This is a genomic window from Pseudoalteromonas sp. A3 (assembly GCF_025942345.1).
Lineage (GTDB): Bacteria > Pseudomonadota > Gammaproteobacteria > Enterobacterales > Alteromonadaceae > Pseudoalteromonas > Pseudoalteromonas atlantica.
Genome location: NZ_JAPCKL010000007.1, coordinates 1 through 57,671 on the forward strand (window position 1 = coordinate 1; position 57,671 = coordinate 57,671).

53 protein-coding genes and 1 pseudogene (1 of these 54 running past the window's edge) are annotated in these 57,671 nt (G+C 41.5%); 33 read left to right on the forward strand and 21 right to left on the reverse strand.

Going from position 1 to position 57,671, the window contains the following annotated elements; translation table 11 throughout:
• Window positions 1-351: 351 nt before the first annotated feature.
• The 24 genes from rimP (at window position 352) to OIZ54_RS13250 (ending at window position 24,719) form a co-directional block, all read left to right on the forward strand.
• Window positions 352-807: a ribosome maturation factor RimP gene (gene rimP, locus OIZ54_RS13135; protein ID WP_004585883.1), complete on the forward strand. Its 456-nt coding sequence runs from the start codon at window positions 352-354 to the stop codon at window positions 805-807.
• 38 nt (window positions 808-845) lie between these two features.
• On the forward strand, window positions 846-2,345 hold the full coding sequence (nusA, locus tag OIZ54_RS13140) for a transcription termination factor NusA (RefSeq protein ID WP_055253044.1): 1,500 nt from the start codon (window positions 846-848) through the stop codon (window positions 2,343-2,345).
• A gap of 25 nt (window positions 2,346-2,370) precedes the next feature.
• A complete protein-coding gene (gene infB / locus OIZ54_RS13145; RefSeq protein WP_004585885.1) occupies window positions 2,371-5,028 on the forward strand; it encodes a translation initiation factor IF-2 in 2,658 nt (885 codons plus the stop codon).
• 109 nt (window positions 5,029-5,137) lie between these two features.
• A complete protein-coding gene (gene rbfA / locus OIZ54_RS13150) occupies window positions 5,138-5,545 on the forward strand; it encodes a 30S ribosome-binding factor RbfA (protein WP_004585886.1) in 408 nt (135 codons plus the stop codon).
• On the forward strand, window positions 5,545-6,489 hold the full coding sequence (truB, locus tag OIZ54_RS13155) for a tRNA pseudouridine(55) synthase TruB (protein ID WP_096739917.1): 945 nt from the start codon (window positions 5,545-5,547) through the stop codon (window positions 6,487-6,489). Before rbfA ends, truB begins: the two co-directional genes overlap by 1 nt.
• Before the next feature lie 109 nt (window positions 6,490-6,598).
• The gene (gene rpsO / locus OIZ54_RS13160; RefSeq protein WP_004585888.1) at window positions 6,599-6,868 is read left to right on the forward strand and encodes a 30S ribosomal protein S15; all 270 of its coding nucleotides are present in this window, start codon (window positions 6,599-6,601) and stop codon (window positions 6,866-6,868) included.
• Window positions 6,869-7,368: 500 nt separating this feature from the next.
• Window positions 7,369-9,495 (forward strand): polyribonucleotide nucleotidyltransferase, encoded by a 2,127-nt coding sequence (gene pnp, locus OIZ54_RS13165; protein WP_024033789.1) that lies wholly within the window; start codon window positions 7,369-7,371, stop codon window positions 9,493-9,495.
• Between the two features lie 141 nt (window positions 9,496-9,636).
• The gene (gene nlpI / locus OIZ54_RS13170) at window positions 9,637-10,515 is read left to right on the forward strand and encodes a lipoprotein NlpI (protein ID WP_029773956.1); all 879 of its coding nucleotides are present in this window, start codon (window positions 9,637-9,639) and stop codon (window positions 10,513-10,515) included.
• The gene (locus tag OIZ54_RS13175; protein ID WP_264390573.1) at window positions 10,499-11,632 is read left to right on the forward strand and encodes a hypothetical protein; all 1,134 of its coding nucleotides are present in this window, start codon (window positions 10,499-10,501) and stop codon (window positions 11,630-11,632) included. Before nlpI ends, OIZ54_RS13175 begins: the two co-directional genes overlap by 17 nt.
• A gap of 154 nt (window positions 11,633-11,786) precedes the next feature.
• Window positions 11,787-14,579: a monovalent cation/H+ antiporter subunit A gene (locus tag OIZ54_RS13180; RefSeq protein ID WP_096739913.1), complete on the forward strand. Its 2,793-nt coding sequence runs from the start codon at window positions 11,787-11,789 to the stop codon at window positions 14,577-14,579.
• A complete protein-coding gene (locus tag OIZ54_RS13185) occupies window positions 14,579-14,932 on the forward strand; it encodes a Na+/H+ antiporter subunit C (protein ID WP_004585893.1) in 354 nt (117 codons plus the stop codon). Before OIZ54_RS13180 ends, OIZ54_RS13185 begins: the two co-directional genes overlap by 1 nt.
• Window positions 14,929-16,446, forward strand: a complete 1,518-nt coding sequence (locus OIZ54_RS13190; RefSeq protein ID WP_121637202.1) for a monovalent cation/H+ antiporter subunit D — start codon at window positions 14,929-14,931, stop codon at window positions 16,444-16,446. Before OIZ54_RS13185 ends, OIZ54_RS13190 begins: the two co-directional genes overlap by 4 nt.
• Entirely contained in the window at window positions 16,446-16,982 is a 537-nt protein-coding gene (locus OIZ54_RS13195) for a Na+/H+ antiporter subunit E (RefSeq protein WP_054982208.1), read from the forward strand. The genes OIZ54_RS13190 and OIZ54_RS13195 overlap by 1 nt, the downstream gene beginning before the upstream one ends.
• A complete protein-coding gene (locus tag OIZ54_RS13200; protein WP_004585896.1) occupies window positions 16,976-17,245 on the forward strand; it encodes a K+/H+ antiporter subunit F in 270 nt (89 codons plus the stop codon). The genes OIZ54_RS13195 and OIZ54_RS13200 overlap by 7 nt, the downstream gene beginning before the upstream one ends.
• A gap of 9 nt (window positions 17,246-17,254) precedes the next feature.
• On the forward strand, window positions 17,255-17,587 hold the full coding sequence (locus tag OIZ54_RS13205; RefSeq protein WP_004585897.1) for a Na+/H+ antiporter subunit G: 333 nt from the start codon (window positions 17,255-17,257) through the stop codon (window positions 17,585-17,587).
• A gap of 293 nt (window positions 17,588-17,880) precedes the next feature.
• The gene (locus OIZ54_RS13210) at window positions 17,881-18,378 is read left to right on the forward strand and encodes a DUF2059 domain-containing protein (protein ID WP_264390575.1); all 498 of its coding nucleotides are present in this window, start codon (window positions 17,881-17,883) and stop codon (window positions 18,376-18,378) included.
• A 150-nt stretch (window positions 18,379-18,528) separates the two neighbouring features.
• Window positions 18,529-18,966 (forward strand): MerR family transcriptional regulator, encoded by a 438-nt coding sequence (locus OIZ54_RS13215; protein WP_055253052.1) that lies wholly within the window; start codon window positions 18,529-18,531, stop codon window positions 18,964-18,966.
• Window positions 18,963-21,206 carry a heavy metal translocating P-type ATPase gene (locus OIZ54_RS13220; RefSeq protein WP_264390576.1) on the forward strand — a complete coding sequence of 748 codons (2,244 nt, stop codon included), beginning with the start codon at window positions 18,963-18,965 and terminating at the stop codon, window positions 21,204-21,206. The genes OIZ54_RS13215 and OIZ54_RS13220 overlap by 4 nt, the downstream gene beginning before the upstream one ends.
• Window positions 21,207-21,216: 10 nt before the next feature.
• Complete coding sequence (locus tag OIZ54_RS13225; protein ID WP_024033779.1) at window positions 21,217-21,567, forward strand: cupredoxin domain-containing protein; 351 nt, start codon at window positions 21,217-21,219, stop codon at window positions 21,565-21,567.
• Window positions 21,568-21,668: 101 nt separating this feature from the next.
• Window positions 21,669-21,884: a TIGR02450 family Trp-rich protein gene (locus OIZ54_RS13230; protein ID WP_024033778.1), complete on the forward strand. Its 216-nt coding sequence runs from the start codon at window positions 21,669-21,671 to the stop codon at window positions 21,882-21,884.
• 539 nt (window positions 21,885-22,423) lie between these two features.
• Entirely contained in the window at window positions 22,424-22,636 is a 213-nt protein-coding gene (locus tag OIZ54_RS13235; protein ID WP_004585903.1) for a calmodulin-like protein, read from the forward strand.
• Between the two features lie 423 nt (window positions 22,637-23,059).
• Window positions 23,060-23,263, forward strand: coding sequence for a hypothetical protein (locus tag OIZ54_RS13240; protein WP_064386783.1), 204 nt, complete (start codon window positions 23,060-23,062; stop codon window positions 23,261-23,263).
• Between the two features lie 73 nt (window positions 23,264-23,336).
• Window positions 23,337-23,543, forward strand: coding sequence for an EF-hand domain-containing protein (locus tag OIZ54_RS13245; protein WP_264390577.1), 207 nt, complete (start codon window positions 23,337-23,339; stop codon window positions 23,541-23,543).
• A 231-nt stretch (window positions 23,544-23,774) separates the two neighbouring features.
• Window positions 23,775-24,719, forward strand: coding sequence for an EAL-associated domain-containing protein (locus tag OIZ54_RS13250; protein WP_054982213.1), 945 nt, complete (start codon window positions 23,775-23,777; stop codon window positions 24,717-24,719).
• Between the two features lie 52 nt (window positions 24,720-24,771).
• Here the strand turns inward: OIZ54_RS13250 and OIZ54_RS13255 are convergent, their stop codons facing one another.
• Window positions 24,772-26,394 carry a M28 family metallopeptidase gene (locus OIZ54_RS13255; protein ID WP_264390578.1) on the reverse strand — a complete coding sequence of 541 codons (1,623 nt, stop codon included), beginning with the start codon at window positions 26,392-26,394 and terminating at the stop codon, window positions 24,772-24,774.
• A 155-nt stretch (window positions 26,395-26,549) separates the two neighbouring features.
• Here OIZ54_RS13255 and OIZ54_RS13260 point away from each other — a divergent pair, with 155 nt between their 5' ends.
• The gene (locus tag OIZ54_RS13260; protein ID WP_024033773.1) at window positions 26,550-26,699 is read left to right on the forward strand and encodes a hypothetical protein; all 150 of its coding nucleotides are present in this window, start codon (window positions 26,550-26,552) and stop codon (window positions 26,697-26,699) included.
• Window positions 26,700-26,754: 55 nt separating this feature from the next.
• On the opposite strand, the gene OIZ54_RS13265 is transcribed toward OIZ54_RS13260, so the two are convergent.
• Window positions 26,755-27,780, reverse strand: a complete 1,026-nt coding sequence (locus OIZ54_RS13265; RefSeq protein ID WP_413680538.1) for an MBL fold metallo-hydrolase — start codon at window positions 27,778-27,780, stop codon at window positions 26,755-26,757.
• A 182-nt stretch (window positions 27,781-27,962) separates the two neighbouring features.
• On the opposite strand from OIZ54_RS13265, the gene OIZ54_RS13270 reads away from it, so the two are divergent.
• Window positions 27,963-28,556: a TetR/AcrR family transcriptional regulator gene (locus OIZ54_RS13270; protein ID WP_154945149.1), complete on the forward strand. Its 594-nt coding sequence runs from the start codon at window positions 27,963-27,965 to the stop codon at window positions 28,554-28,556.
• Between the two features lie 57 nt (window positions 28,557-28,613).
• On the opposite strand, the gene OIZ54_RS13275 is transcribed toward OIZ54_RS13270, so the two are convergent.
• Entirely contained in the window at window positions 28,614-28,853 is a 240-nt protein-coding gene (locus tag OIZ54_RS13275) for an RNA recognition motif domain-containing protein (protein ID WP_024033770.1), read from the reverse strand.
• 215 nt (window positions 28,854-29,068) lie between these two features.
• Between OIZ54_RS13275 and OIZ54_RS13280 the strand changes: the two genes are divergently transcribed.
• Complete coding sequence (locus tag OIZ54_RS13280; RefSeq protein WP_264390580.1) at window positions 29,069-30,346, forward strand: VCBS domain-containing protein; 1,278 nt, start codon at window positions 29,069-29,071, stop codon at window positions 30,344-30,346.
• Here the strand turns inward: OIZ54_RS13280 and OIZ54_RS13285 are convergent.
• The gene (locus tag OIZ54_RS13285; protein ID WP_096042013.1) at window positions 30,335-31,273 is read right to left on the reverse strand and encodes a LysR family transcriptional regulator; all 939 of its coding nucleotides are present in this window, start codon (window positions 31,271-31,273) and stop codon (window positions 30,335-30,337) included. The genes OIZ54_RS13280 and OIZ54_RS13285 overlap by 12 nt on opposite strands.
• Before the next feature lie 148 nt (window positions 31,274-31,421).
• Between OIZ54_RS13285 and OIZ54_RS13290 the strand changes: the two genes are divergently transcribed.
• Complete coding sequence (locus tag OIZ54_RS13290) at window positions 31,422-32,654, forward strand: efflux RND transporter periplasmic adaptor subunit (protein ID WP_264390581.1); 1,233 nt, start codon at window positions 31,422-31,424, stop codon at window positions 32,652-32,654.
• Between the two features lie 2 nt (window positions 32,655-32,656).
• Window positions 32,657-35,785, forward strand: a complete 3,129-nt coding sequence (locus OIZ54_RS13295; RefSeq protein ID WP_064386778.1) for an efflux RND transporter permease subunit — start codon at window positions 32,657-32,659, stop codon at window positions 35,783-35,785.
• Between the two features lie 64 nt (window positions 35,786-35,849).
• Here the strand turns inward: OIZ54_RS13295 and lipA are convergent, their stop codons facing one another.
• From lipA to leuS, 13 genes are all read right to left on the reverse strand, one after another.
• A complete protein-coding gene (lipA, locus tag OIZ54_RS13300; RefSeq protein ID WP_004585911.1) occupies window positions 35,850-36,815 on the reverse strand; it encodes a lipoyl synthase in 966 nt (321 codons plus the stop codon).
• Window positions 36,812-37,465 carry a lipoyl(octanoyl) transferase LipB gene (gene lipB / locus OIZ54_RS13305; protein ID WP_004585912.1) on the reverse strand — a complete coding sequence of 218 codons (654 nt, stop codon included), beginning with the start codon at window positions 37,463-37,465 and terminating at the stop codon, window positions 36,812-36,814. The genes lipA and lipB overlap by 4 nt, the downstream gene beginning before the upstream one ends.
• 19 nt (window positions 37,466-37,484) lie before the next feature.
• The gene (gene ybeD, locus OIZ54_RS13310) at window positions 37,485-37,763 is read right to left on the reverse strand and encodes a DUF493 family protein YbeD (protein ID WP_024033764.1); all 279 of its coding nucleotides are present in this window, start codon (window positions 37,761-37,763) and stop codon (window positions 37,485-37,487) included.
• Window positions 37,764-38,105: 342 nt separating this feature from the next.
• The gene (locus OIZ54_RS13315) at window positions 38,106-39,266 is read right to left on the reverse strand and encodes a serine hydrolase (protein ID WP_264390582.1); all 1,161 of its coding nucleotides are present in this window, start codon (window positions 39,264-39,266) and stop codon (window positions 38,106-38,108) included.
• A gap of 311 nt (window positions 39,267-39,577) precedes the next feature.
• Window positions 39,578-40,342, reverse strand: a complete 765-nt coding sequence (locus OIZ54_RS13320) for a septal ring lytic transglycosylase RlpA family protein (RefSeq protein ID WP_054982217.1) — start codon at window positions 40,340-40,342, stop codon at window positions 39,578-39,580.
• Entirely contained in the window at window positions 40,342-41,448 is a 1,107-nt protein-coding gene (rodA, locus tag OIZ54_RS13325; RefSeq protein WP_264390583.1) for a rod shape-determining protein RodA, read from the reverse strand. The genes OIZ54_RS13320 and rodA overlap by 1 nt, the downstream gene beginning before the upstream one ends.
• Window positions 41,445-43,325, reverse strand: a complete 1,881-nt coding sequence (mrdA, locus tag OIZ54_RS13330; protein ID WP_004585917.1) for a penicillin-binding protein 2 — start codon at window positions 43,323-43,325, stop codon at window positions 41,445-41,447. Before mrdA ends, rodA begins: the two co-directional genes overlap by 4 nt.
• Window positions 43,326-43,334: 9 nt before the next feature.
• Window positions 43,335-43,805, reverse strand: a complete 471-nt coding sequence (gene rlmH, locus OIZ54_RS13335; RefSeq protein WP_264390584.1) for a 23S rRNA (pseudouridine(1915)-N(3))-methyltransferase RlmH — start codon at window positions 43,803-43,805, stop codon at window positions 43,335-43,337.
• Between the two features lie 36 nt (window positions 43,806-43,841).
• Complete coding sequence (gene rsfS / locus OIZ54_RS13340) at window positions 43,842-44,159, reverse strand: ribosome silencing factor (RefSeq protein WP_024033760.1); 318 nt, start codon at window positions 44,157-44,159, stop codon at window positions 43,842-43,844.
• Between the two features lie 54 nt (window positions 44,160-44,213).
• Complete coding sequence (gene nadD, locus OIZ54_RS13345; protein WP_264390585.1) at window positions 44,214-44,849, reverse strand: nicotinate-nucleotide adenylyltransferase; 636 nt, start codon at window positions 44,847-44,849, stop codon at window positions 44,214-44,216.
• Window positions 44,850-44,860: 11 nt separating this feature from the next.
• Complete coding sequence (gene holA, locus OIZ54_RS13350) at window positions 44,861-45,898, reverse strand: DNA polymerase III subunit delta (protein ID WP_264390586.1); 1,038 nt, start codon at window positions 45,896-45,898, stop codon at window positions 44,861-44,863.
• Window positions 45,898-46,389 (reverse strand): LPS assembly lipoprotein LptE, encoded by a 492-nt coding sequence (gene lptE / locus OIZ54_RS13355; RefSeq protein WP_024033758.1) that lies wholly within the window; start codon window positions 46,387-46,389, stop codon window positions 45,898-45,900. The genes holA and lptE overlap by 1 nt, the downstream gene beginning before the upstream one ends.
• Complete coding sequence (gene leuS / locus OIZ54_RS13360; RefSeq protein ID WP_248443160.1) at window positions 46,390-48,978, reverse strand: leucine--tRNA ligase; 2,589 nt, start codon at window positions 48,976-48,978, stop codon at window positions 46,390-46,392.
• A 174-nt stretch (window positions 48,979-49,152) separates the two neighbouring features.
• On the opposite strand from leuS, the gene OIZ54_RS13365 reads away from it, so the two are divergent.
• The 3 genes from OIZ54_RS13365 to OIZ54_RS13375 all read left to right on the forward strand — a co-directional run bounded on the left by OIZ54_RS13365 (window position 49,153) and on the right by OIZ54_RS13375 (window position 52,589).
• Complete coding sequence (locus OIZ54_RS13365; protein WP_264390587.1) at window positions 49,153-49,611, forward strand: zinc ribbon-containing protein; 459 nt, start codon at window positions 49,153-49,155, stop codon at window positions 49,609-49,611.
• A 77-nt stretch (window positions 49,612-49,688) separates the two neighbouring features.
• Window positions 49,689-52,112, forward strand: coding sequence for a Lon protease family protein (locus OIZ54_RS13370; RefSeq protein ID WP_257125087.1), 2,424 nt, complete (start codon window positions 49,689-49,691; stop codon window positions 52,110-52,112).
• Window positions 52,113-52,589 (forward strand): FKBP-type peptidyl-prolyl cis-trans isomerase, encoded by a 477-nt coding sequence (locus tag OIZ54_RS13375; protein WP_029772177.1) that lies wholly within the window; start codon window positions 52,113-52,115, stop codon window positions 52,587-52,589.
• A gap of 137 nt (window positions 52,590-52,726) precedes the next feature.
• On the opposite strand, the gene OIZ54_RS13380 is transcribed toward OIZ54_RS13375, so the two are convergent.
• The gene (locus tag OIZ54_RS13380; RefSeq protein ID WP_096042007.1) at window positions 52,727-53,179 is read right to left on the reverse strand and encodes a DUF302 domain-containing protein; all 453 of its coding nucleotides are present in this window, start codon (window positions 53,177-53,179) and stop codon (window positions 52,727-52,729) included.
• A gap of 454 nt (window positions 53,180-53,633) precedes the next feature.
• Here OIZ54_RS13380 and OIZ54_RS13385 point away from each other — a divergent pair, with 454 nt between their 5' ends.
• A complete protein-coding gene (locus OIZ54_RS13385; RefSeq protein WP_264390589.1) occupies window positions 53,634-55,769 on the forward strand; it encodes a TonB-dependent siderophore receptor in 2,136 nt (711 codons plus the stop codon).
• A gap of 29 nt (window positions 55,770-55,798) precedes the next feature.
• Here the strand turns inward: OIZ54_RS13385 and OIZ54_RS13390 are convergent.
• From OIZ54_RS13390 to OIZ54_RS13400, 3 genes and pseudogenes are all read right to left on the reverse strand, one after another.
• Window positions 55,799-56,158 (reverse strand): annotated as a pseudogene (locus OIZ54_RS13390) (mechanosensitive ion channel family protein); the annotation flags it as partial.
• Between the two features lie 254 nt (window positions 56,159-56,412).
• The gene (locus tag OIZ54_RS13395; RefSeq protein ID WP_413680539.1) at window positions 56,413-57,144 is read right to left on the reverse strand and encodes a mechanosensitive ion channel family protein; all 732 of its coding nucleotides are present in this window, start codon (window positions 57,142-57,144) and stop codon (window positions 56,413-56,415) included.
• 169 nt (window positions 57,145-57,313) lie between these two features.
• Window positions 57,314-57,671: the 3' portion of a DUF6691 family protein gene (locus OIZ54_RS13400; protein ID WP_264390590.1), read on the reverse strand. It continues 44 nt past the right edge of the window; only the last 358 of its 402 coding nucleotides appear in the window; its start codon lies beyond the right edge, outside the window — the gene reads right to left on this strand; the stop codon is at window positions 57,314-57,316.

Consider the following 57,671-nt stretch of genomic DNA (forward strand, 5'->3'; position numbering starts at 1 on the left):
ATGGAGCAGCCTGGTAGCTCGTCGGGCTCATAACCCGAAGGTCGTCGGTTCAAATCCGGCTCCCGCAACCAATTTTTATAGTAGGTATATCCTTACTAATTCTATATCGCGCATTCTAAGTAATGCGCGTTTTGCGTTTAAGCTAATGTAGTTTAATTTGGTCAGTGTAATGACCCGCAGCCAAGCTTGGCCTGAGGCCACACAGTTTTATGCTTTATTGGTGTGACGCCCCGCTTGGTTCGGGGCGTTGTTGTATCTGCACCATTGATTTATGGCTTTGTCATTAAATCAAAACTTAAACTCAGTATTTTAGGGCTATAAGCCCTTTTTTTGTTTGTATGGAGGATTTTCGTGACAAAACTTGAGCAAGATTTATTAACCATGCTTACGCCTGCAGTAGAAATGTTAGGCTTTGAATTACATGGTCTTGAGTTTGTACAAGCAGGCCGCCATTCTACCTTAAGGGTTTATATTGACCATGAGGATGGAATATCTGTTGATAATTGTGCGGATGCGAGTCGCCAAATTAGTGCGATTTTAGACGTCGAAGACCCAATTACAAACGAATATGATTTGGAAGTATCGTCTCCTGGTGTTGATCGTCCATTATTCAAACAAGATCATTACGAGAAGGCGCAAGGAGAGGAAGTACGTGTGCGTACTAAGCTTCCACAAGACGGTCGCCGTAATTTTAAAGGCGACTTAGTAGCAGTTAGCAGTGATATGATCACACTTAAAAGCGATGGCGAAGAGCACTTAATCATGCTTAGCAATATCGAACGTGCGAACATCATCGCAAAGTTTTAATTCGAGTGCGAAGGAATAGGGCAAGCGAGGCATTACCCATGGCAAAAGAGATATTATTGGTTGCTGAAGCCGTTTCCAATGAGAAAGCGGTTCCAAAAGAAAAGATTTTTGAAGCGTTAGAGTTCGCTCTAGCAACAGCGACAAAGAAAAAACACGATGGCGAAATTGAAGTACGTGTATCAATCGACCGTAAAACCGGTGATTACGACACGTTCCGTCGTTGGCAGATTGCAGAAGTTCAAGAAGATGGTTCTTTAGAAAACCCTTACAGCGAAATCACATTAGAAGCAGCTCAAGTTGAAGAACCTGACTTGCAACTGGGTGATTATGTTGAAGAACAGATTGAATCTATCAAATTCGACCGCATAACTACACAAATGGCAAAGCAAGTTATCGTACAAAAAGTACGTGAAGCTGAGCGCGCTTTAGTTGTAGAAGCTTATAAAGATCAAGAAGGCGAGCTAGTAACAGGTGTTGTTAAAAAAGCAACACGTGATGCAATCGTACTTGATTTAGGTAACAACGCAGAAGCGGTTATTTACCGTGACGATATGCTGCCACGTGAAAACTTCCGTCCAGGAGATCGTATCCGTGGTCTTCTTTACGAAGTTAAACCTGAAGCTCGCGGCGCACAGTTATTTGTAACGCGTTCAAAACCAGAAATGCTGATGGAATTATTCCGCATTGAGGTGCCAGAGATTGGCGAAGAAATGATTGAGCTTCGTGCTGCAGCACGCGATCCGGGTTCACGCGCTAAAATCGCCGTTAAATCTAACGACAAGCGTATTGACCCAGTAGGTGCGTGTGTTGGTATGCGTGGTGCACGTGTTCAAGCTGTATCATCAGAACTTGGTGGCGAGCGTGTTGATATCGTACTTTACGATGACAACCCAGCGCAGTTTGTTATTAACGCAATGGCACCGGCTGAAGTAGCTTCAATCGTAATGGATGAAGACACTCATTCAATGGATATCGCTGTAGAAGCTGATAACCTAGCACAAGCAATTGGTCGCAATGGTCAAAATGTTCGTTTAGCAAGCCAATTAACTGGCTGGGAACTAAACGTAATGACTGTTGAAGACATGCGCGCTAAAAACGAAGCAGAGTCAGATAAGTTAATTAACTTATTTACTGAAAACTTAGATATTGATGATGAATTTGCATCATTACTTATCAACGAAGGTTTCTCAACACTTGAAGAAGTAGCGTATGTGCCTGCTTCTGAGTTTTTAGAAATCGACGGCCTAGATGAAGAAACGGTTGATTTACTGCGCTCACGTGCAAAAGATGCATTAACCACTAAAGCGCTTAAAACGGAAGAAAGCTTAGAAGGTGTAGAGCCTGCTGAAGACTTACTTGCGCTTGAAGGCTTAGAGCGTCATCTAGCATTTGTTATGGCAAGCAAGGGTGTAATTACACTTGAAGACTTAGCTGAGCAAGGTATTGATGAATTGGTAGATGTTACAGAGCTAACACCTGAAAAAGCAGGTGAGCTAATTATGGCTGCACGTAATATTTGTTGGTTCGCAGACGAGTAATTTATTAACGGAGGTATTACACACTATGGCAGAAGTAAATGTTGAAAAACTAGCCGGCGATATAGGTACAACTGTTGATAAATTGCTTCAGCAATTTTCACAAGCGGGTATCACTAAAAAAGCAGGTGATAATGTAACTGAAGCTGAAAAAGCACAGTTACTTGATCACTTAAGCAAATCGCACGGTGGTACTGGTTCAGATGGCCCAGCACGTATGACTTTACAACGTAAGAGCAAAAGCACGTTAAGTGTAACGGGCTCTACGGGTAAGGCAAAAGCTGTTCAAGTTGAAGTTCGCAAAACACGTACTTACGTGAAAAAGAGCGCAATGGAGCAAGAGCAAGAACAGCAACGTCTAGCCGCTGAAGAAAAAGCGCGTATCGAAGAGCAGCAAAAAGCTGCACAAGAAGCCGCTGAATTAAAAGCGAAACAAGAGGCAGAACGTAAAGCAAAAGAAGACGCTGATCGTAAAGCCAAAGAAGAAGCTAAACGCAAAGCAGATGCAGAGCGTAAAGCTAAACAACAGCAGATGACCCCAGAGCAAAGTGCTAAGTCTGAGAAAGATCGCATCGAAGCTGAGCGTCTGCAGAAAGAAGCAGAAGAGGCCGCATTGAAGAAAGCTGAAGAAGAAGCGAAACGTCAAGCAGAAGAGGCAAGAAAGCTAGCTGAAGAAAATGAAGCTCGCTGGAAAAAAGAAGAAGAAGAACGTAAGAAACGCGAAGAAACCGCGGATCACCATCTTACGACTTCTACTTATGCACGTGAGGCAGAAGATGTTGCCGATGCACGTGATGAGCAAGGTTCACGCCGCGCGAAGAAAAAGAAAAAAGCCCCAGCAAAAGATAAATTTGCAGGCGCTAAAGGCCGTAAAGGCAAGCTAAAAGCACCTACATCATTGCAACATGGTTTCCAAAAACCAACTGCCGATGTTAAAAATGAAGTGCGTATTAGCGAAACAATTACAGTAGCTGAGCTTGCATCGCGCATGGCTGTTAAAGGCGCTGAAGTTGTTAAAACAATGATGAAAATGGGTGACATGGTTACCATTAACCAAGTGATTGACCAAGAAACAGCACAACTTGTTGCTGAAGAAATGGGTCACAAAGTTATCATCGTTAAAGAAAACGAATTAGAGCAAACAGTACTAAATGACCGTCATGAAGATGGTAAGTCTGAGCCGCGTGCGCCAGTAGTAACTGTAATGGGTCACGTTGACCATGGTAAAACATCAACGCTTGATTACATTCGTTCAGCTAAAGTTGCATCAGGCGAAGCCGGTGGTATTACACAGCACATTGGTGCATACCACGTTGAAACTAACGGCAACATGATCACTTTCTTAGATACACCAGGTCACGCCGCGTTTACATCAATGCGTGCACGTGGTGCTAAAGCGACAGATATCGTAATCCTAGTGGTTGCAGCAGACGATGGTGTAATGCCACAAACTAAAGAAGCGGTACAGCATGCTCGCGCAGCTGGCGTTCCTTTAATCATTGCTGTAAACAAAATGGACAAAGAAGGCGCAGATCCAGATCGCGTTAAAAACGAGCTAGCTCAGTTAGACGTTATCCCTGAAGATTGGGGCGGCGATACGCAGTACGTTCATATCTCAGCTAAAACAGGCTTAGGTATTGATGACTTACTTGAAGCTGTTCTTATGCAATCTGAGCTTTTAGAGCTTCGTGCTCCATCAGAAGGCATGGCAGCAGGTGTTGTAATTGAATCTCGTCTTGATAAAGGACGTGGTCCGGTTGCTTCTATCTTAGTTCAATCAGGTACCCTTAACCAAGGTGATATCGTACTGTGTGGTCTTGAATACGGCCGTGTTCGTGCAATGAAAGACGAAAACGGTAAAGACATTAAATCAGCGGGTCCTTCTATTCCTGTTGAGATTTTAGGTCTATCTGGTATTCCGGCTGCAGGTGATGAAGCGACTGTTGTTAAAGATGAGCGTAAAGCGCGTGAAGTTGCTTTATACCGTCAAGGTAAATTCCGCGACGTTAAATTGGCTCGTCAGCAAAAAGCGAAGCTTGAAAACATGTTTACTAACATGGCTGAAGGCGATGTATCAGAAGTTAACGTGGTACTTAAAGCAGACGTTCAAGGTTCAATCGAAGCAATTTCAGACTCACTAACTAAGCTTTCTACTGATGAAGTAAAAGTGAAGATTGTTGGTTCTGGCGTAGGTGGTATCACCGAAACTGATGCAACACTTGCTGCTGCATCTAACGCAATCGTAGTTGGCTTCAACGTTCGTGCTGATGCATCTGCACGTAAAGTGATTGATACTGAAAACTTAGACCTTCGCTACTACAGCGTAATCTATGCGCTAATCGAAGAAGTTAAGCAAGCCATGTCTGGTATGCTTGCTCCTGAGTTTAAGCAAGAGATTATTGGTCTTGCTGAAGTACGTGACGTGTTTAAGTCTCCAAAAATTGGCGCAATTGCTGGTTGTATGGTTACTGAAGGTACTATTAAACGCAGCGCACCAATTCGTGTACTACGTGATAACGTGGTTATTTACGAAGGTGAGCTTGAGTCACTACGTCGCTTTAAAGATGACGTTCAAGATGTTCGTAACGGCATGGAATGTGGTATCGGCGTTAAGAACTACAACGATGTTCGCGTTGGTGACCAAATCGAAGTATTCGAAACAGTTGAAGTACAACGTACACTTTAATTGCTCGTAAACTAAGATTGTAAATGGGGGCTTTGCCCCCATTTCTGTATCCATTATTTAATTAACTTATTATTTTAATTCAGTAAGTTATGATTTTAGGAAAACAATCATGAGAGAATTTTCTCGCACTGATCGTGTTGCTCAGCAAATTCAAAAAGAAATTGCTGTAATTTTACAACGCGAAATTAAAGATCCGCGCTTAGGCATGGTGACAGTGTCTGCGGTAGAAGTATCGCGCGATTTATCTTACGCAAAAGTTTTTATTACGGTGTTTAATACCGAAGATGAAAACAAAGCAAAAGAAAGCGCAAAAATACTTAACGAAGCAACGGGCTATATCCGCTCGTTACTGGGTAAGCGTATTCGTGCTCGTATAATGCCTGAGCTTAAATTTGTAGTAGATAACTCACTAATGGAAGGGATGCGTATCTCTAACTTAGTGGACTCGGTTATTCGCGAAGATAACGCTAAACATGTTGATGATGAAACTGATAGCGAAGAAGGCACTAAAGACTAATGGCAAGACGCAGTAAAGGCCGTCCGATTGATGGTATTTTGTTGTTAAACAAACCTCAAGGCATTTCATCGAACAAAGCCCTACAGCAAGCTAAAGGTATTTATTTTGCCCAAAAAGCTGGCCATACCGGTGCGCTAGACCCACTGGCCACTGGCATGTTACCTATTTGCTTTGGTGAAGCGACCAAGTTTACCCAATTTTTGCTCGATACAGATAAAACCTATGTGGTAAGAGCAAAGCTAGGTGAGCGTACAACTACCTCTGATTCAGATGGCGAAGTGGTTGAAACCCGTGATGTAAACGTTACCACTGAACAGTTAGCTGCAGAAATTGAAAAGTTTTTAGGCGAGTCAGATCAGTATCCATCAATGTACTCAGCGCTTAAATATGAAGGTAAGCCTTTATATAAATACGCGCGTGAAGGCATTGAAGTACCGCGTAAATGCCGAAAAATAAACGTGTTTAGCTTAACGCTTGATGAGTTTGATGAAGCAAATAACGAAGTACAAATGACCGCCCATGTATCTAAAGGGACCTACATTCGTACTATTGTTGATGATTTAGGCGAAAACCTAGGCTGTGGCGCACATGTTATTATGCTGCATCGCTCAGCGGTTGGCCATTATCCTAAAGATAAAATGGTATCGCTTGAGCACCTTGAAACCTTATTAGCCAAGGCCAAAGAAGAAGAGGTTGCCCCTTCTACATACCTTGATGAATTACTATTGCCAATGGATAGTGCATTGGTTGATTTACCCGTTGTAGAAATTAGCAAAGAGCAGGGCGTTTCGTTTAGCCATGGACAAGCAGTCGTACTAGGCATTGATTTACCCGAAGGGGCAATTAAAGTTCTTGCTGATGGTGTGTTTATTGGCACCGGTGAGCGCAACCCTGACGGGCATTTAAAATCAAAGCGTGGTTTGTCTAATCAGCAACCCGAGTAAACTTTAACTTGTAGTTATTCTCATAGTTGGTAGAATACGCCCGCTTAATCGTTTTGGCTGAATTAGTGATCGGCTAAAGCACCTATTAAATTTAACTTTTGGAGTTATTATGTCACTAAGCAATCAAGAAAAAATCGATATCATTGCTAAATTTGCACGTGCTGAAGGCGACACTGGTTCACCTGAAGTACAAGTAGCTTTACTTACTTTTGATATCAACAAGCTTCAAGGTCACTTTGCTGACCACAAGCATGACTTCCACTCACGTCGTGGTCTGCTTCGTAAAGTAAGTACTCGCCGTAAATTGCTTGATTACCTTAAAGGTAAAGATATCTCGCGTTATACTGCGTTAATCCAAGAGCTTGGCCTACGTCGCTAAGAACTTGATTACGAGAAAAGGAGCTTTATAGCTCCTTTTTTTGTGCCTAAATTTAACGCTTCACACTCCATCGTTAACTTAATCTCCCTTTAATATAAATAACACCAACCTTGTGCTAGCACTTAACAATTAAGGGTAGGCAACGCTTGCAACCACTGCGTTAAAATTATCTTTAAGAACAATTTAATAGCGAATTATTCACCTAGTTATCTAAAGGTTTTTAATAGCTAAAAATTACACGCTTAATTAAACGCTTTGCGATAAAACAATTAAAAAATAATGTGGCAAAAGCGATTACGTTTTATCTTTGGGTAGGCTCGCAATTTTACGTCGCTTTGGTATATACTATGCGCGTAGATAAATAGGTTATCTGCAGTCATTAAAAATTTTGCCAATTGTAGTACTTAATTGATTTCCAACTGAATACAATTATGTACTGTAATTGGCCCTTTTAATGACACTTATTAATGAAATATAAAAACATTTAAGGAATATTTTAAGTGCAAGCAATTATTAAAGAATTTCAACTAGGTCAACACACAGTTACCCTAGAAACAGGTGCAATCGCACGTCAAGCAGACGGCGCAGTATTAGCAAGCATCGGTGACACGTCAGTATTAGTTACTGTAGTTGGTAAGCGTGAAGCTCAACCTGGTCAAGACTTTTTCCCACTAACAGTTAACTACCAAGAGCGTATGTACGCTGCGGGTCGTATCCCGGGTGGTTTCTTAAAGCGTGAAGGTCGTCCTAACGATGGCGAAACACTTATTGCACGTCTTATTGACCGTCCAATTCGTCCACTTTTCCCAAATGGTTTCGTAAACGAAGTACAAGTTATTGCAACCGTTGTATCTGTAAACCCTGAAATCCAACCAGATATGGTTGCGATGATTGGTACATCAGCAGCACTTGCTATCTCTGGTATCCCATTTAGCGGCCCAATTGGTGCTTCTCGCGTTGGTTACATCAACGGTGAGTACGTACTTAACCCAACACTAAAAGAGCTTGAAGAAAGCCAACTTGATTTAGTAGTTGCAGGTACTGATAACGCAGTACTAATGGTTGAATCAGAAGCTGACGTACTAGCTGAAGACGTAATGCTAGGAGCGGTTGTATACGGCCATGAGCAATCTCAAGCTATTATTAATGCAATTAACGAATTTAAAGCAGAAGCGGGCAAGCCTACATGGGATTGGTCTGCACCTGAGAAAAACGTATCGCTTGAAGAAAAAGTAGCTGAACTTGCTGCTGATAAAGTAGGTGAAGCTTACCGTATTACCGATAAAGTAGCGCGTAAAGAAGCATTAACTGCAGCAAAAGACGCTGTAATTGAAGCGCTTACAAGCGAGCTTGCTGAAGATGAAACACTTGATAAGCAAGAAGTAGGTAAAGTATTTGGTTCTTTAGAGAAGAAAATTGTACGTGGCCGCATCACTGCAGGTGAAAAACGTATCGATGGTCGCGAACCAGACATGATCCGTGCACTAGACGTAATGACAGGCGTATTACCACGTACTCACGGTTCTGCAATCTTTACTCGTGGTGAAACTCAAGCATTAGTTACAGCTACACTTGGTACAGAACGTGATTCACAGTTAATCGATGATTTAACGGGTACTCACAAAAACCACTTTATGCTTAACTACAACTTCCCTCCATTCTGTGTAGGTGAAACTGGTTTTGTAGGTTCTCCTAAGCGTCGTGAAATTGGTCACGGTAACCTAGCTAAGCGTGGTATTTCTGCTGTAATGCCTACACTTACTGAGTTCCCTTACTCAATTCGTGTTGTATCTGAAATCACTGAATCTAACGGTTCGTCTTCAATGGCATCTGTTTGTGGTACGTCACTAGCACTTATGAACGCGGGTGTACCAATTAAAGCGTCTGTTGCGGGTATCGCGATGGGTCTTGTGAAAGAAGGTGAGAAGTTTGTTGTTCTTTCAGATATCTTAGGTGATGAAGATCACTTAGGTGACATGGACTTTAAAGTAGCAGGTACTACTAACGGTATCACTGCACTACAAATGGATATCAAGATTGAAGGTATCACACAAGAAATCATGCAAATTGCGCTTAAACAAGCAAAAGCTGCACGTTTACACATTTTAGGTGTGATGGATGAAGCGATTTCTGCTCCTTCTGAAGAATTATCAATGTTTGCTCCTCGCATCTACACTATGCAAATTCCTGCTAAGAAGATTGCTGAAGTAATTGGTAAAGGTGGCGCTACAATCCGTCAACTTACTGAAGAGACAGGCACAACAATTGAAATTGAAGACGACGGTACAATTAAGATTGCTGCAACAGACGGTGAAAGCGCGCAAAACGCAATTACACGTATTGAGCAATTAACAGCAGAACTAGAAGTAGGTACTATCTACACTGGTAAAGTTGTACGTATTGTTGACTTTGGTGCGTTTGTAAACATTCTTCCTGGTAAAGATGGCCTAGTGCATATTTCTCAAATCAGCACAGAGCGTGTTAACAACGTAACTGACCACTTAAGTGAAGGTCAAGAAGTTAAAGTTAAAGTACTAGAAGTAGACCGCCAAGGCCGTGTACGTCTAAGCATTAAAGAAGCAATGGAATCAGCAGCACCTGCAGCTGATGAGTCAAAAGACGCATAATTGCTAAACTTTAACCCGTTAATATACGCGGGATAATAAAAAAGGGGCTGTTTAGCCCCTTTTTTTTATGCTTTAATGAAACCTTATTAGACAAGGTCTGTCTTATTTTTATTGCGATATATCTTGGTATTAAGGATTTTAATGATACTCAAACATTTAGCTTTGGCATCTTTTGCTATTTTGTCTTTAAGCGCTTGCCAAACCACGACTGAATCAAAACCTACGCCGATTGTTAATGTGCCTTTTACTGCACCCCTTGCATCTGACTTTAGAAGTGAAATTGCGATTGCACGTTACTCTGAGCTATTAAATAGAGCCGATTTAAGTACCGAGCAACAAGCTAAGCTTTATTATGACCGTGGGGTATTATTTGATAGCTTAGGAATGACCACGTTATCGCGCATTGATTTTAACCGCGCTATAAAACTAAAGCCTGATTTAGCTGAGGTGTATAACTTTTTAGGTATTCAGCACACTTTAATGCAGCAATACGAAAAAGCGTATGAGTTTTTTGACTCAGCCCTTGAGCTTAATGAAGAGCATGAATACGCTTATTTAAACCGTGGCATTGCACTGTATTATGGTGAAAGAGCAAATCTAGCGCAAAGTGACTTTGATGAGTTTTTAGCGCGTTCACCCAACGATCCTTACCGTGTGTTATGGCTTTACCTTGCACAATCACAAGAGGATAAACAACAAGCATTAGCGGCTCTTAAAACAAATGCTGCAGCCCTTGATGAATCGCAATGGGCGTATCAGCTAATTTCGCTTTATACCGGCGATATGAGCGAGCATACGTTTTTATCGGGTATTAGCGAGGGCGTTAAGTCAGAGCAAGAATACGCACAGCGCTTGTGCGAGGCGTACTTTTATTTAGCCAAAATGCATCAAGCAGCCGGTGAGCAGTTTTTAGCTGCTGATTACTTTAGGTTGGCATTATCCACTAATGTGCATGAGTTTATTGAATACAAATATGCACGTTTAGAGCTTGAGCTTATGGCTGGTGCAGACGCTAGTTAAATACCTGTGTTATCTGATTGGTTTGCTATTTAGCCTGCTTATTGCAGGCTCTAGTAACCAGTTAAGCAGCATTAGCTTTTGGCATGTACTTCACGCTCAGGCTAATCCGCTGCAAAGTTATTGGCAATTTCCCCGTTACTTTTCAAATAATATTGCACATCTTCCCGAGCTGACCTTAGGCTTTTTAGCGCGTAAAAATATCCCATCAGCTCAGTACAATTATTCTTTAAAGCTGATTAATGCAAGCAAAAACGAGCAAGCAAAGTTATTTTGGCTACAAAGTATAGAGCATGTTGGGCACAACAAGCGCCAACAACTCGCGCATGCTCTTTTAAAGCAAGGTCGCTGGAATGACCTTCAACTATTGTTAGCTCAAAACTTACTGCCTAAAGGCGCAGTATTTAACCATTTAGCGCTGCACAAAGGGAGTGACTATGAGCAAGTTTCGCCTTCCTTTTTACATCAACTTGGTTTTGCAGCGTTAAATTCACGCCCGCCGATTAACAATAGCTGTAGTTACAATGTGCTGCTATTAGGTGTAAATAGAGAAGCCTTGTTTAAGTTATCAAGTTTTGCCGCGCAGTATAATAAAAAACCTGAGCCGCAAAGCGGGGCGTATTGCTTAAGTAAACCGGTTTACGCTGGGGGCGCAATTGACTGCGCTCCCACCTCGGACATGGCTAATTGCTTATGGCAAAACGCGCACTTAAAAGCGCAGTCTACTAACGGCTATGACTACACTGTAATTATGGGTACGAGCGGCAGCGCCAATGTAACAGGTAAAAAAATGCAGCTAAGTACCCAAGCAAACTATAATGTATTTTTGCATGAGCTAATGCACTTTAGTGGTTTTGAAGATGAATATACGCTGCCTATTTCTAAACAGCGCTGGTTGTGTAAACGCCAAGGATACGTGGCCCCAAATTTATATATTTCGCAAGGTGAGGCTGCGCCAAATGGATGGCACAAAAGCTTAAGCTGCCAGCAAGGCGGCGTGGCATATAAGCCAGCTAAGCAATGGTCAATTATGCAGTATCAACAACTAGGTTTATCAAAGCGGTACAGGGCTTTGTGGGTTGATCAAATCAATGCTGCTAAAACCGCTCAGCTTGATTAAATTTAAATCGATTAGGCTTGCTATCTATAGACAAAATGGCCGTTTATAAGTATAACTGTACGTATTAATGTCGTTTAAAAACAGACAGTAAAAGCATCTTTTCGTGATGTATAAAACGTAAGGATAAACTTATGATTATAAAAGGCCCTACATTATGACTTTGCTCTGGATACCTTTGTTATCCTTAATTGGCAGTGTTATTTCTTCATGCACCGGCAAACTATCCCGTACGCAAGCTGCAGCTGTCACTGTACTTGCCCCTTTAACAGCATTAGGTATTACGCTATACCACACCCCCGCTATTTTAGCAGGTGAAACGATTCGTTATGCTGTAACGTGGATCCCCGCTGTTGGACTGGACTTATCATTTCGTCTTGATGGCTTGAGCTTATTGTTTATGTTTATGATTTTAGGCATAGGCATACTGGTAATTACCTACGCACGTTATTATCTGAGTAAAAACGACTCCTTAGCTAAGCTGTATAGTTACTTATTGCTGTTTATGACCGCAATGCTGGGCATTGTTATGTCTAACAATGTTATTCAGCTTTGGCTGTTTTGGGAATTGACCAGCATTAGCTCGTTTTTATTAATTAGCTATTGGTGGCATAAAACAGAAGCACGAAAGGGCGCTCGCATGGCGCTAGCTGTTACCGGTGCCGGTGGCTTAGCATTGCTGGCAGGTTTAATGTTAGTGGCCGATATAGTTGGCAGTTACGACCTAGATGTAATTTTAGCTAGCAAGGCAATTGTTCAATCACATGATTTATACGAAACAGCGCTGGTATTAGTTTTGCTAGGTGCATTTACTAAATCGGCACAGTTTCCATTTCATTTTTGGCTACCTCACGCTATGGCAGCCCCAACCCCTGTTAGCGCGTATTTACACTCTGCGACTATGGTAAAAGCAGGTATATTTTTATTAGCGCGTTTTCACCCAGTACTTTCAGGTACAGATACTTGGTTTTTACTGGTTGGTTTAACCGGTTTAACAACGCTTTTATTTGGCGCTTATATCGCCTTATTTAAACACGATTTAAAAGGCCTGTTAGCGTACTCAACCATTAGCCATTTAGGGTTAATTACCCTGTTATTGGGCCTAGATACTGAGCTCTCTACTGTGGCGGCAATATTCCATATTATTAATCATGCCACGTTTAAAGCCTCGCTATTTATGGCAGCAGGTATAATTGACCATGAAACCGGCACTCGTGATATGCGTAAGCTTAATGGTATGTGGCGGTATTTACCGTATACGGCCACACTTGCCATGGTTGCGGCTGCTTCAATGGCGGGTGTACCATTGCTTAACGGCTTTTTATCTAAAGAAATGTTTTTTGCCGAAACCTTACATCAGCAAGTGCTTGGCTCTATGTCGTGGTTAATCCCGGTGTTAGCCACTATTGCAGGGGCGTTATCGGTGGCTTATTCGTCGCGTTTTATTCACGATGTATTTTTTAATGGCGAACCAATTGATTTACCACGCCAGCCGCATGAGGCTCCGCGTTACATGCGACTACCCATTGAAGTACTGGTTGTGCTGTGTGTGCTGGTTGGTTTGTTCCCGCATTTTTCAGTCGATGGCATTTTATCTGCTGCGTCTTTGGCTGTACTTGGTCAAAAGGTACCAGAGTACGAACTGGCTATATGGCATGGTTTTAACTTACCGCTATTAATGAGCGCCATGGCGGTAGTGGGTGGTTTGTTTATTTATATAAATCGTAAATACCTATTTCAATTTCAAGCATCATTACCGCCACTTAATGCTAAAAAAACCTTTGAGCTAATTGTGCTTAAAGTTATTAATTGGTGCCAAAGCAGGGTAAACACTATCGAAAACGGCTCATTACAACGCTACATTTTTGTAATGCTGGCGGTGGTATTGTTATGTGCCGGTTGGCCATTATTTGAAATGCAACAATTAGCGGGCAGTATGCCGCGTATTCCGGTTGATGTGCATAACGCAATAGGTGCAGGCCTACTGATTATAGGTGCTTTTGCTACCGTTATTTGGCATCGCTCACGCGTAGTTGCGTTACTAATGATTTCTATTGTAGGACTTATGGTGTCGGTGGCGTTTACGCGTTTTTCTGCGCCCGACTTAGCGCTTACGCAATTAACGGTAGAAGTAGCAACCGTTATTTTATTAATGTTGGCGTTGTTTTTCTTACCACAACATACGCCTAAAGAGTCTAGTTCGTTACGAGTACTCAGAGATTTAGGGATAGCCTCAACATTAGGTGTTGTGGTGGCAAGTATATGTTATGCATTACTTACACGCCCACTCGAATCCATATCAGATTTTTTCATAGCCAATGCCAAAACAGGAGGTGGCGGTACCAATGTAGTAAACGTTATTTTGGTTGATTTTAGGGGCTTTGACACCCTAGGCGAAATAACCGTATTGGGTATTGCAGCGTTGGGTATATTTAAAGTGCTTTCTCGTATTCCATTGTTCATGCCAGCTAGTGATGGTGAAGGGCGCCCATGGGCACGCGAGCGCCACCCTATACTACTTGCCAGTATTTCGCATAGCTTATTACCGCTTGCATTATTAGTATCGGCTTATATTTTCTTACGTGGTCATAACTTACCTGGCGGTGGCTTTATTGCAGGGTTAGTAACATCAATTGCCTTTATATTGCAGTACATGGCTCATGGCTCAGCTTGGATAAGCGAGCGCTTTGCAGTCAACTACCGGAAAATTATTGCATCAGGTATCGGTATTGCCTTGTTTACTGGAGTCGGTAGCTGGTTCTTTGAACGGCCGTTTTTAACTACGTGGTTTGATTATTTCGATATCCCATTTATTGGCAAAACAGAACTTGCAAGCGCAATTGTGTTTGATTTAGGCGTTTATTTAACAGTGGTTGGAGCCACGTTAATGATATTAGCAAGCCTTGGCAACATGACAGCAGATACCCAGAAAAAAGAGGTAAATATTTAATGGAGCTATTGTACGCATCTTGCGTTGGTGTATTAGTTAGTTGTGGTGTGTTTTTACTGCTAAGGGCCCGTACGTTTCCGGTAGTGCTTGGCCTTACTATGATTTCCTATGCCGTTAACTTATTTTTGTTTTCTGCGGGTCGCTTAACCATAAATAAAGCGGTTGTGCTTGGTACAGGGGCTGAATATGCCGACCCTTTACCTCAAGCACTAGTACTTACTGCAATAGTGATAGGGTTTGCAATGACTGCGTTTGTGGTTATTTTAGCTATACGTGGTAGAGCCGATTTAGGGAGCGATCATGTTGATGGGCAAATCATCAAAAGTGCAGCCGATAGCAAGGAGCAAAAATGATTCAACATTTAACCTCTTTGCCTATTTTATTACCTATGTTGGCAGCGGTAATATTGCTTTTGCCACCCTGTGGTAAAAGTTTACGTATTCGCCGTATTGCCTCATCAATTATGGCGGTGATCACATTTGTTGTTAGTGCATTGCTGTTAATCCATGTATATAACAGTGGTATCAATGTATACGCTATTGGTAATTGGTCTGCTCCTTTTGGCATAGTGCTTGTTGCCGATATGCTTTCTACTTTATTGGTTGCACTTACATCCTTTTTAGGAATGGGAGTCATTTTATATGGCTGTGCCGGCGATGATGCAAAAGGAAACTTTTTTCATCCATTAGTTCATTTTTTAATATTAGGTGTTAATGGGGCATTTTTAACGGGTGACTTATTTAATGTATTTGTATTTTTTGAGGTGTTGTTGATTGCTTCATACTCACTACTTATGCATGCCGGAGATAAACAAAATACCCGTGCAGCGCTCCAATACGTCATATTAAATTTGGTTGGCTCGAGCGTATTTTTAATTGGTTTAGGTATTTTATACGGCGTACTGGGTACATTAAACATCGCTGATATGACGCAAAAAGTAGCCCTGTTAACGGGCGATGATGTCTTTTTGGCAAAGGCCGGCGGCTTACTGCTGTTAGTTGTATTTGCTTTAAAAGCCGCATTGCTCCCCTTGCACTTATGGCTACCTAATACTTATGCCAGTGCAAAGCCTGTGGTTGCCGCTTTATTTGCTATTATGACCAAGGTGGGTGTATACGCCATGCTGCGCGTTTATACCGTTATTTTTGGTGAGCAAGCCGGTGAGCTTGAACATATGGCGCAATCGTGGTTATGGGGCTTAGCCATTGCGACTATAGTGGTTGGTGCAATTGGCGTAATGGCTGCGCAAGATTTACGTAAGTTAACGGCAAATTTAGTTGTTGTATCAGTGGGCACGTTAGTCGCTCTAATTGCACTGCAAAACGTAACTGCAACAGCTGCACTGCTTTATTATTTAGTGCACTCCACCTTAGTCAGCGCTGCACTATTTTTATTAGCTGATTTAATTGCCACACAAAGGGGCAAAGTAGGGGATAGACTGGTTGCCGGACGAGCCGTAAACCAACCTTACTTATTAGGAGCATGTTTTGTAATTGCTGCATTAACCGTAGTAGGTATGCCGCCGCTATCTGGGTTTGTTGGAAAAGTTTGGATCCTCAAAACAACCTTAAATAGCGAACAAGCCTTACTATTTTGGCCTGTCTATTTAATTGCTAGTTTTGTTTTATTAGTTGCCCTTTCTCGTGCTGGTACAAGTATGTTTTGGGAAAGAAAAGGCAATAAAACAGAAAGCGCCGAGGGCGAAAATGCTCACCCATTACAAGTGATGATAATTGTAGGGCTACTTGCGTGCTCACCTTTGTTAGTTGTTTTTGGCGGACCAATAAGTGAATACATGGTTAGTGCTGCTACGCAATTGCATGATATAAGTGGTGGCATTAATGCAGTTATGAAGGGAGGTGAGTAATGAGGTTACAAGCCCGTTATCGTTGGTTGCCAACGCCGTTTCGTAGTTTGTTTTTATTTTTAATTTGGTTGTTGCTTAATAATAGTGTATCCGCAGGGCATATAGTATTAGCTACGTTTTTTGCGATATTTATTCCGCTATTAAGTGTTTCATTACGTGACCCGCAACCTTTAATACTAAAACCAGGTTTGGCACTAAAACAATTACTCATTGTACTTTACGATATAGTGGTTGCTAATTTACAGGTAGCCTTATTAATCGTTGGCCCAGCTAAAAAGTTACGTCCTGCTTTTGTTAAAGTGCCTATAGATTTAATACACGATATGCCCATTACGATTCTTGCCAGTTGTGTATCTCTTACACCTGGTACAGTAAGTGCCGAGGTATATCCTATTCCTGAGTCACTAGAGGAAGGCGAAAAGCCTAAACAACGCTATTTACTTATACATGTGCTTGATTTAAAAGATGAAGAGGCACTTATTAAACAAATTAAACAGCGCTACGAAGCTCCCCTAAAGGAGATATTTCAATGTTAGATACTGTGTTACTTATTGTATTTGCCATGATTGGTTTATCGTTACTGTTAAACCTATGGCGATTAATTATTGGCCCCTCAGTGCCTGATAGAGTTTTAGCCCTAGATACTATGTACATTAATGTTATCGCGTTAATTATTTTATACAGCATTAGTATGGGCACTGGTTTGTACTTTGAAGCCGCGTTATTAATCGCGATGCTTGGCTTTATAAGTACTGTTGCAGTATGTAAGTATTTACTACGCGGCGACTTAATTGAATAGGATATTAAAATGATAAGCGAGTGGGTTGTATCAATATTACTACTTTTTGGTGGGCTATTTATTTTAATAGGATCGCTGGGCTTAATTAAATTACCTGATTTTTACATGCGCTTACACGGCCCAACTAAAGCAACAACATTGGGTATGGCCAGCATATTAATTGCTGCAATGGTGTTTTTTGCAACGTCGGTGCACACCATAAGCGTAAAAGAGATTTTAATTACCGTGTTTTTATTAATTACTGCCCCTATTAGTGGGTATATGTTAATAAAATCAGCGATTCATCATAAGCTTAAAGCAAAAGAAGGCACAAAAGGGCTCGATAACGTAGAAGACGATTAGCCCCTGTGCACTGATAAAAAGGCCAAATAAACATGTTTTATTTGGCCTTTTTAGTATGGGTTTACACATTTACAAACTATTTTATAACCGTTCGCATAATTAAGTGATTTATTCTGAAGCTAGTAAAACGTGTTGATAATTTAGTAAAAAAAATTAGCTATTTAGTTGTTCTGAATGAGCATTTTTTAACGTAAGTAGCGACCCGTTTAGCCCCGCAAAATGAGTAAGTATTATTGCGGATTGGTATTAATCATGTGAGTATGGTCTTACTTTTTATATTAAAGGATATGACAATGGCTAAGGCACTATTACTTTCGTTACTTATATTTTCTGGCAGCGTATTGGCTGACGAAGCAACTAAGCAGCAAAAAATAGATGAGCTGATAAACGTGATGAACATGGATGCTATGGTTGACTCTATGTACGGGCAAGTTGAAGGCATGATGAAAAACATGTCTGCACAAATGGGTGTTAAGCCCTCTGAGCAAGCTATTTTTGATAAATACTATGCAGATATGACCAACGTACTTAAAACCGAAATGAGCTGGGAAAAAATGCAGCCGATGATGGTTAACGTTTACGACAAACATTTTAACGAGCAAGAAATTGCCGACATGCTGGCGTTTTATAAAACTGAAACAGGGCAAAAAATTCTTCAAAAAATGCCTGTAGTAATGCAAGAGTCTATGCAAATGTCGCAAAGCTTAGTGCAGGATGCAATGCCAAAAATTCAGCAAATAGCCGGTGAGCTAAGTGAAGAGCTAAAAGCCTCTCGCCAACAAGAAAATTAATCTCTCTGCCTCTTTTTAAGCGCGCTCATTAGCGCGCTTTTATTTTATCAGCTCCAGTAAATTTAAATTATGCTTTAATACTCCCCTCTATTGACCTGTGTGTCACACATAGGTTTACAATTGAGCTCTAAAATCTAAGGGGGCTAAATTATGTATGTTAAGCAATTAGCGAAGTTAATGGGTGTAACGCCTGATACAGTTCGTCATTACACACGAATAGGCCTTTTATCGCCCATACGTAGCCAAAGTAATGGCTATCAACAATATACAAAAGCAGACCGCCAACGTTTACAGTTTATTATAAGCGCCCGAAAGCTCGGGTTTTCCCTAAAAGATATACAGCATATCATTGGCGAGTCAGAACAAGGGCATTGTCCATGCCCCCTTACACGGCAAATTATTGCAAAACGTTTAGAAGAAACCGAAGCCTTGTTTCAAGAAACCCTTAAATTACGAGTGCGTATGCAAGCGGCGTTAAAACAGTGGGAAACATCGGCAGACGGCGCTGTTGCAAGTGATGTGTGTAGCTTAATAGAGACGTTTGTTGACCCACTTGTTGAGCCAAATAAAAGCGGAGATGTGCAATGAGTAGCAGTAAAACAACAGAGCAAAACTTTATTATTGAAGGTGCTAATTGTGGCAGTTGTGTAGCCAAAATAGAAAAAGCCCTCAATAGTGTGCAAGGCGCAAACAATGTCGAAATGAACTTTGCAGATCGCACGGTACGAGTAGAGGGCAGCGCGCAGCAAAGCACATTAATTAGCGCCGTTGAAAATATAGGTTACGGCGCAAAACCTATGGATAACACATCAGAGCAAGATGCGCTTGATGAAAAAGCCAAGTCAGACGAGGCACATTACAAAAAGCTAATGCGCAACATGATGCTGGCTTTAGGTGTGGGCGTACCGCTTATGATTTATGGGCTTATTTTTGATATGAGCGTGACAACCACTAACCAGCGAATTGCATGGGGTGTGGTCGGTATTATCACGTTTGTCGTTATGGCTGTAGCAGGTAAGCAATTTTATAAAGGCGCTTGGCAGTCATTTAAAAATCATGGTGCTAACATGGATACGCTTATTGCTTTGGGAACGGGCACTGCGTGGTTATATTCAATGTTTGTTGTACTTGCGCCTAGCTTACTACCTGAGGTTGCAAGGCACGTTTATTTTGAAGCTTCTTCAATGATAATTGGGTTAATTAGTTTAGGCCTGGCTTTTGAAGTGAAAGCGCGTGGACGTACTTCGCAGGCTATTAAGCGTTTAATTGGCTTACAAGCAAAAACAGCCCGTGTAATACGCGATGGCGCAGAGCAAGATATAGACATTAGTGATGTGCAAAAGGGCGACCATGTAAGGGTACGCCCAGGCGAAAAGATCCCGGTAGATGGTGATGTGCTCGAAGGTAGCAGCAGATTAGATGAATCTATGCTCACGGGTGAGCCTATGCCAGTGAGTAAACAAGCTGGCGATAAAGTGGTTGCTGGCAGCATTAATAAAAGTGGTACATTATTATTTGAAGCCACACATATAGGGCAAGAAACAACCCTTGCCAATATCATTAATATGGTAAAACGCGCGCAAAACTCTAAGCCTTCAATAGGGCGATTAGCCGATGTTATATCGGGCATTTTTGTGCCCACAGTAATGATAATTGCGATACTAGCAGCCCTTGCATGGTTGAATTTTGGCCCAGCTCCTTCAATAGCTTATGCAGTGGTAGCGTTAACCACCGTGCTGATTATTGCATGCCCATGTGCGCTGGGGTTAGCAACGCCTATGTCGGTAATGGTGGGAATAGGTAAAGCCGCCGAGTTTGGCATATTAATTCGCAATGGCGAGTCACTGCAAACTACCTCTAAAATTACTACCATGATTTTAGATAAAACCGGCACCATCACCCAAGGTGCACCACAAGTAACAGATGTTGTAACGTTTAATAGCGCAGATGAAAATAACGTAATGCAATTAGTGGCAAGCCTCGAGAGTAGCTCTGAGCACCCACTTGCGGAGGCGATTACACAGTACGCTAAAAAACAAAACGTAACCCTGAGTAAAGTTACCGACTTTGATGCCATTACCGGTAAAGGTGTAAGTGGAACGGTGAATGGGCAAACACTGTTATTTGGCAATAAAGCGCTTATGGATAAATACGAGATTGCAGTTGATGACGCCGCTGAGCAAGCACATACCTTTGCAAATGATGCAAAAACCCCGATTTACTTTGCCTGTAATAATCAACTAATGGCCTTAATTGCGGTAGCGGACCCGCTAAAAGATGACTCAGTACAGGCAATAAAGCGCCTGAAAAATGAAGGTATTCATCTAGTAATGCTCACTGGCGATAATAAAGCGACCGCACACGCTGTGGCTAAAAAAGTCGGTATTGATGATTTTATCGCAGAAGTGTTGCCAGAAGATAAAGTAAACGAAGTTACTAAACGTCAACAGCAAGGCGAGATTGTAGGCATGACGGGTGATGGGATCAATGATGCCCCCGCGCTTGCTAAAGCAGATGTCGGTTTTGCAATTGGCACAGGTACAGATGTAGCCATAGAAAGCGCCGATATTACCTTAATGCGTGGCTCACTGCATGGCCTTGCCGATGCTATTGCCATTAGCAGCGCAACAATTAAAAACATTAAACAAAACTTGTTTGGTGCCTTTATTTATAACGTTGCGGGCATTCCTATTGCAGCCGGAGTGTTGTATCCGTTTATTGGTGTACTACTAAACCCAGTAGTGGCGGGCGCAGCTATGGCGCTTTCATCACTGACAGTAGTCACTAATGCCAATCGCTTACGTTTTTATAAACCCAATAAGCGCTAAGGAGTCGATAATGTTAATGATAAATTTACTTGGTGCAGTATTAATAGTGGCCATTATTTATTGGTTTTGGCTTTATAAGCCAAAGCAAATACACAGTAATGATAATACGCAAACCATAGTGGTAGATAACGGCGTTTATCAACCAAGTCATATAAAGGTGGCGGCCAATAAAAAAGTAACACTTACATTTGATAGAAAAGACAGTGCACCGTGCGCCGAAACTATGGTGTTCCCGCAGCTTGATGTAAGTGAAAGCCTTGCAATGGGAGATAATAAAATCACTTTGCCTGCACTAAAAGCAGGTGAGTACGACTTTCATTGCCAAATGAAAATGTATAAAGGTAAGTTAATCGCTGAGTAACCAGTGAGTTGATGAAGTAACATTAATACGGCCTAACTTTAGGTTGAGCTAAACAACGGGTTATGTCGTATTAGTGTTAATTAAGCACACTAGATTATTTAATGAATAACTTAAACCCTAAAAAATTACTAAACAGTAAGTGGACTGCCACTCCAGCTATCAATAAAGAAAAACACTTCATCATTGTAGAAGTAGAGTACGATGAAGAGGGTAATGTAATTGAATGCATTACCGAGTCGGTATTTTCTAAAAATCAGTACTCAATACGCTGGCGAGATTTAAAAGACACACAAAAATGGCGTCAAGGCTGGAAGTAGTTAAATTGTTTTTATACTTTAAAAACGCCAATTTGTTATGCCCAACTAAATGCAAAGCGCTCCCTTTTTAATCCCTGCCTTATACTAAATTCGCCATTTGGCAACAAATGCCTGTTTTTTACAGGCTTGCCATGCTTTTAAAAAATAAACGCTAAAAATTTTATAAATATCAATATATTTCAACTGGTTATGTTTTAGGTTTTATGGCGTTTAATTGTTTTAATTAAGCTGTTCAGCTTTAGTTTATTCTTAAACTTCCCCAGATTATGTTTTTAGTTAGCTTTTAGCTCATGTGTGGCTTTTTTATAAATCATAAGTTGTTGATTCTAATGGTTTATTTTAATTGGCTCATCTAGCTGTTGCTAAAAAGCAACAAAAATACCCCTCGAAATTAAACCTTTTCATATACTTATTGTATAACTCGTTGTTTATTAAGTAAAAATAAAACATGGCACTGAAGTTGTAATAGCTAAGCTGTATTAAGCAAAACGTGGGTAACGCCAATTGGCTACTCCCCTAACCCTATGAAGGATTTCATTATGAAAAAGGCACAATCAACATTGGTATTAATGGCTTTAGCCTCTTCATCAGCGGCTTTTGCAGTAACAGATTTTGACACACTCGATAAAGATGGCAGTGGCACATTAAGCCCGTTAGAAGCATCTGCTGATGCTGAATTAATGAGTCAGTTTACAAAACTTGATACTGACAAAAACAACGAGCTATCTAAGAGTGAGTTCGACAAAGCATAAGTGAGTGCTTTGAGTAGTTAACGCCCAGTGGCACGTTAATTCTGAGTTGCCAAAGACAACCTAAGTAGGCAAGGGAGCTTACCATAAAGAATAACAAGGACAGTGTAATACACAGGGCACTTTATTATAAACACATAGCGAAGGAATCGTTATGTAAAAGCGATACCCAACTTTGCTTGCAATAGCGCTGGTATTTTCTGGCACATTTGCAAAGTTTGATACCAACACAAGCGGTAAACTTTTTAAAGCAGAGGCTTTTACAAGCGTAGATGATTAATGCGCTGTGGTGTAAGCATAATTCTGAGTTGCCAAAGACAACCTAAATAGGCAAGGGAGCTTATTAAAAAGAATAACAAGGAAGTGAATTGTAACCACCTCAGTGCAAATTTATACAGGTAATGCATATTATTGAAGGATTACATTATGACTAAGCTGAAAACAACACTTGTACTTATCACCTTGGTGTCATCATCGGTGGTATTGGCAAATACAGAGTTTAAAACACCTATGCAAGGCGAAGGTGGTTTAACAAACCAAAGTGATCAATCAGCAGAGCAAATAATGCAGCAATTAAATATGCAAAGCCGAAATAGCCTAACCGAAAACGATTTTTTTGAATACAAATAACCGATTCTCCCTTTATGGATCTCAGAAAAGGATTTCTTCCCCTTTGCCAGGCACTTAGCCTAAGGAAATGATTATGAAAAAATTTATCGCACTTCTAGCCATTGCCTCTTCATCAGCGGCGTTTGCCGCGGTCGACTTTAACAGTTTTGATGCCAATGGTGATGGCGTAATTAGCAAAACAGAAGCACAAGCCAACGCACAGTTAGCACGGTTATTTGATAAGCTCGATACAGATAAAAATGGTGAGCTTTCACAGCAAGAATTTTCTAAAGTACAATAATTTTATGGCGTAGTTTTACGCGCTTAAAATTTATCAGGTCATACTCACAAAGCAGTTAAGTAACATTTACTTAGCTGCTTTTTTGTGCATGGCGCAGGCATAACTGCTTTTTCACCAAATAGGTGCAAATGAGCGCAAGTTAAAATCTTAACCTTATGAATAAAAACATTTTTTATACTTGGTTTTAAACTTGCTTAGTTAACGCTATAGCAACTGAGTGAGTACACAATTATGGCGCGAATGAGTTATATAAGTAGTGTTGAGCGCTACCATGAATATGAGCAAGTAATACATAGCTTGCTTGACTCTATTTTAATGAGTATTGAAGATGGGCTTAACAAAAATCGAGATACGCGTTTTTTAGTAAAGCAATATCCCTTTTTAGAGCTGCAATACTGTTTAAACGAATCTGGGCTTCAGCAAGGCAATAACGTTTGCTTTAAGCGTGCCTATAAAAAATTAGCCGAGCAAGGTAATCAGCAAGATTTAAGTGAGCGCCCTTACTTTTTACAATCTAAACAAACCGATTCGGTGTGCTTTACCGATCCGTATATTTCTATCGCAACTAATCATTTATGTATTTCGGCTATTAAAGAGTTAAAAAAGCCTATTAACCAGCAGCATTATTTAGTGTTAGACGTATGCTTAACCCAGTTAATTGAGTTTGTAATGGGAGACAGCGCGCGTGCCGGTATTTCGCCTTATTTTAAAGCGGGTTATGGGGTGATTGTTGCGTGTTTATTTACTTTGGTACTCTTTTTACTGAGCATAGTATTTAACGATATATATGCATTATTAACCCACTTTGACTCAGCCTCTGATCCCCTCGAGCCCTTTAGCATTATTATATATATTACTTTAGCGTTGGCCGTGTTTGATTTAGGAAAGACCATTCTCGAAGAAGAGATTTTAATGCATAAGGATATATTTAGGCACTCTTCTACACGGCGCACAATTACCCGGTTTATATCTACCGTGCTAATTGCAATATCTATTGAGGCGCTATTAACCATGTTTAAGGCAGCGTTGGGGCAGGCTGAATACTTATTACCGGCCATTGCGATGATGCTTGCGGTGGTAGGGCTTTTAATAGCCTTGGCTATTTATGTGTATTTAGGGGCCAAAGCCGAAACCTTACTAATGCGGGCGCGCTCAAAATTAAAATCCTCCAAGTAGGAGGATTTTAATGCGATTGGTATGATTATTATTTAGCTTTAAACTTTACCTGCTAATGCGGCTTATCTTGCTCGCGCTTTGCTTTAAAGTCTGAGTCACTCGTCCATGTAGGCCAATCGCCATTGTTAGCAAGCTGCGTGGCTATATCAACAATAAGCTCTATGTCTTGCTTTACGCCACCTAATGACCACTGCGGCGAGTAATCGTCGGCTTCTTTATGGTATTTATGCGCAATGTAATCAGGGTCGGTATCGCCAAGGCTCATAAATAATAAACTCGGCACACCTTGCTTAGCTAAAGAAAAATGATCTGATCTAAAAAACAAACCGTTTTGCGGACGAGGGTCCATTTTAACAACGCGACCTTGCGCTTTTGCCGCGTTTGCTAGGTAGTTTTCTAGGGTGGATAAATCCTTACCGTATTGCAAAATGTAATCGGTGCCATCTAGCACGTTCATTCCGTCAATATTCAATAGCCCGACCATTTGTTTAGTGGGCACAACGCCACCGGTTGCAAATTCTTGCGAGCCAATGAGGCCAGTCTCTTCTGCGGTAAAATTAGCAAATAAAATAGAGCGTTTAAACGGTGTTTGCTGGTGGATTTGATTCATAATGCGGGCAATTTCAAGTGTGGCCGCTGTGCCAGAGGCATTATCCACTGCGCCGTTATAAATTTTAGGGCCGCTGTCGGTTTGCTTGGTACCAAAATGATCCCAATGAGCACCTATTACCACGTACTCATTAGGGGCGTCGCTTCCTGTAATTTGCGCAACTACGTTATGTGATTTGGCATGCGATACTTCGTTTTTAAATGAAAGGTTGGCTGTTAAATTAAGCGCTGTGGCTTTAAAGTCATCACTTAAAGCCTTTTGTTTTAAATTTTGGTAGTTAAGCTTTGCGGCATTAAAAATTTGCTCAGTAGTATTAAGTGTTAACCAGCCCATAACTGGGAGCTTAGAAGCGTTTAGGTTATTGTCCATCAGGGTGTATTTAGTCCCTGTGTTTGAACTTTCAACCACGCCCCAAGGGTAAGCCGCAGGGGCAGTTTCGTGCACAATAAATACTGCTTTGGCACCTTGGCGTGCGGCTTCTTCGTATTTGTAAGTCCAGCGGCCGTAGTAGGTCATAGCATTACCTGTAAATAACGCATCGTTTTGTGTAGCAAAGCCAGGGTCGTTTACCAATACAATAACGGTTTTACCTTCAACATTAATGTTTTCGTAATCGTTCCAGTTGTATTCGGGGGCATTAATACCGTAACCCACAAATACAATGTCAGAGTTTCGTACATCTATTACTGGCTGTAATTGCTCTGTACGGGCGGTAAAATCGTTACCTGCTTTAAACTTTAAGTCGCCCACCTGCAATTGCATATTTTGATTGGCCGTGACCATTGCCATTTTTACCGGCTGTAAAAACTTACCATTATACGCCCCAGTTAAACCCATAGCTTCGTATTGCTCGCTCAAGTAACCCACTGTTTTTACTTCACCATGAGTAAGTGGGCCGCGACCTTGAAAGTCATCAGAGGCGAGCGTTTTTATATGCTGTTTAACGTTATTTAGGCTTACGCCGGGCGTATTTTCTAAAGAAGAGTGCTCGCTTGCAGGTTCAGAGCAACCAAAGAGAGCGACTAGCAGGCTTAGGCTAGCGCTTTTAAAAAGAGTAGAGGCCATAGTTTTCTGAATAGTTTTAAAAATTGGCTTTTAATATAAAGGAAGCACTGATGTGAGTCGAATATTTATCATCTTGCCAGTTCTATTTTTCAAAAATTGAAAATAGCCGGTGTAGGGTGTATAAATAATCGACAACAATAAATGGAGCACACACAATGAGCCAATCTAAAAAAAGCGGATACCTGTTTATAGGCAGCGGCGTAGCATTTTTTGCAGCAGCTTTGCTCGCACAGCAAGCGATGTTTTTTGCTTTAGCTGCATCCTTTGTAGTGTTAGGTACAATTAGTATAAAAAAAGCGGCTTAATAGCCGCTTTTTTAATTAACACCTTGTAATAAATACCTTTAAAACACCTACCAAATTAGTTTTTCCACCATTTATGGGTTATTGCAGCGTCGGTAGGGGTAAATATTTGTCCAAACTCGGGTGTACTCAATGTTACGTTATTTATGTTGCTTGCAGCCGTTACTCGTTCAAATGGGTCAACCCAAGCATGAAACGCCAAGTCAAACGTACCGTTATGAATAGGCACTAAAGTTTTACCTTGTAAATCAATATGAGCTTGAACCGATTGCTCTGGTGTCATGTGTATATCGGCCCAATCTTTGTCGTAGGCGCCTGTCTCAATTAGGGTTAAATCAAAAGGACCGTACTTGTTACCAATTTCTTTAAAGCCTGCGAAATAACCCGAATCACCACTAAAATAAACACTTTGCTGGGAGGTTTTAATAACCCACGAACCCCAAAGTGTGTTGTTTGCATCATTTAATCCACGGCCCGAAAAATGCTGGGTAGGAGTAAAGGCAACTAATGCATGTTCGGTTTGTAACTCCTGCCACCAGTTAAATGTGCTAATTTTGTTTTCATTCACTCCCCACTTAACTAAATCGGTATCTACACCAAGTGGCACATAAAACTGCTTAGTTTTTGCAGACAGCTTTTTAATAGCTGATTTATCAAGGTGATCGTAATGGTTGTGCGAAATAAGCACCTTATCGATTGGTGGCAGTTCGCTAATACTAATAGGTAATTTAGAAAAGCGCTTTGGCCCTACAAAAGAAAAAGGAGATGCGCGCTCACTAAATACCGGATCGAGTAACCAGTATTCGCCATGCACTTTTAAAAGCACGCTAGAGTGGCCAAGTTTAATGACATGCACAGTATTATTTGCAAGGGAGTTAAGCATTTTTGCTGTAACACTTTTAATTGCAATGGGCTTTTTAGGTGTAATGTTGGTACGCTTTTCTGTTATGTAACGCTCTAAAATTCCGAGTGTTTTCTTAAAGCTATTCGGCTCAACCTGTTGATGGTTATGAAATCTACCATTTTCGTAGTTATCTACATTAGGTGCTTCATTAACACCTTGCGCAACTATCTGTTTATTCACGCTACAACCTCCAAAAACAATGATGGCGATGATCACAACTACCCATTTTATAAATGTCATCGTTAAACCTTAAAGTAAACTAATGAGTGTAGTTTTTCATTGTTTTGATGAAAAGTAAACTATACAGTGCATTTTTTTATTGTTTAGTTAAAATGTAGCTATTAACAATTGCAGAACCCATTATGAAATTATCAGAAAAAAAACGCATAAATATTCTTCAAGCAGCAGAGCATCTGTTTTTTGAAAAAGGTGTAGAGCACACTAGTATGGATCAAGTTGCTGCAAAAGCGGAGGCTTCTAAGCGAACTGTTTATAATCACTTTGCGACAAAAGAAGAGCTATTTCAGGCTATTTTAACGACTATGCTGGCTAAAATTAATCATGGTGATGTTATTTACTTTAATAAAAATCAACCAATTGATTTGCAGCTTACTGCTATTGCCGAGCAAGAAGTGGCTATGCTTACATCGCCTGATTTTTTACGTTTAGCTAAAATTGCCTTTATGCAAATGCTACAAGAGCCGCAGCTAGCAAAGTTTTTAAGTAATAATACTATGGGGTGTATGACTTATTTAGAAGATTTTTTAGAGCAAGCTAGAACAGCAGGTGTTTTAAAAGGTGATGAGCTAAATATAGCTGCTAAACAGTTTGTGTATCAATTAAAATCGTTTGTGTTTTATCCGCTACTTTATGGGTTTGAAACAATAACAGAGCAGCAAAATAATAAAGTAATTGAACAAACAGTCAGCTTATTTCTGGCTAAATATAAAGCATAAACTTAAAACGTAAAAAACCAGCAAATAGCTGGTTTTAATAATATAGCAAGTAACTAATTACTCATCTGCGTATTTTACGCGAATTTTGCTTTTATCAACGCTTAATTGATTAAGTGCTTTAATAGCGCTTCTACTTTCTATGTCGTTTGGCATTTCTACAAAGGCAAAACCTTTTGATAAACCAGTGTCTTTATCAAGCACCAAGTTACAGGTAGTTACTTTACCGTGTGCTGCAAACAACGTGCGAAGGTCTTGCTCTGTGGTAGCGCGAGACAAATTACGAACTAATAATTTCATATATAACCTAAATGAGGGGTTCGCTGAGGATTATCTCAAGTAACTTGGTTTTAACCTAATTTTATTTTTACCCTTTTATTTAAAGTTGTTTTTTACAAATAGCTCAGCTAACAATTATAAAACCATACTGGTAATAAAGATCTAGTTATTAAAACAAATAATTGGTAAGTTATATTTTACTTTATTTACTTACTATTAACCTGGGCTGGTTGTTTATGTCAAAGTTTGGCTTGCGTGTTTTAACAATTTCTTCTGTTTGTTCTTTGGGTATTTTAGCTGTAGGGTGCGGCAGCTCAGGGTCAAATAGTGAGCCTGTAAATGCATCGGTTGTAGCGCTAAGCGCCGCGGTAATTAGCGGTCAAACAACTGTAAGTATTGAAAACACCCGCGATATAGCAATTACAGGTGAACTATCTATAACGGATGCACAAGCCAATGAGGCAGTATTTGAAACGCAAAGCAATAACATCACAACTTATGGTTCATTTAGCTTAACTGAGGATGGTAATTGGTCATATACACTTAATGGCGAGCATGCCTCTGTGAGTGCACTAAACGAGGGCGAAACCTTACTTGATGAGATAACCATCACATCGGCAGATGGCACCGAAGCGACAGTGTCTATAACCATTATAGGCACTGCAGGCCGTGATGATTTTATAGTAACGCAAGAAACAACCCTCAATGCCGATGGCGAAAACACAGGGCTAAGTGCTTATACATTAATAGAAAATGCGTTTAGTGAAGGTGCAATTGAATCGCCTGATATGTATAGCGGTAATCATCAAAATATTGTGCATATTATTGAAGATACTGACCCAATCGTAGGTAATCACTTTGTGTTTTTAGCACATCGTGATGAAGACCAAGATAAAGATAAGGGCGAAACTGACCGCCAGCGCAACGAAATAAAAGCCTTTGATAAGTCGCCCGCCGCAACACTTGCCTTTAAAGACGAAACCGTACAATACAGTTGGAAGTTTAAAGTCTCTAGCGAGCTTGAGCTGAGTAGTAAATTCAGTCACTTTTTCCAAATAAAAGCCCGTAACGACAGCAACGACAATACCAATGGCAACGACGACCAACCTATTATTACGCTCTCTGGTGCACAAAAAAACAGTACAGGTAATCAGCTGCAAGTACGTTATAGCGCAGGCTTTGATGAAAACGGTAACAGCACAGGGCTTGATAAAAACCTTATCGAAACCGACTGGTCACTCATTACTGATGAATGGATAGCGGTATTTGTACAAGCCACTTTTAGTGAAGCGGGGCAATTTGAAATGACCCTAACCCGCTTAAGTGACAACGAGGTGCTATTTAGCATTAGCGAGCAAAACATAGATATGTGGCGTGGCTTTAGCGATGATGACTTTGCCCGTCCTAAATGGGGTATCTACCGTTCAATAGTCGAAACCGATAGCCTTCGCGCTGAAGAAGAGCAGGTACGGTTTGCTAATTTTGTGATTAAAAAAGGCGTTTTAGCGCAGTAAATATTTGCCTAGTTTTTTATCGTGGCTACTTACACGTTGTTGAATAATAGCCACTATGTGGCGGCGTATCCATTGCAAACCGGCATCGTTGTCTTGGCGCTTATGCCAAATAACAGAGACGGGCGTTGGCGGTGTATCAATAGGGCTTTTTAAAACCACGAGCTTATTGGTAAATATTTCCTGCTCAAGCGCTATTGATGGGAGGACACAAATAAGATCGGTATTTTTAAGAATATTAGGTACATTTGCCGCGTTATTTACCGTCATCGCTACTCGGCGTTTTAACCCTAATACTCTTAGTGCTTGATCAGATGGCCCTAAAATATCGCCCGTAATTGATACTAATAAATGATCTGTATTAGCAAAGTCAGTAATACTTAAAGGGGCATTAGCAAGCGGGTGGTCAGGGCGCATAAGTACAACATATTTAGGCTTTAATAAGTGCTCGGCTCTAATAACGTTTTCAGACAGGGTGTAGCGATTAATTGCCAGTTCGGCTTCGGCGTCTTTAAGTACATTTGCAGCCTCTACCGCCCGATTAGGGATTGCATGGATATTAATGCCTGGGGCCTGCTGCTCAATAATTTTACGAAGAGGCCCCCATATCATTTCTACAAATATATCAGCGGCAGAAATCCGAAAAGTGCGTTGCGCTGTCGCTGGGTTAAATTCACTTTGGTTTATAGCATGCTCTAATGATCCAAGTGGCCCCTGTATTTGCCCCCATAAATTGTTAGCAAATGCAGTAGGTTGAATATTTCGGCCATCTTTTATAAATAACTCTTCCCCCCACGCTGCGCGCATACGTGCAAGCGCGTTAGATACCGCAGGTTGTGTCAGCGATAATTGCTCTGCTGCACGAGTGATGCTGCCTTCAGTCATGATGGCATCAAAAATCATTAGTAAATTAAGCTCTTGAGGACGCATATAGCACCGTTATAAATTTTAAATGTAAGATTATTTTACATCATTTTTAGTGATGTGTTTTATACAATAATATAATTATTTTTATGCTTTTGCCGCGTTCATAATATAAGCAGATTTTAACACAAGTCGTACAGCAAGAGAGTTAACCATGTCAGCTATATATAAATTTACATACACGTTTATTATTGCGCTATTAGCGATAATACTGGGTGCATGCAGCGATAAGCCAAGTTCTATTCAAAGTAATGATGATTCTACGCAAGGGGTGGCCGTAGAAGTGGCCGAAGTAATAAGTCAGCGAATAACCGAGTGGGACAGCTTTACAGGGCGGCTAGAGTCGCCGCAAATAGTGTCTTTGCGTCCTCGCGTATCTGGTTATATTGAAGCGGCAGTATTTGAAGAGGGTGAGCCGGTAAATAAAGGCGACACCTTATTTTTAATTGATAGCCGCGAATTTAATGCACAAGTAAACCGCCTAACAGCGCAACTGGATGAAGCAAAAAGCCGCTTAAAACTAGCAAAGCAAGATTTTAATCGAGCTAAAGAGCTATTTAAAAGTAAATCAATATCTAAAGAGTTATTAGAGACCCGAGGCGCAGAGGTTGACCAAGCAAATGCCTACGTAGCACAAAGTAATGCATCCCTTGAGCTTGCACAGCTAAACAAAACCTTTACACGCGTAGAAGCGCCTATTTCTGGGCGAGTGTCTCGTGCGTTAATTACCGAGGGCAACTATGTCAGTGCAGGGCAAACTGTAATGACCTCTATTGTCTCTACTGAGCAAGTATATGCCTATTTTGATATTGATGAAGCAACATGGCTTAACTATCAACAAGCACACCTTGATAACAATCAATCTACCGCGTTACCTGTGGCGATGCGTTTAGCGAATGAGCAAGATTACCAACACTGGGGCAAGCTTGATTTTGTTGATAACCAAGTAAATACCCAAACCGGTACATTACGCGTGCGGGCTGTATTTAATAATCAAGACGGCGCGCTTTTACCTGGGTTATTCGCCCATTTAAAGTTAGCAGGGGGCAATACTGAGCAAGGTATTTTAATTGCTGAGAAAGCCATTGGTACTGATTTAAATAATAAATACGTTTTAACGGTTGATGAGCAAAATAAAGTGCAATACCGTGCCATTACTTTAGGCGACAAAGTGGGTGAGCTACGAGTTATTAAACAAGGTTTAAAAAGCGGCGAACGCATAGTAGTTAATGGCTTGCAGCGCGTGCGCTCTGGCGTACTCATTACGCCAGAGTTAATTAATATGGCAAAGCAAAGTACTTTAAACGAGTTACAAGCTTGGCAGCAAAAGGTTGATAATCAAAACCGCTTAGCCAATGCCGAGCCAACACTTGAAATAGGCATGTAATAATGAATTTTTCTCAGTTTTTTATTCATCGACCTATTTTTGCAGCGGTTTTATCTATTCTTATTTTCATAGGGGGTGCCATAGCCATATGGCAATTACCTATTACAGAATACCCAGATGTAGTACCCCCAACAGTTGTTGTTACAGCTAACTACCCAGGTGCCAATCCTAAGGTAATAGCCGAAACCGTGGCCACAGTGCTTGAACAAGAGATAAACGGCGTAGAAAACATGCTGTACCAGTCATCGCTTGCAAACTCTGCCGGCACCATGACATTAACAGTCACCTTTGCGATAGGGAGCGACCCTGACGAAGCAACTACCTTGGTACAAAATAGGGTTAATAGAGCAATACCCCGCCTACCAGAGGAAGTACAAAGGCTAGGTGTAGTCACCGAAAAGTCATCACCGAACCTTACCCTCGCGGTACACATAACTTCGCCTACAGGGCGATACGACAGTTTGTACCTGTCTAATTATAGCGATCAATTTATAAAAGATGAGCTAAAGCGCATTAATGGCGTGGGCCAAGTACGTGTATTTGGCGCAGGCGATTACAGTATGCGTGTGTGGCTAGAGCCTAACAAATTAGCGGCGCTCAATTTAAATCCAAGTGATGTAGTCAATGCTATTCGTTCGCAAAATCAGCAAGCTGCGGCAGGAAGCCTAGGCGCACAACCCATAGGCACCAGTGAGTTTCAATGGCTTATCAATGTAGAAGGGCGCTTAATAGAGCAAGATGAATTTGAAGAAATAATCGTAAAAACGGGCGATAACGGCGAAATTACACTGCTAAAAGATGTTGCTAGAGTAGAGCTAGGTGCAGATAGTTATACCCTTAGGCCACTTCTTAATAATGAATCAATTGCCGCTGTGCCTGTTTTTCAAGCACCAGGCTCTAATGCATTACAAATTTCTGACGATGTGCGCGCTAAAATGGCTGAACTGTCGGCGCTATTTCCAGAGGGTATGAGCTATGAAATAGTGTATGACCCTACCGTATTTGTAAGGGGCTCTATTGAAGCTGTAGTCGATACATTATTTGAAGCGGTTTTATTGGTTGTGTTGGTCATCGTGCTGTTTTTACAAACATGGCGAGCATCTATTATTCCGCTGGTGGCAGTGCCAATTTCATTAGTGGGGACCTTTGCTTTTATGCATTTAATGGGATTTTCACTTAATGCGTTGTCGTTATTTGGCTTGGTGTTAGCAATCGGTATTGTTGTTGATGATGCCATTGTTGTGGTCGAAAACGTTGAAAGGAATATCAGTGAGGGATTAAGCCCCATTGATGCAACCACTCAAGCAATGAAAGAAGTAACAGGGCCTATTATTGCCACTACTTTAGTGCTTGCTGCGGTGTTTATTCCTACTGCGTTTATGAGCGGTTTAACAGGGCAATTTTATCGTCAATTTGCTCTTACAATTACTATTTCAACAGTGCTTTCTGCCATTAACTCGCTTACGCTGAGCCCAGCGCTGGCTGCATTATTACTCAAACCTCATGGGCAAGACAACGATTGGTTAAGTCGTGCCATTAATAAATTATTTGGCCGTTGGTTATTCGCGCCTTTTAACAAAATGTTCGATAAAGCCTCGGGTAAATACACAGGAGCCGTTGGCCGAATAGTGCATAAAGGCGGCATAATTGGTGTGCTATACGTTGGTTTACTGGCCTTAACGTGGCAGCAGTTTGAAAATACGCCAACAGGGTATGTTCCGCCGCAGGATAAAATGTATCTCGTCGCTTTTGCGCAATTACCTAATGCAGCATCGCTAGATCGCTCTGAAGCAGTGGTTCGCCAAATGTCAGAGATAATCAGGGCGCACCCAGGCGTTAGTGACGCCGTTGCCTTTGCAGGTTTAAGCATTAATGGTTTATCTATAAACCCAAGTTCGGGGATGATGTTTACACCGTTAGAGCCGTTTTCAAATCGGCAGGGCCCGCGCATGTCGGCAGCTGAAATAGCGGAAGATTTAAATAAACAACTTAGTCAAATAAAAGGCGCTAATGTTGCTATATTTCCGCCTCCTCCAGTAAGGGGAATGGGCACCATTGGTGGCTTTAGGCTGCAGCTTGAAGATAGAGGCTCATTAGGGTTTGACACCTTGCAGCAAGTAACAAATGAAGTCATTGCTAAGGCTAAAGCCGATCCCGCCCTTGCTAATGCGTTTACCAGTTTTACAACCGACGTACCGCAGCTAGATGTAAAGGTAGACCGTAAAAAGGCACTAAGCTTAGGGCTTGAAATAAACACCTTATTTGAAGCAATGCAAGGCTATTTGGGCACAGTTTATGTGAACGACTTTAATTTATTTGGTCGCACGTATCAGGTAAATGTGCAGGCAGATGCACCCTACAGGGAAGATGTAGAGCAAATTAAGCAATTAAAAGTGCGCAATAAAAATGGCGATATGATCCCCCTTGGCGCAGTGCTTAGTATTGAGCATAGTTTAGGGCCAGATAGAGTAATGCATTATAACGGCTATGTTACGGCTGAAGTTAACGGCGTACCCGCACCAGGGTATAGCTCTGACCAAGCTAAAGCCGCAATAGAAAAAATACTCGATGAAACACTGCCAATGGGTATTGCGTATGAGTGGACTGACATAACCTATCAGCAAATTTTAGCGGGCGATACTTCAATGTATGTATTTCCACTTATTGTATTGCTTGTATTTTTGGTTTTAGCAGCGCAGTACGAAAGCTTACGTTTGCCGGTCGCTATTATTTTAATTGTGCCTATGACATTGCTAAGTGCGCTGATTGGTGTGGCTATTTATGGTGGTGATAATAATATTTTCACCCAAATTGGCCTAATCGTGTTGTTTGGACTTGCCACTAAAAACGCTATTTTAATTGTTGAGTTTGCAAAAGAGCTGCAAGATACCGGTATGGATGCATTTAATGCCATTAAAGAGGCGAGCCGGTTGCGATTACGCCCAATATTAATGACTTCAATAGCATTTATTATGGGGGTTGTACCTATGGTGTTTTCATCGGGAGCAGGCTCTGAAATGCGCCAAGCTATGGGCGTTGCGGTATTTTCTGGCATGATAGGCGTAACGGTATTTGGCTTAATACTTACACCTGTGTTTTATTATATACTTAAACGCAGTGGTAAAAATTAAAGCGACAAAAAAGCCCTTAGCAATTTAATTGCTAAGGGCTTTTTTAATGCGTTTTAAAAAGTAATTATTTTACTTCTTTACCTGCAGCTTGTTGGTCAGCGTGATAGCTTGAACGAACAAATGGGCCAGAGGCAGCATGCGTAAAGCCAATTTCATCAGCGTATTCTTTTAGTGCGTCAAATTCCGCTGGTGGCACGTAACGTTTAACTGGCAAGTGATGCTTAGAAGGCTGTAAGTATTGGCCAACGGTAAGCATGTCAACGTTATGCGCACGTAGGTCACGTAATACTTCTTCTATTTCACTAATTTCTTCACCTAGGCCAACCATTAAGCCAGACTTAGTTTTTACCTCTGGGTGCGCTTCTTTAAAGCGACGAAGTAATTCTAACGACCATTTGTAATCGGCACCCGGGCGCGCAAGCTTGTACAAACGCGGGGCAGTTTCTAGGTTGTGATTAAACACATCAGGTGGCGTTTCAATTAAAATCTCCAGTGCGCGGTCCATACGACCACGAAAATCTGGCACTAAAATCTCAATAGTAATAGTTGGGTTGTGCTTACGGATTTCGCGAATACAATCGGCAAAATGCTGTGCGCCGCCATCACGTAAATCATCACGGTCAACCGAGGTAATAACCACGTAGCTAAGCTTCATGTCTTTAATTGTCAGTGCAAGCTTTTCAGGCTCTGCTGCATCAGGTTTTAATGGGCGACCATGGGCAACATCACAAAATGGGCAACGACGAGTACAAATAGCACCTAAAATCATAAAGGTAGCAGTACCGTGGTTAAAACACTCAGAAAGGTTAGGGCACGAGGCCTCTTCACATACTGAGTGTAAGCCGTGCTTGCGCATAGCTTGTTTTATACCGTCGATACGCTCGGTAGATTTTGGTAAGCGAATTTTAAGCCACTCTGGCTTGCGCAACATTTCAGTTTTTTCTGTAGGTAAAACTTTAACGGGGATCAACGCCATTTTTTCTGCGTCGCGTAGTTTTACACCTGGTTCCATTTTGACTGGTTTATTCATTCGTTTTCAAACCCTTCAGTATGCTTAACCTGTGTTGCATTAAGCTTCTTTATCATGTGTTTTACCAGCCCTTCACCTGCTTGTGCTAAGTTTTGAGGGCCGTTTAATTCTTTCGTTTGCACCATGTTCATGCCGGCATAACCACACGGGTTGATGCGTAAAAACGGGCTTAAGTCCATGTTAACATTTAATGCTAATCCATGAAACGAGCAACCACGACGAACACGTAATCCTAATGATGCAATTTTACTGTCGTTTACGTACACACCGGGTGCATCGGCTTTTGCGTAGGCTTTAATATCATACTCATTAAGGGTATCAATAATGCACTCTTCAAGCCATGTAACAAGCTCGCGCACACCAATTTTTAAGCGGCGCAAGTTAAATAATACATACATCATTTGTTGGCCGGGGCCATGGTAAGTAACTTGCCCGCCACGGTCTACCTTTATGACTTCTATGTCACCAGGGGCGAGCAAATGCTCATCTTTACCAGCTTGGCCTTGTGTAAATACACTCTCGTGCTCTACAAGCCAAATTTCATCTGGCGAGCTGTCGTCACGGGTGTCGGTATAGGCTTGCATTTTTTGCCAAATTGGCATGTAACGCTGACGGCCTAGTTGGCGTACGATTAAAGTGTTTTCGTTCACAACAAGTCTCAACTATGGCTTAAAGCATATGGCGTACGTCATCAATGTTGCTGATCACGTTGTAAATTTCTTCTATGTGTTTACCGCTTGTCACTGTGGCAACAAACGTTACCGACTCATAATTGCCTTTACTGCTTGGCTTTACTTTTGGTGCGTAGTCACCAGGTGCAATAGGTTGTAATTTAGCTAAAATTTGTTCCGTAAGGTTAACGTTTGCTAAACCCATAACTTTAAATGTGAACGGACATGGGTACTCAAGGTACTCATCAAATTTAGTATTTTTAACAGGTTGAACCACGACGGTGACTCCTCAAACAAAAAATGTTGGCTACGTGAGATAATATCAATCCGCAATAAGACTTAATCATTTTGCGGGGCTAAACGTGTTGCTACCTGCGTTAAAAAATGCTCATTTAGAACAACTAAATAGCGATTTATTAGCCAAGTTATCAACACGTTTTTCCAGCCTCAAAATAGATTACTTAATTAACCGAATTGGTATAACGCTAAGCGTGACTGGCAGGTTTAGGGTGATCCTGCATATATGGGGCGCATTCTAGCATTTTTCAAGCAAAAAAAAACGCCTCATAACAGAGGCGCTTCGTTTAACAACCCAACGACTGTCGGGTTATTTTTACGTTTACATAATTTGTAAACGTAAGTAGTCGTAAATTTTGCTAAAGAAGCTGCCTTCTTCCACTTCTTCAAGTGTAACTAGTGGGTATTGTGCAATGTCTTCGCCCTCTAGTTGTAAGAATAACGTACCTACTTTAGTGCCTTTCGCTAATGGTGCTTCAAGTGTGTTGTCTAGCTCAAAGTTAGCTTTAAGGTTTTTATGTTGACCACGTGGAATGGTAATTGGGGTATCTTCTAAAATACCTAACGATACATTTTCTTTATTACCCATCCAAATACGTTGTTCTGCAAAGCTGTCGCCTGCTTTGTAAGGTGTAATTGTTTCAAAAAAGCGAAATCCGTAGTTAAGTAGTTTTTTGCTTTCTACTTTACGTGCGCGCTCGCTTGATGTGCCCATAACAACCGCAATTAAACGCATGCCGTTTTTAGTCGCAGACGTTACTAAGCTGTAACCTGCCTCTGATGTGTGACCCGTTTTAATGCCATCAACATCTAGGCTTTCATCCCATAACAAAGAGTTACGGTTATATTGTTTAATGCCGTTGTAAGTAAACGATTTTTGCTTATAAAGTGCGTACTCATCAGGTACATCACGAATAAGTGCAGCGCCTAAGGTCGCCATATCACGTGGGGTAGTGTAGTGCTCGTCTGTATCTAAACCGTGGCTATTAATAAAGTGGCTGTTGCTCATGCCTAATTTAGCGGCATGAGCATTCATTAAATCAGCAAATGCGCTTTCGCTACCTGCAATGTGCTCAGCCATGGCTACACATGCATCATTACCTGATTGAATAATAATACCGTGATTAAGCTCATCAACACTTATTTGCTTGCCTACTTCAATAAACATTTTTGACGATTCAGGGAAGTTTTTAGCCCAGGCTTTTTCGCTCACTGTAACCATATCGGTTGGTGCAATGTTACCGGCGTTAATTTCTGTACCAATTACATAACTGGTCATCATTTTAGTTAAGCTTGCAGGGGCTAGCTTTGTATCAGCTTCACCTTCAGCAATAACTTTACCTGTTGTAAAGTCTACTAAAAAATAACCTTTTGCATTAATTTGAGGTGGAGCCGGAATAATTTGGGCGCTGGCTGAAAATACGGCGGCTGTGCAAACTAAGCCGCATACACCTTTGAGGATTTTATGTTTAATTGATTTCATCATACTCATTAATGGTTAAAGTTAAAAATTCGCGTTAGTCCATCTTATACCCAAACTACCCCGAGATGCGAGCGTCGTTGGAATTAAAAACAACTTAGACAAGGTATTGATTGTCAATAATAGTCACTCTATTGTTCAAATCAATAACGCAGTATAAATCGTTTTTAAACCACGCTTCAGGGCGTTTCACTAAGGCTGATTTTCTGTGTTGTTATTTTTTAAAAGGGATTGCCATTTAAAAAATAACACCTAGATTTTAAGCCCCAATACAACGCAGAATCCTACATTTTGGCGTGGTTTAGGTATTTGTCTTACTGAGTGTAAAGCAAGAACGCGTTTTGAAATTGGTTTTGTTTTAATTTTTTTAATACGTCTTGTGCATGCTGGGCATCTTTAATCGGGCCCAAATGCAAACGATAAATGTTGTCTGCTTTTACTATATTAGTAGGTACTTGATACTGCAGGCGTAATGTAGAAGCTAATGCTTCAATATTGCTAAGCGTACTACCCGCAGCTACCTGTATATATGTTTTACGTGCAGGAATGCTGTCGAGCGTAATCGCCTCTAGCTTAACCTTGGCTGTACCGTGAGTGTAATAGCCTAATTTATAAGCAGCAGCATACGAAAGATCTATTATTCTGTCATCATGAAACGGCCCACGGTCGTTTACACGTACAATCACCGATTTATTGTTGGCAGTATTAGTAACGCGTACAAAGCTTGGCAGGGGTAAGGTTTTATGCGCAGCGCTCATGGCAAACATATCGTAAATTTCACCGTTTGAGGTATGGTAGCCATGAAACTTACGGCCGTACCACGAAGCGATCCCTTCTTCTGTATACCCTTTTTCATCAAGCATTGGCGTATAACGTTTGCCTAATACCTCGTAGGGGCGACTAGCACTGGCACTTTTTTTAACATCCACCACAACGGCATCTTGCATCTCAAGTGCGGTTGGCGCGCGTAAAGGTGCGGCATCGTGTTCCATATGATAACGACTATTAGAGCCGCTACTACATGCGCTTAACATAAATATTAAGGCTGAAATAAATAACAGCTGGGTAGGCTTATTCATTATTTTAAAAGCATCCTTTTATCTGTCGCAATTGACATAATAATGCCAAATCCGGCCATTAACGTCACCATAGAGGTGCCGCCATAACTAATAAGGGGTAAAGGTACACCTACAACAGGCAACAAGCCCGATACCATGCCTATATTTACAAAAATATAAACAAAAAAGGTGAGGGTAAGGGCGCCGGCCAATAATTTACCAAACGCATCTTGCGCGTTTACTGCAATGTATAAGCCACGGCCGATAATAAATAAGTACAGGCTTAATAAAACACACACACCAAATAAGCCAAACTCTTCACTTAATACAGAAAATATAAAGTCGGTATGGCGCTCTGGTAAAAATTCGAGTTGTGATTGCGTGCCTTGCAACCAGCCTTTACCTTCTATACCACCTGAGCCGATGGCTATTTTGGATTGAATAATATGATACCCCGAGCCAAGCGGATCGCTCTCTGGGTCTAAAAACGTTAATACGCGCTGCTTTTGGTAGTCGTGCATACCGTAGTGCCAAAATGGCCATGCAGCCAGTGCGACAACCGAGCTTAAAAAGCCAATTAAACGCCAGCTTAAACCCGATAAAAACAACACAAATATTCCTGAGCTGGCAATCAAAATTGAGGTGCCTAAATCGGGCTGTTCTTTAATCAATAAGGTGGGAAGCATCACGATGACAAAGCCAATAATTAGGTGTAATGGACGTGGCGGAAGTTGGTTTCGGCCAATATACCAAGCCACCATCATAGGGACCGCTAGCTTCATAAGTTCTGAGGGCTGAAAGCGAGTAATGCCTAAATTTAACCAGCGCTGAGCGCCTTTTGAGCTCACGCCAAATAGCAATACGCCCACCAACATAAGTAACCCAACACAGTAAAGGGGGATCACTAAGCGTTTAAGTGTCGCGGGGGAGAACTGTGCAAGCACTATCATGCCTATAATAGCGCCGCCCATACGGGTGATATGGCGGAACATCATGGCCGAGTCTTGGCCGCTTGCGCTATATACTATGGTGATACTGCCTGCCATCATAAGTAATAAGGCAATTAGTAACGGTAAGTCTAAATGCATGCGCATCCATATCGAGCGCTGGGTGTTTAATACGGTCATTGCGCTGTATTCCTAGCAACTTCTATTGGGTTTGCTGCAAAATAGTAATCCATTAGCTCACGTGCAATAGGTGCACCCACAGAGCTGCCGCCACCGGTGTTTTCTACCACAATTGAAACTACAATTTTAGGGTCGTCATACGGAGCAAAACCAATATAAATCGCGTTATCGCGTTGGCGCTCCTTTAGTGATTTTGCATCGTAACGCTCACCTTGGGCAATACTCACTACTTGCGCTGTGCCTGTTTTACCCGCAGGATCATAATTAGCGCCTTTAAATGCACGGTGTGCAGTTCCTGTTACTTTTTTTACGGTATTGTGCATGGCATCGAGCGCGATACGCCAGTTATCAGGGTTATTAAGTACCACCGGCGGTTTTTCTTCGTTATTAATTTGCGTCACTTGGTCTTCTTTTTTAGCCACTTGTGCTAAATGCGGCGGGTGGTTTATGCCTTTATTAACCAATATGTTAGTCGCGTTAGCAATTTGAATAGGGGTGGCAGTCCAATACCCTTGGCCAATCCCCACTGAAATAGTATCGCCACGCCACCACGACTCTTTAAAGCGGCCTTCTTTCCACTCTTTTGAGGGCAGTATGGCTGTGGTTTCTTCGTGTATGTCTATTCCCGATAAGTCACCAAAGCCAAAGCGGGCCATAAAATTACTAATTTTTGTTATGCCTAAGCGGTATGCCGCATCGTAAAAGTAAGTATCGCACGACTCTTCAATCGCTTTGTAAACATCTACGTGGCCGTGGCCCCAACGTTTCCAATCGCGCCATTTATGTTCAACATTCGGTATTTGAAAAAAACCAGGATCCCACACCGAGGTGCTTTCACTGACAATGTTTTCTTCAAGTGCCAGTATAGCCATATGCGGTTTTACTGTGGAAGCTGGCGCATAGCGCCCTTGAGTGGCACGGTTAATTAGAGGGCGGTCGGGGTTTAGCAGTGCTTTATAATCTTTACTGCTAATACCATGGACAAATAAATTAGGGTCGTAACTTGGGTTTGAATAAAGTGCTAATACGCCGCCATCTTTGGCATCCATTACTACAACCGCGCCGCGCATATCTTTAAGCGCATGTTGGGCTATTTGTTGTAAACCTATATCTAAGGTAAGTACTAAATCACTGCCCGGCTGCGGGGGGGTCATACTTAATGTGCGAATAACACGCCCGCGGTTATTTACTTCAACGCGTTGAGAGCCGACTTGGCCATGCAAAAGCTGCTCGTAATATTTTTCTATGCCAAGCTTACCAATATCGTGCGTAGCGCGGTAATTTGTGGCTTGGTCTTCTTGTTCTAACTTATTAAGTTCTTTGCGGTTTAGTTTTGCAACGTAGCCTAATGCATGGGTTAGCGTATCGCCATATGGGTAAAAGCGTGCAAGGCGCGCCTCAATGCTAAAGCCCGGAAATTTATGCTGATTAACCGCAAATTGGGCCACTTCGGTTTCATCTAAGCGGGCTTTTAGTACTTGCGACTTAAAACGACGCGTATGCTTTATATCATCAATAAAGTCTTTTTTTTGCTGCTCGGTAATCGTAATTATTTTGCTAACTTGCTCAAGCGATTTAGCTAAATCGTCGACCTCTTCAGGAATAACCTCGAGGTTATAAACGGGTTTATTTTCAGCAAGCAGTACACCATTACGGTCGTAAATGAGGCCACGGTTTGGCGCAATAGGAATGACTTTAATACGGTTATCGTTAGAGCGGGTTTGATAGTCGGTGTGTTCTTCTACCTGAATGGTATAAAGGTTAGAAAGCAAAATTGCCACTAAGCCTAAAACAAAAATAAAACCCACAAATGCGCGCCGTGCAAATAAGTTTGCCTCAGCGGAATGGTCGCGTATTGTGGGTCTTTGCTTAATCATAACAAGGCGTTACTCGCGATGATAAGGATGGTTGTTATTTAAGCTCCAGCCTCGGTATAGGCTTTCGGCAACAATAATACGCACTAAAGGGTGCGGTAACGTTAAGTTAGATAACGACCATTTTTGCTCAGAGGCGGCAATGCACTCAGGGGCTAACCCTTCAGGGCCGCCAATAAGCAAACTAACGTCGCGGCCATCGAGCTGCCACTTTTCCATATTTTTAGCAAGCTGGTGAGTATCAAGTGGTTTACCTGTTACCTCTAGGGTAACAATGCGATTGCCTTTTGGAATAGTGGCTAAGGTTTTTTCACCTTCGGTGTGCAAAATGCGTTTAATATCGGCATTTTTACCGCGTTTACCGGCCGGAATTTCTATTAACTCAAGCGCCATATCTTTAGGAAAGCGGCGTTGGTACTCTGCAAATCCGGTTTCTACCCACGCTGGCATTTTTGTGCCAACGGCAATCATTTGTATTTTCACGTAATACTTCCAAGCTCAATTAAAAAATAGTGGCGCTTAGCCCCACAGTTTTTCTAGATCGTAATAGCTACGTGCGTGATCTTGCATCACGTGTACAACTACATCACCTAAATCTACCAGTACCCATTCGCCTTCATCTTGACCTTCGTAACCTAAAGGTTCTTCGCCAGCGTGGCGAGCTTCTTTTGCTACGTTATCAGCAATTGATTGCACATGACGCTTAGAAGTACCCGAACACACAACCATGTAATCGGTAATGTCTGAGCTGTCACGTACGTCTAGTTGTACCACGTCGCGTGCTTTCATATCGTCAATTTTGTCTAGTGCAAAGGCAAGTAGTTGTTTCGAATCCAAGGTATTGTCTCAATTTTAAATTTAATAGCGTGCATTTTAACATGCTAGGGGGTTTTAATCATCACTTTGATAAAGCTGGTGTTGCTTAATGTAGTGACTGACAGGTTCGGGTAATAGTTCATTATTTTTATTGGTTTTTTTTAATTGCTCTCGAATAGTGCTTGAGGCAGCATCAAGGGTTTCACCAAGTAAAAAATAAAGCTTACCAAAGTTGTGTGCGGCAAGTTGCTGTGGCGCTTCAGTGTGGGCATTACTGATATAGCTTTTAAGCGCTTTATTTGGGTTACATGTTTGCCCCGGGCGATGATAAACCACTATATGGCATAGCTGTGTAATTGCTTGCCATTCATACCATTTGTCGAGGTTATTAAACGAGTCCATGCCCATTAAAAAAAGAATTGGCGTATCTGGGTGCTCAGCTCTTAGCTCTTGTAAACTTAACAATGAGTACGAGTGCCCAGTGCGATTAAGCTCTCTTAAATCAAGTGCAAAATGAGGATAAGGAGCTATAGCGGCATTGAGCATATTAATACGGTGCGCTGTACTTATACCCGGCGCAGCTTTGTGCGCGGGCAGGGCACAGGGCATAAAGTACAACGTGGATAAGTTAAATGTATTTACACACTGTGAGGCCATATTTAGGTGGCCTAAATGCACGGGGTCGAAGGTGCCGCCAAAAATTGCAATCATGTTAAAAATCTTTAGTTAAGTGCGTGGCAAGGCATTGGAATATCAAGCGGCTGGCAAAACTTAATACAAATATGGGCAAGCGCTTGGTAAGGCGCAATTAAGTTACCTTGTTTGTAGCTTGAATCAAACAGTGCAAGCTCACTGCTTATTTGCTCAAGGGTATTAATATTTAAGCGGTTAATTGCATTTTGCACTGGGCCTTGCTGGTTTTTCCAAATACCATTTTTTTTAAATAACTGTGCGATAGGCTCGCCATTTAAAAGCCCTTGCTGAATAGTGAGCAAACTGGTGAGTTCTTTATTTATAGCCCATAAAATACTCACCACTTCGGTGTTATCGCTGGCCAGTTTATTAAGTACTTTAATTGCTTGCTTGGCGTGGCCATTTAATAGGGCATCACTTAAATCAAAAATATCAAACTTGGCTTGATTTAATAGCCCTTGCATCACAAGTTGCTGGGTTATTAAGGCATTACCATGCAGTAGCGAGAGCTTTTCGAGCTCCTGAAAACACGCTAACAAATTACCTTCGGTAGCGTTAATTAAGCTCAGCTTTGCTTCGTTTTGCATATTTAGAGAAAGGCGCGCTACTTGTTCATCTAACCAGCGTTTTAAATGATTCCCTGCAAGCGGGTAGCACGGTACAAATACACCGTGTTTATCGAGCGCTTTAAACCAAGCGCCACGTTGTACGTCTTGGCTGGCTTTAGCCCCTTTTACAATTAAAATGGTATCAGGGTTAATTAACTCGACTATTTTTTTAAAGGTATTACTACCTGGGGTGCCAGGTTTTTGTTGGTTTAAATCAAGCTCAATTATAGTGCGCGCACTAAACAAAGACATGCTTTGATATTGAGCTATAATTTCTTGCCAATCAAGCCCTTGCATTAGGGTAAATTTAATTACCTCATCAAAGCCTTGGGCTTTTGCCGTGTCGCGAATTTGCTGCACACATTGCGCTTCTTGAAACGGTTCTTCACCAAACACTAAATAAAAGGGTTTTAAACCTTTATTTAATTCACTCGGTAACTGATTAGCATAACAGCGCATTATAGTTGCGACAGCTCTCTAACAATACGACCACTGGCTTGCTTACGAATTTCGCTAATAAGCAGCTCAAGCTCTTTTGCTTTTGCAAGTGCGTGATCGGGGTCGTCTTGGTAGTTACGATAAAGCTCAAAGCGTTTTTCTATGGCTTTTTCGCCTGGGCGTTTAACAACATAGCTTACCCCGTAGGCAAGCTCGTATTCAGCCACCTGACCATTTTGAAACAACGACAAGGTTTGGCGCTCAATGCTTTCTTTGCGTAAGTAAAGCTGGGCAACATTTTTAGCCGAAGGTGTCAGTTCTACGTTACTGGCTTTAAGCTCTTTTTTAAGGTTTAAAAATAACGATGATTTTTCATCATCACCTTTAAGTGTAAGCGTTTTCAGGTTATCAGGCAGGCTAGAGGCTTTCTTTAAATGAAAGCCACAGCTAGATAACACAAAACACATTAGCACTAAGGCTAATGTGTTTTTAAGGGTGTTAAAGCTAACCATTTAGTTAGCTACCACGTTAAGTAGTTTACCCGGTACGTAAATAATTTTACGAATGGTTGCGCCATCAGTAAATTTAGTTACGTTAGACTCAGCAAACGCAAGTGCTTCTACCTGCTCTTGTGTTGCATCGGCGGCTACAGTTAGCTTAGCGCGTAGTTTGCCGTTTACTTGTACGATGATTAATTTTTCATCTTCAACAAGGGCAGACTCGTCAACTTTAGGCCATGCTGCATCTAAAATGTCACCCTCTTTACCAAGCTCTTGCCATAACTGGTGCGATAAATGCGGCGTAATTGGCGCAAGCATAATAAGTAGGGCTTCTAATGCTTCGTTAGCAATAGCAACATCTTGCTTATCGTTTAACGGCGCTTTTAATAACTTATTAGAGAGCTCCATAATGGCAGCAATTGCAGTGTTAAACGTTTGACGACGCTCAATATCATCGCTCACTTTTGCAATGGCTTTGTGTAGCTCACGACGCAGTACTTTTTGTGGGTTACTAAGCGCTGATTTATCAAGTGCTTGGTAGCCAACTGTTTTCACATCTACTGCGTATTTCCAAATACGTTTTAAGAAGCGGTGCGCGCCTTCTACGCCTGAGTCTGACCATTCAAGCGTTTGCTCTGGTGGTGCGGTAAACATCATAAATAAACGCACAGTATCTGCACCGTATTGGGCAATTACTTCTTGTGGGTCTATACCGTTGTTTTTAGACTTAGACATTTTGCTCATGCCCGATGAGAACACAGGTTCACCATCTTCTTTGTGCCATGCTTTAGTTACGCGGCCTTTTTCGTCAGTTTCGGTATTTACATCGCTTGGCGAAATCCATACGTCACCGCCTTTTTCATCTTTACGGTAGAACGTTTCGGCAAGTACCATGCCCTGACAAAGTAAGCGATCGAATGGCTCGTCTGAATTTACTAAACCAAAATCACGTAATAACTTATGGAAAAAACGCGAATACAATAAGTGTAAAATAGCGTGCTCAATACCACCTATGTATTGGTTTACTGGTAACCAATAGTTAGCTGCTGCTGGGTCTAGCATGCCTTCATCGTGACGCGGGCTACAGTAACGTGCGTAGTACCAAGACGACTCCATAAAGGTGTCAAAGGTATCTGTTTCGTGTGTTGCTGGTACGCCATTTACCGTTGCTTTTGCCCATTCTGGGTCTGCTTTGATTGGCGAAGTAACGCCATTCATAACTACATCTTCTGGTAAACGTACTGGCAGCATTTCTTCGGTGGCGGCTAATTCGTTACCGTTTTCGTCGCTCAGCATTGGGATTGGCGAACCCCAGTAACGCTGGCGGCTAACACCCCAGTCACGTAAGCGGAAGTTAACTTTACGCTCACCCACACCCAGTGCTTCTAGTTTGTCGGCAATAGCGTTAAATGCGCCTTCAAAATCAAGGCCATCAAATTCGCCAGAATTAACTAACACGCCTTTTTCAGTGAATGCTTCTTCTTTTAAATTTACTTCAAGCTCTGAGCCTTCAACCGGTGCAATTACTTGTTTTATGTCTAGGCCGTATGCTGTGGCAAATTCATAGTCGCGTTGGTCGTGTGCAGGTACTGCCATCACCGCGCCTGAGCCGTAATGCATTAATACAAAGTTAGCAACCCAAATTGGAACTTGCTCGCCCGTTAATGGGTGAGTCGCGTAAAAGCCTGTTGCAATGCCTTTTTTCTCCATAGTGGCCATGTCTGCTTCGGCAACTTTGGTGTTTTTGCATTCTTCAACAAACATTGCAATTGCATCGCTGTTTTTAGCGGCTTCTTGCGCAATAGGGTGGCCACCGGCAACGGCTAGGTAAGTTACACCCATAAATGTATCTGGACGTGTAGTGTATACGCTAAACTTTTCGTTGTTGTCGGTACGCGTAAACTCAATGTCTAACCCTTCAGAGCGACCAATCCAGTTGCGCTGCATGGTTTTAACTTGCTCAGGCCAGTCTTCTAACTTGTCTAAGTCGTCTAAAAGCTCTTGTGCGTAGTCAGTAATTTTAATAAACCACTGTGGAATTTCTTTTTGCTCAACCACTGCACCAGAGCGCCATCCGCGGCCATCTATAACTTGTTCGTTAGCAAGTACAGTTTGATCAACTGGATCCCAGTTAACCGTTGACATTTTTTTGTACACTAAGCCTTTTTCGTACAGCTTAGTGAAAAACCATTGTTCCCATTTGTAGTATTCTGGGTGACACGTGGCTATTTCACGATCCCAGTCGTAACCAAAGCCTAATTGCTTAAGTTGGTTACGCATGTAATCAATGTTTTCGTACGTCCACTTAGCTGGCGCCGTTTTGTTTTTGATAGCGGCGTTTTCTGCAGGTAAACCAAACGCATCCCAACCCATTGGTTGCATTACGTTTTTGCCTTGCAGGCGCTGGAAACGAGAAACAACATCACCAATGGTGTAATTACGCACATGACCCATATGCAGTCGGCCACTTGGGTATGGGAACATAGAAAGACAGTAATACTTTTCTTTGCTCTCATCTTCGGTGACTTTAAATACCTGGTTTTCTTCCCAGTAACTTTGGACTTTTGACTCTATGTCTTGCGGGTTATATTGCTCTTGCATCTATGATTCCAGACTTCTTGCAAACTAATAAAAAATTGCCGATAGGATACCCCAAATAAAAGCCTAATCACAGCGTATAAGCACGGTTTTGTTAAAATCTCACTTTCAGTGCAGGTTAACCTATACTTATCTATGTTAAAGGCCAACACGCCCTTGATTTTGATGGAGTATAAAATGGCAGATTATAAAACATGGCTTAACGAGCTCACCACGTGGCTAAAAGATGTAAAAGATCACGAAGTAAAAGATGCAATGATCCGATTTGTTGAATCTGAGCAAGCACTTAAAGACCTAGGCAAAGAAAAATACGGACTCTATAAAAGTTATTTGCAGCGCGACATAGAACACGTTCAAGAAAACGAATCGCACTATAATTCGCTTGCATGGCAAGAGCTTAAAGAGTCGTTATGGTATGAGCTTTCGCATATAGAGGACAAAACCCAGCTTGAATGGCAGTCCCTTAGTCAAGATTTTAAGCACAATGGGATGTATCACGCAGGCGAATGGATAGCCATGGGCACATTAGTATGTAAGAATTGCACCCATAGTTTTGATATTTATCACGCTACACAAATTACACCGTGCATTGAATGTGATGGTATTTATTTTAGCCGTAAGGCATTACAACCCTAAATATATGTATTAAGTGGCTTGTAGGCCACTTAATACGCCCAAAGCCAGCGAGTATGTTGGTACAAAAAGAAGTTAGAATGACGAAAAAACTGCTGCCATTATCTGTTTCACAGCTCGCACCGAGCATCTCTACTAATCACGTTAGCACGTGTATGAGCAATCCATACCCAGAGCAACTTACCTTTATAGGCCAACAACGCGCCCAAAGTGCGCTCGACTTTTCACTTGGGATGGAGCTGCCAGGCTACAATGTTTATGTAATGGGTGAGGCCGCGCATGGCCGATTTACACTCGTAAAAGACAAACTTAAACAACACGCAAAAGATCGCCCCACACCTAACGAGTGGTTGTATGTTAATAATTACGACGACCACCGCGAGCCAATTGCGCTATTTATGCAAGCAGGGCAAAGCAAGCAGTTAAGTGACGACATAGACTCATTTTTAGATGAAGTACTCGACACCTTTCCGGCAGCGTTTGATAACCCAGCTTATCAACGCAAAAAAAAGTCAATCGAGAGCGAATTTAACGACGCTTACGACAGCGCTATAACCGCAGTAGAAGAAATGGCGCTTGAGCAAAGCGTAGCGCTAATAGAAGAGAAAAACGCCGTAGGTTTTGCGCCTTTAGTTGAAGGCAGGCAGTTAAGCGATAACGAATTTGCCGCCCTAGATGAAGAGCTTCGTGATGAGTTTTTTGAAAAAATAGAAAAACTAGAAGATGCCTTAATTGAAGCGCTGATTGAGCTGCCTCGCTGGAAACGCGAATCAAAAGAAAAACAGCGTAATCTAAAAAAGGCCACAGCCGAGCAAGCTACAAAGCCGCTATTAAAAGACTTAGAGCATAAATACGCTGCACATATTGGAGTGCTGCGCTACTTAAAAGATATTCGCGTAGAAATAATCGACGCAGTACTTGAATGGCTAGACGATGAAGATGAAAGCGAAGAAAGCAAAGAAGACTTTGACCGTAAAGGCATGCTTACCGACTTTTTTGCGCCTAACATTTTAGTTGAATTTAAAGAAGACGATGCCGCACCTGTGGTGTATGAGCCAAACCCAACCTTTGGCAATATATTTGGCAAAATTGAGTATTCAACATCGCAAGGCTCGCTTATAACCAGTTACCGCTCTATACAGCCTGGTGCATTGCACCGTGCAAATGGCGGTTACTTAATTATGGATGCCGAAAAAGTAATGGCCAACCCGCAAGTGTGGGATGGTTTAAAGCTTTCGCTTAAAACGCACCAAATTAAAAACGACCTACCGTATCAAGACAGCTCAGTAGGCAGCAGCTTTACACTGCGCCCGCAATTAATTCCTCTTGATGTAAAAATTATTTTATTAGGCTCGCGCGATTTGTATTACACCATAGGTGAGTACGATGAAGAATTTGCAGAGCTGTTTAGAGTACTTGCCGACTTTGATTACTATTTACCAAGTAGCGATAAGCTTCAGTACCAATTTATTACTAAAGTGAGTGAGTACTGCCAGCAAACGTTAAAGTGCACAACCACAGAGGCCGCCATGGTGCGGTTACTTAAATTTAGCTACCGCCAAGCAGAGCACCATAATAAATTATCGGCGCGCTTTGCCGATGTGCTTGAGCTGGTGGCTGAGGCCAGCTTTTACGCCAAGCAAGATAAGCAAACACTGATTGATGCGCATCATATTGATGAAGCCATTGAAGGTAAGCAGTACCGCACCGGCCAAATAAGCGAAAATATGCTAAGCGATATAAAAGAAGGCCACACGCTTATTGCCACACAAGGCCAAGCCATTGGTAAAGTAAACGGCTTAACAGTGCTGCACATTGGCGATACGTCATTTGGTACACCCGCGCGTATTACCGCCACCGTATACGCCGGCGCCGATGGTGTAATAGATGTTGAGCGTGAAGCCGAGCTAGGTAAAGCAATTCACTCAAAAGGTGTAATGCTACTTACCGGTTATTTAGGTAACAAATACGCCCAGCACTTTAGCTTAACACTAAGTGCTAACATAGCCATAGAGCAAAGCTACGGGTATATAGATGGCGATAGCGCCTCACTTGCTGAGTTATGTGCGCTTATATCGGCCATTACTAGTTTGTCTATTAGCCAGTCTATTGCCCTTACAGGCTCTATTAACCAACACGGTGATGTGCAAGCTATTGGCGGCGTAAACGAAAAAATAGAAGGCTTTTTTAAGCTGTGTAAAATGCGCGGCTTAACAGGCGAACAGGGCGTTATTATTCCTAAATCGAACCAAGTTAACTTAGTACTTGATGATGAAATACTTGAAGCGGTTGAACGCGGTAAATTTAATATTTACGCAGTAGAAACTGTAGACCAAGCACTTAACTTATTAATGGATATTGATGCCGGCGATATTATTGACGGCGAATACCCAGAGGATTCTGTTAATGGTATTGCTTTAGCACGCTTAAAAGATATAGCCGACATAGTTAATGGCGATAGCGAAGAAGATAAAGAAGCCGATGAAGATGAGGAAAAACACTAAATGATCAATATAATTTTAGCGGTAATCATCGCTATATTTTGTTTTTTAATTTTTCAAAATAGTAAAAAAGCAAAGCAACAAGCTGGCATTAACGCGCAAATTGAAGCCGACTACCTTGTCGCTAACGCAAAAGTTGAGGGCGTAATAGAAACCGCCTCAGGCTTGCAGTACAAAGTGCTGCACAAAGGTGAAAGCGAAAATACACCTAACCCTACTAGCAAAGTAAACGTGCATTACCACGGCACGTTAATAGATGGCACCGTATTTGACAGCTCAGTAGAGCGTAAAACGCCAATAAGCTTTGGTTTAAATCAGGTTATTAAAGGCTGGACCGAAGGCTTACAACTTATGAGCCCAGGCGATAAGTACATATTTTATGTACCGCACCAATTAGCCTACGGCGAAAAGCGAGTGGGCAGTATTCCACCTGCATCGCTGCTTATTTTTGAAGTAGAGCTTTTGGCTATTGAGTCTTAATACTCGCGTTAAAAAGTGTTATTAACTCTATAAAAAACCCGTTAGCTAACGGGTTTTTTATTGCGTGTATTTTAAGTTATTTAATATTAATACCAATTCGCTTAATTAAGTATTATTGCGGTTTGGTATAACTTTAATTATTTGGCCACTGTCGCCATAGAAAGCTTATTAAGCACCGCAGCTATTTTATTAAGTACTTCTTCGCAGCCTTTTATATTGTGGCGTTCTTGCAAATAAGTGGGGCTGTTGTAGGTAAGCCAAACTTGGCCATTGTTGTCTTGAGATATATGTACTTTTTGCGGTAAATCTATCGCCACACTTTGCTGGCACTGCATTAACGGTGTGCCTACCTTTGGATTACCAAAAATAATCACTTCACTTGGGGCTAATTCCATATCAACATTTTGAGCATTTTTTTGATGATCTACCCGCGCAAAAATGGTTATCCCTTTGTTACTGGCTATTTTTTCAAAACGGTTAGCCGTTTCATGAACAGAATAATTACTTTGAAAACGTACTAGGCTGTCATTCGCACTCGCCACGGCCGTGGCCGAGAGTAAAATAACCCCTAAAAATAGTCGGTTTAACATGGTTTGCTCCTCATAAAAAGGCTGATACCAATTCGCTTAATTAAGTGGTTTATTTTGATGCTAGAAAAACGTGTTTATAGCTAGGCAAAAAATTCGCTATTTAGTCGTTCTCGGCAATTGCTCCTGTATTGCGCTACCTTCTGCATCCATGCAGTCGTAAATGAGCATTTTTTTAACGCAAGTAGCGACACGTTTAGCCCCACAAAATGATTAAGTATTAATGCGAATTGCTATTATAAAGCGTATGAAAAATACACACTATCTGAGTTCTTTATTTGGTTCAACACTGCGCAAAGGGAATATGTATAAAACGTGAGCACAAAAGTCTTTAAGTACCTATTTTAGTTGCGATTAATTCGAAAAATAAGGATGAATATGAGATTATTTGCATTGCATATAGTAATGATAGTCGTTATCATTCGCGTCGTTTTATACACCTCTTTTCAGGATCAACATGTTTAACCAAAAATACTTGGCGCTTAGTATTGCTGCGTCTTTTTCTGCTTTTTCTAATGTGGCATTTGCCGAGCAAAATAAAGAAATTGAAACAATAGAAGTAACAGGTCGCGCTCAGCAGTTTTACCTAGAAACCGAAAGTAAAATTGGGACTAAAACGGATTTAGATCTTATTAAATTACCGCAATCTGCGCAGGTATTAACCGAGCAGCTTATTATTGACCAAGCCGCGCGCGATATTACCGATTTATACCGCTCAATAGCCGGAGTAAGTGAGTACAGTTATTCAGGCGTTACTTTTCGTGGATTTAGAGACGATGCCAATGTATTTTACGATGGCGTACGCGGCGACCCGTACTCGGGCTTTGGTGTACCGCAATTATTTAATGTAGCGCGTGTAGAAGTATTAAAAGGCCCAGCCTCTGCGTTATATGGTGGTGGTGAGCCAGGCGGTATGATCAACTACGTGACTAAAAAGCCAAGTTATACGCAAAGTAAAGAGCTAAAACTAACGCTTGGTAATTACAACACACATGGTGCCTCACTTGATATGACCGGCGGTTTAACCGACACCATGGCATACAGAGTAGGTGGTTATTACGAAGAGCAAGACAGCTTTCGTAATAACGCAGATTCAAAAAACAGTGAGTTTACCGCTGGTTTATTATTTGATTTAACCGATTCAACCACACTAACCACCACAGTTGATTACATCAAGCAAGACTTAGGCGGTAACCGTTTACGTGGTGTACCGGTAGATGACAACGGCAACTTTTTAGTTGACCCAAGTTACAACGCAAACGAAGCATTTGACTACCAAGACATGGAAGCGTTAGTGCTGCAAGCCGAGCTAAAGCATTACTTTAATGATGATTTATCGGTAAGTAGCACATTGCGTTACATGGATAACGAACGCGACCAAGCCTACCATGAGTCGCAAAGCTGGGTAGATGTAAACGGCGATGGTGAAGCAAACATTGATGACGAAACCATTAAACGCGAATACCGAAAGCAATACCGCGCCAACGAAGAAACAAGCTTAACCACCGACTTTGTTTATAGCTTTGAGCAAGGCCAATTAATGCACCAAGTATTATTTGGTGGCGACTACCACATAGTCGATACCGAGTACGATTACTTACGCGCCCGTTATGAAGCGGACGGCGTGGCTAACTTAAACATATTTGACTTAAATTACGGCGAAACCGACCCAAGTACTTATAACCTTACCGACATGAACCGCGATGGTGTTGAAACCGACCGTTTTGGCGTTTACGTACAAGATGTTGTAAGCATTAACGAGCAATGGACCGTGATTGCCGGCCTGCGTTACGACTATTTTAAAGAGCTAAATAAAGAAACCGGTTACAGTTACTCAGATAACGATGTAACACCGCGCGTGGCCGTTACATACCAACCTGTTGAAAATATCTCGTTTTACATAAACTACTCAGAAAGCTTTAACCCAGCATCATCGGGTGACCAAGAAGATGTAGAAGGCGAGGGCAGCTTAACGCCAGAAACCGGTAAACAAACCGAAATTGGTATGAAAAACCAATGGCTAGATGGCAAAATTATGAGCACCTTTGCTATTTACCAAATTAATAAAGAAAACGTAGTAATGAGTAACCCAGACGACACGGGCGCGGGTGACGGCATTGCAGCACTTTTAAATATTGGTGAGGTAGAAAGCCGCGGGTTTGAAACAACGCTGGTGGGCGATTTAACCGAGCACTGGACGCTAACAGCTAACTACGCCTACAACGATACACTAGTTATTGAAGGTGTAACCGGCGATACTATTTCAAGCACCTACGGTGATGGCTCTCGCTTTGCTAATGCGCCGCGCCACCAAGCTGGTTTATGGTCGCGTTTTGCGCTTGATAGCATCGACTCGTCTATAGCATTTGGCGCAAATTACGTAAGTGAGCAAATAAGCCAAGATGGCCAAAAAGTTAAACCCTTTACTGTATTTGATATGAGCTGGACTTCTCGCTTTGACGATGTGTTATTAAGCGTAAATATTAATAATATATTTGATAAAGAATACGCAGTAAGTGGCTTTAGTGAGCGTAACGGTCACTCCCCGGGCAGCCCACGAGAAATAGTAGGCCAAGTAACCTATAAATTTTAAAGTAAATTAAGCGCGAGCTTATCTCGGGCTTATTTTTTATCGCTATTAAAATTAGCGGCTTCTTGCGCTGTGTTAATAGCTGTAATAGGGAAGGGGATCACAATACCTTCTTGGTTATAGCGTTTATGTAGCGCTTTAATAAAAGCAGATTTAACCCAAAACCGATTAAAGTACTCTTTTGCGCGCAGCATTACGGTAAAATTAATGCTTGAGTTATCAAAGGTGTGATACACCACAAAGGTATTGTAATCATCAACCCCCCATTCATGGTCAATTAGTACTTGGCGCGCAACTTCAAGCGTTACTTGCTCTACAAATTCTAGGTCTGATCTGTAGTGAACGCTTACATCAACAGGTACACTCAGTTCTTTTTCGGGGTAAAAGTAATTAGGGCGTGTTGAACTTTGCGGATTGAAATTTGTTCAATCTAGGGGCGATTAAATCGCGGCGCGAGGTTTGTAACCTAGTGGGCTAAGTAAAAACCGAGCAACAAAGAGTTTATCGCCCCTAGGCAGAACCCAAAGGGCAGCGCATGTTTGGCATTTATGCTGCGTTATCGCCTATTTATGGGGAATAACCACACTACATAGGCTCTGTCTTGCCTAAAAACCAAACACGCTGCTGCAAATTCAAACATCAAAGATCAACACGCCCTACTAATACGCGATTTAGAAAGCTGACTATTAGGAATAATAATCATATTATTTGGCAGCATTTTAACCCACGTAGAGCGCCAACCAATTTTCTCTACAAAGCCTTGCTCCTTTGACTCAAGCTCAATAAAATCTCCCACCCGTATGGGTTTATCTATAACAAGTTGTACGCCCGAAAAAAAGTTTTCAAGGGTGGGTTGCAGGGCAAGTGCCACCGCTAATGACGTAATACCTAACGAGGCAATTATAGGTGTAATAGAAATACCCAAGGTGCCTAACAGCACTAAAGCCCCGACCGATAAAACGCTTACCCTAATAATGCCTTTAATAATACTTTGTGAATTAAAAATTACCGCCGACTCTTTGCTGTAGTAATTAATGGCGCCCACAAAAAAGTGGTCAAAAAATAAAATAATAGCCACTAAGCCCAAAATAATATTAATGGTCGAAAACGACATATAGCTCGCAACCGGCTCGCCTTGTATTAACAACCCTTGCTCTATAATGGTGAGTAGCACAATAAATGTGCAAAGGGTGAGCGGTTTAGAGATAGAGGCGATAAGTAAGCTATCGAATATAAATTTAGTATGAGAGGTCCACTTTTTAAGCCAGTACATTATAAAAAAGCGGATACAAAACAAAGCTATAGTTATAGAAACTAAACAAATAGCAATAACCACCCAAGGTTGCTCTGTTAGGTTGTAAAAAGTAGTAGCAGACATTACTTACCTCTCTTTTATAAACTTAAAAGAGTAAGCAGCAAGTTATGTACCTATATGAATAGTTAGCCAAGGCAAGGAAAGAGGGGCTATTTAAATAGGGTTAAACTGGCAAGCTAATACCTGCCAGTTTTAATGAAGGACTAAGGCCGTATATCTTTCGAGGTTAAATTTATACTTTTTTAGCTATCCACATACCGCCAAGTACGGCTGCAAAAAATAACCAAAATTCCATTTTAAGTGAAGTAAGTTGCACAAGGCCAGGGCCTGGGCATATGCCGCTTAATCCCCATCCTAAACCAAACATTACAGAGCCAGTGATTAGCCGAGGGCTAATGTTTTTAACATCACTTAAAGTAAACGTATCATCAAGCAGTGGTTTATCTTTTTTGGCAACCCAAAACCATGCCAGCATCATTATTCCCATAGCCACAGCCATTACAATAATTAAACTGCCATCCCATTGGTTTTGAAAATTTAAAAAGTTAAGTACTTTGTCGGGATTTGTCATACCACTAATGATAAGCCCT

Coding starts and splice junctions, on each gene's coding strand:
- OIZ54_RS13280 (WP_264390580.1), top strand. CDS start 29,069: ATGTCAAAGTTTGGCTTGCGTGTTTTAACAATTTCTTCTGTTTGTTCT.
- OIZ54_RS13290 (WP_264390581.1), top strand. CDS start 31,422: ATGTCAGCTATATATAAATTTACATACACGTTTATTATTGCGCTATTA.
- OIZ54_RS13365 (WP_264390587.1), top strand. CDS start 49,153: ATGGCAGATTATAAAACATGGCTTAACGAGCTCACCACGTGGCTAAAA.
- OIZ54_RS13195 (WP_054982208.1), top strand. CDS start 16,446: ATGAGGTTACAAGCCCGTTATCGTTGGTTGCCAACGCCGTTTCGTAGT.
- OIZ54_RS13385 (WP_264390589.1), top strand. CDS start 53,634: ATGTTTAACCAAAAATACTTGGCGCTTAGTATTGCTGCGTCTTTTTCT.
- OIZ54_RS13230 (WP_024033778.1), top strand. CDS start 21,669: ATGAATAACTTAAACCCTAAAAAATTACTAAACAGTAAGTGGACTGCC.
- OIZ54_RS13260 (WP_024033773.1), top strand. CDS start 26,550: ATGAGCCAATCTAAAAAAAGCGGATACCTGTTTATAGGCAGCGGCGTA.
- OIZ54_RS13285 (WP_096042013.1), bottom strand. CDS start 31,273: ATGCGTCCTCAAGAGCTTAATTTACTAATGATTTTTGATGCCATCATG.
- OIZ54_RS13220 (WP_264390576.1), top strand. CDS start 18,963: ATGAGTAGCAGTAAAACAACAGAGCAAAACTTTATTATTGAAGGTGCT.
- OIZ54_RS13270 (WP_154945149.1), top strand. CDS start 27,963: ATGAAATTATCAGAAAAAAAACGCATAAATATTCTTCAAGCAGCAGAG.
- nlpI (WP_029773956.1), top strand. CDS start 9,637: ATGATACTCAAACATTTAGCTTTGGCATCTTTTGCTATTTTGTCTTTA.
- OIZ54_RS13245 (WP_264390577.1), top strand. CDS start 23,337: ATGAAAAAATTTATCGCACTTCTAGCCATTGCCTCTTCATCAGCGGCG.
- lptE (WP_024033758.1), bottom strand. CDS start 46,389: ATGGTTAGCTTTAACACCCTTAAAAACACATTAGCCTTAGTGCTAATG.
- OIZ54_RS13255 (WP_264390578.1), bottom strand. CDS start 26,394: ATGGCCTCTACTCTTTTTAAAAGCGCTAGCCTAAGCCTGCTAGTCGCT.
- lipA (WP_004585911.1), bottom strand. CDS start 36,815: ATGAATAAACCAGTCAAAATGGAACCAGGTGTAAAACTACGCGACGCA.
- OIZ54_RS13275 (WP_024033770.1), bottom strand. CDS start 28,853: ATGAAATTATTAGTTCGTAATTTGTCTCGCGCTACCACAGAGCAAGAC.
- OIZ54_RS13180 (WP_096739913.1), top strand. CDS start 11,787: ATGACTTTGCTCTGGATACCTTTGTTATCCTTAATTGGCAGTGTTATT.
- nusA (WP_055253044.1), top strand. CDS start 846: ATGGCAAAAGAGATATTATTGGTTGCTGAAGCCGTTTCCAATGAGAAA.
- OIZ54_RS13185 (WP_004585893.1), top strand. CDS start 14,579: ATGGAGCTATTGTACGCATCTTGCGTTGGTGTATTAGTTAGTTGTGGT.
- infB (WP_004585885.1), top strand. CDS start 2,371: ATGGCAGAAGTAAATGTTGAAAAACTAGCCGGCGATATAGGTACAACT.
- OIZ54_RS13215 (WP_055253052.1), top strand. CDS start 18,529: ATGTATGTTAAGCAATTAGCGAAGTTAATGGGTGTAACGCCTGATACA.
- OIZ54_RS13190 (WP_121637202.1), top strand. CDS start 14,929: ATGATTCAACATTTAACCTCTTTGCCTATTTTATTACCTATGTTGGCA.
- OIZ54_RS13370 (WP_257125087.1), top strand. CDS start 49,689: ATGACGAAAAAACTGCTGCCATTATCTGTTTCACAGCTCGCACCGAGC.
- mrdA (WP_004585917.1), bottom strand. CDS start 43,325: ATGATTAAGCAAAGACCCACAATACGCGACCATTCCGCTGAGGCAAAC.
- OIZ54_RS13250 (WP_054982213.1), top strand. CDS start 23,775: ATGGCGCGAATGAGTTATATAAGTAGTGTTGAGCGCTACCATGAATAT.
- OIZ54_RS13200 (WP_004585896.1), top strand. CDS start 16,976: ATGTTAGATACTGTGTTACTTATTGTATTTGCCATGATTGGTTTATCG.
- OIZ54_RS13210 (WP_264390575.1), top strand. CDS start 17,881: ATGGCTAAGGCACTATTACTTTCGTTACTTATATTTTCTGGCAGCGTA.
- rpsO (WP_004585888.1), top strand. CDS start 6,599: ATGTCACTAAGCAATCAAGAAAAAATCGATATCATTGCTAAATTTGCA.
- OIZ54_RS13380 (WP_096042007.1), bottom strand. CDS start 53,179: ATGTTAAACCGACTATTTTTAGGGGTTATTTTACTCTCGGCCACGGCC.
- nadD (WP_264390585.1), bottom strand. CDS start 44,849: ATGATTGCAATTTTTGGCGGCACCTTCGACCCCGTGCATTTAGGCCAC.
- OIZ54_RS13205 (WP_004585897.1), top strand. CDS start 17,255: ATGATAAGCGAGTGGGTTGTATCAATATTACTACTTTTTGGTGGGCTA.
- OIZ54_RS13225 (WP_024033779.1), top strand. CDS start 21,217: ATGTTAATGATAAATTTACTTGGTGCAGTATTAATAGTGGCCATTATT.
- leuS (WP_248443160.1), bottom strand. CDS start 48,978: ATGCAAGAGCAATATAACCCGCAAGACATAGAGTCAAAAGTCCAAAGT.
- OIZ54_RS13295 (WP_064386778.1), top strand. CDS start 32,657: ATGAATTTTTCTCAGTTTTTTATTCATCGACCTATTTTTGCAGCGGTT.
- OIZ54_RS13240 (WP_064386783.1), top strand. CDS start 23,060: ATGACTAAGCTGAAAACAACACTTGTACTTATCACCTTGGTGTCATCA.
- rodA (WP_264390583.1), bottom strand. CDS start 41,448: ATGACCGTATTAAACACCCAGCGCTCGATATGGATGCGCATGCATTTA.
- OIZ54_RS13375 (WP_029772177.1), top strand. CDS start 52,113: ATGATCAATATAATTTTAGCGGTAATCATCGCTATATTTTGTTTTTTA.
- OIZ54_RS13395 (WP_413680539.1), bottom strand. CDS start 57,144: ATGTCTGCTACTACTTTTTACAACCTAACAGAGCAACCTTGGGTGGTT.
- OIZ54_RS13235 (WP_004585903.1), top strand. CDS start 22,424: ATGAAAAAGGCACAATCAACATTGGTATTAATGGCTTTAGCCTCTTCA.
- rbfA (WP_004585886.1), top strand. CDS start 5,138: ATGAGAGAATTTTCTCGCACTGATCGTGTTGCTCAGCAAATTCAAAAA.
- OIZ54_RS13320 (WP_054982217.1), bottom strand. CDS start 40,342: ATGAATAAGCCTACCCAGCTGTTATTTATTTCAGCCTTAATATTTATG.
- holA (WP_264390586.1), bottom strand. CDS start 45,898: ATGCGCTGTTATGCTAATCAGTTACCGAGTGAATTAAATAAAGGTTTA.
- OIZ54_RS13315 (WP_264390582.1), bottom strand. CDS start 39,266: ATGAAATCAATTAAACATAAAATCCTCAAAGGTGTATGCGGCTTAGTT.
- truB (WP_096739917.1), top strand. CDS start 5,545: ATGGCAAGACGCAGTAAAGGCCGTCCGATTGATGGTATTTTGTTGTTA.